This is a genomic window from Blautia faecicola (assembly GCF_004123145.1).
GTDB classification, from domain to species: Bacteria; Bacillota; Clostridia; order Lachnospirales; family Lachnospiraceae; genus Oliverpabstia; species Oliverpabstia faecicola.
Genome location: NZ_SDKC01000001.1, coordinates 440,001 through 496,982, shown reverse-complemented (window position 1 = coordinate 496,982; position 56,982 = coordinate 440,001). Strand labels below are relative to the sequence as shown.

The 56,982-nt window shown below is 46.3% G+C and carries 58 protein-coding genes, 2 tRNA genes, 1 rRNA gene and 1 pseudogene (2 of these 62 running past the window's edge); 12 read left to right on the top strand and 50 right to left on the bottom strand.

Annotated features, from left to right (window positions below):
- From rpiB to ETP43_RS02045, 4 genes are all read right to left on the bottom strand, one after another.
- A protein-coding gene (rpiB, locus tag ETP43_RS02060) for a ribose 5-phosphate isomerase B (protein ID WP_022399016.1) crosses the window boundary here: on the bottom strand, positions 1-385 show its 5' portion. The gene continues 59 nt to the left of window position 1, outside the view; only the first 385 of its 444 coding nucleotides appear in the window; its start codon is at positions 383-385; the stop codon falls past the left edge of the window.
- Position 386: 1 nt separating this feature from the next.
- Complete coding sequence (locus tag ETP43_RS02055; protein ID WP_022399017.1) at positions 387-848, bottom strand: arsenate reductase/protein-tyrosine-phosphatase family protein; 462 nt, start codon at positions 846-848, stop codon at positions 387-389.
- 9 nt (positions 849-857) lie between these two features.
- Positions 858-1,907, bottom strand: coding sequence for an L-threonylcarbamoyladenylate synthase (locus ETP43_RS02050; RefSeq protein WP_129256946.1), 1,050 nt, complete (start codon positions 1,905-1,907; stop codon positions 858-860).
- A gap of 93 nt (positions 1,908-2,000) precedes the next feature.
- Positions 2,001-2,717, bottom strand: a complete 717-nt coding sequence (locus ETP43_RS02045; protein ID WP_243114156.1) for an N-acetylmuramoyl-L-alanine amidase — start codon at positions 2,715-2,717, stop codon at positions 2,001-2,003.
- Here ETP43_RS02045 and ETP43_RS18195 point away from each other — a divergent pair.
- A pseudogene (locus tag ETP43_RS18195) lies at positions 2,608-2,901 on the top strand (DUF6783 domain-containing protein); the annotation flags it as partial. The gene ETP43_RS02045 and the pseudogene ETP43_RS18195 sit on opposite strands and share 110 nt — an antisense overlap.
- Before the next feature lie 55 nt (positions 2,902-2,956).
- Here the strand turns inward: ETP43_RS18195 and ETP43_RS02040 are convergent.
- The 3 genes from ETP43_RS02040 to ETP43_RS02030 form a co-directional block, all read right to left on the bottom strand.
- A complete protein-coding gene (locus tag ETP43_RS02040) occupies positions 2,957-3,835 on the bottom strand; it encodes a hypothetical protein (RefSeq protein WP_129256945.1) in 879 nt (292 codons plus the stop codon).
- Between the two features lie 34 nt (positions 3,836-3,869).
- Entirely contained in the window at positions 3,870-5,555 is a 1,686-nt protein-coding gene (locus ETP43_RS02035; protein WP_129256944.1) for a glycosyl hydrolase family 18 protein, read from the bottom strand.
- A 287-nt stretch (positions 5,556-5,842) separates the two neighbouring features.
- A complete protein-coding gene (locus ETP43_RS02030) occupies positions 5,843-6,082 on the bottom strand; it encodes a hypothetical protein (protein ID WP_022399022.1) in 240 nt (79 codons plus the stop codon).
- A gap of 532 nt (positions 6,083-6,614) precedes the next feature.
- Between ETP43_RS02030 and ETP43_RS02025 the strand changes: the two genes are divergently transcribed.
- Entirely contained in the window at positions 6,615-7,430 is an 816-nt protein-coding gene (locus ETP43_RS02025; RefSeq protein ID WP_129256943.1) for an adaptor protein MecA, read from the top strand.
- A 125-nt stretch (positions 7,431-7,555) separates the two neighbouring features.
- Here ETP43_RS02025 and ETP43_RS02020 read toward each other — a convergent pair whose 3' ends face one another.
- Positions 7,556-7,756, bottom strand: coding sequence for a DUF1858 domain-containing protein (locus ETP43_RS02020; RefSeq protein ID WP_022399024.1), 201 nt, complete (start codon positions 7,754-7,756; stop codon positions 7,556-7,558).
- A gap of 234 nt (positions 7,757-7,990) precedes the next feature.
- Between ETP43_RS02020 and ETP43_RS02015 the strand changes: the two genes are divergently transcribed.
- Positions 7,991-8,161: a DUF362 domain-containing protein gene (locus ETP43_RS02015; RefSeq protein WP_022171222.1), complete on the top strand. Its 171-nt coding sequence runs from the start codon at positions 7,991-7,993 to the stop codon at positions 8,159-8,161.
- Positions 8,162-8,233: 72 nt separating this feature from the next.
- On the opposite strand, the gene ETP43_RS02010 is transcribed toward ETP43_RS02015, so the two are convergent.
- The 12 genes from ETP43_RS02010 to ETP43_RS01955 all read right to left on the bottom strand — a co-directional run bounded on the left by ETP43_RS02010 (position 8,234) and on the right by ETP43_RS01955 (position 18,361).
- A complete protein-coding gene (locus ETP43_RS02010; protein WP_164979572.1) occupies positions 8,234-8,800 on the bottom strand; it encodes a helix-turn-helix domain-containing protein in 567 nt (188 codons plus the stop codon).
- A gap of 71 nt (positions 8,801-8,871) precedes the next feature.
- Complete coding sequence (dnaB, locus tag ETP43_RS02005; RefSeq protein ID WP_022399026.1) at positions 8,872-10,206, bottom strand: replicative DNA helicase; 1,335 nt, start codon at positions 10,204-10,206, stop codon at positions 8,872-8,874.
- A gap of 13 nt (positions 10,207-10,219) precedes the next feature.
- Positions 10,220-10,666, bottom strand: a complete 447-nt coding sequence (gene rplI / locus ETP43_RS02000) for a 50S ribosomal protein L9 (RefSeq protein WP_129256941.1) — start codon at positions 10,664-10,666, stop codon at positions 10,220-10,222.
- Between the two features lie 2 nt (positions 10,667-10,668).
- A complete protein-coding gene (locus ETP43_RS01995; RefSeq protein WP_022399028.1) occupies positions 10,669-12,714 on the bottom strand; it encodes a DHH family phosphoesterase in 2,046 nt (681 codons plus the stop codon).
- Positions 12,715-12,958: 244 nt separating this feature from the next.
- The gene (rpsR, locus tag ETP43_RS01990; protein WP_022171217.1) at positions 12,959-13,222 is read right to left on the bottom strand and encodes a 30S ribosomal protein S18; all 264 of its coding nucleotides are present in this window, start codon (positions 13,220-13,222) and stop codon (positions 12,959-12,961) included.
- Between the two features lie 59 nt (positions 13,223-13,281).
- Positions 13,282-13,740, bottom strand: a complete 459-nt coding sequence (locus ETP43_RS01985; RefSeq protein WP_022399029.1) for a single-stranded DNA-binding protein — start codon at positions 13,738-13,740, stop codon at positions 13,282-13,284.
- Positions 13,741-13,818: 78 nt separating this feature from the next.
- Positions 13,819-14,106 carry a 30S ribosomal protein S6 gene (rpsF, locus tag ETP43_RS01980; RefSeq protein WP_022399030.1) on the bottom strand — a complete coding sequence of 96 codons (288 nt, stop codon included), beginning with the start codon at positions 14,104-14,106 and terminating at the stop codon, positions 13,819-13,821.
- Between the two features lie 104 nt (positions 14,107-14,210).
- Complete coding sequence (locus tag ETP43_RS01975; RefSeq protein WP_022399031.1) at positions 14,211-14,411, bottom strand: DUF951 domain-containing protein; 201 nt, start codon at positions 14,409-14,411, stop codon at positions 14,211-14,213.
- Complete coding sequence (locus ETP43_RS01970; RefSeq protein WP_129256940.1) at positions 14,408-15,145, bottom strand: NAD-dependent protein deacylase; 738 nt, start codon at positions 15,143-15,145, stop codon at positions 14,408-14,410. Before ETP43_RS01970 ends, ETP43_RS01975 begins: the two co-directional genes overlap by 4 nt.
- A gap of 64 nt (positions 15,146-15,209) precedes the next feature.
- On the bottom strand, positions 15,210-16,037 hold the full coding sequence (gene srtB, locus ETP43_RS01965) for a class B sortase (RefSeq protein WP_129256939.1): 828 nt from the start codon (positions 16,035-16,037) through the stop codon (positions 15,210-15,212).
- A 35-nt stretch (positions 16,038-16,072) separates the two neighbouring features.
- On the bottom strand, positions 16,073-17,266 hold the full coding sequence (locus ETP43_RS01960) for a metallophosphoesterase (protein WP_129256938.1): 1,194 nt from the start codon (positions 17,264-17,266) through the stop codon (positions 16,073-16,075).
- Positions 17,267-17,296: 30 nt separating this feature from the next.
- Positions 17,297-18,361 (bottom strand): PTS transporter subunit IIC, encoded by a 1,065-nt coding sequence (locus ETP43_RS01955; RefSeq protein WP_129256937.1) that lies wholly within the window; start codon positions 18,359-18,361, stop codon positions 17,297-17,299.
- A gap of 122 nt (positions 18,362-18,483) precedes the next feature.
- On the opposite strand from ETP43_RS01955, the gene ETP43_RS01950 reads away from it, so the two are divergent.
- Positions 18,484-18,557 (top strand) — tRNA-Met (locus tag ETP43_RS01950).
- Positions 18,558-18,812: 255 nt separating this feature from the next.
- Here the strand turns inward: ETP43_RS01950 and ETP43_RS01945 are convergent.
- The 6 genes from ETP43_RS01945 to ETP43_RS01920 form a co-directional block, all read right to left on the bottom strand.
- The gene (locus ETP43_RS01945; protein ID WP_022399036.1) at positions 18,813-19,802 is read right to left on the bottom strand and encodes a diaminopimelate dehydrogenase; all 990 of its coding nucleotides are present in this window, start codon (positions 19,800-19,802) and stop codon (positions 18,813-18,815) included.
- 189 nt (positions 19,803-19,991) lie between these two features.
- Complete coding sequence (locus tag ETP43_RS01940; protein WP_243114155.1) at positions 19,992-20,684, bottom strand: FadR/GntR family transcriptional regulator; 693 nt, start codon at positions 20,682-20,684, stop codon at positions 19,992-19,994.
- 128 nt (positions 20,685-20,812) lie between these two features.
- Complete coding sequence (locus tag ETP43_RS01935; RefSeq protein ID WP_129256936.1) at positions 20,813-21,505, bottom strand: LrgB family protein; 693 nt, start codon at positions 21,503-21,505, stop codon at positions 20,813-20,815.
- Positions 21,502-21,873, bottom strand: coding sequence for a CidA/LrgA family protein (locus ETP43_RS01930; protein ID WP_022399039.1), 372 nt, complete (start codon positions 21,871-21,873; stop codon positions 21,502-21,504). The genes ETP43_RS01935 and ETP43_RS01930 overlap by 4 nt, the downstream gene beginning before the upstream one ends.
- A 232-nt stretch (positions 21,874-22,105) precedes the next feature.
- Complete coding sequence (gene hcp / locus ETP43_RS01925) at positions 22,106-23,698, bottom strand: hydroxylamine reductase (protein WP_181951929.1); 1,593 nt, start codon at positions 23,696-23,698, stop codon at positions 22,106-22,108.
- Positions 23,699-23,875: 177 nt separating this feature from the next.
- Positions 23,876-24,493, bottom strand: coding sequence for an ATP-binding protein (locus tag ETP43_RS01920; RefSeq protein WP_022171204.1), 618 nt, complete (start codon positions 24,491-24,493; stop codon positions 23,876-23,878).
- 186 nt (positions 24,494-24,679) lie between these two features.
- On the opposite strand from ETP43_RS01920, the gene ETP43_RS01915 reads away from it, so the two are divergent.
- Complete coding sequence (locus tag ETP43_RS01915; RefSeq protein ID WP_129256935.1) at positions 24,680-25,342, top strand: Crp/Fnr family transcriptional regulator; 663 nt, start codon at positions 24,680-24,682, stop codon at positions 25,340-25,342.
- 136 nt (positions 25,343-25,478) lie between these two features.
- On the opposite strand, the gene ETP43_RS01910 is transcribed toward ETP43_RS01915, so the two are convergent.
- From ETP43_RS01910 to ETP43_RS01890, 5 genes are all read right to left on the bottom strand, one after another.
- Positions 25,479-26,060, bottom strand: a complete 582-nt coding sequence (locus ETP43_RS01910; protein ID WP_118576645.1) for a 50S ribosomal protein L25 — start codon at positions 26,058-26,060, stop codon at positions 25,479-25,481.
- A 127-nt stretch (positions 26,061-26,187) separates the two neighbouring features.
- On the bottom strand, positions 26,188-26,655 hold the full coding sequence (locus tag ETP43_RS01905) for an Hsp20/alpha crystallin family protein (protein WP_022172734.1): 468 nt from the start codon (positions 26,653-26,655) through the stop codon (positions 26,188-26,190).
- A gap of 266 nt (positions 26,656-26,921) precedes the next feature.
- Positions 26,922-28,214, bottom strand: coding sequence for a chloride channel protein (locus ETP43_RS01900; RefSeq protein WP_330546320.1), 1,293 nt, complete (start codon positions 28,212-28,214; stop codon positions 26,922-26,924).
- A 251-nt stretch (positions 28,215-28,465) separates the two neighbouring features.
- Complete coding sequence (locus tag ETP43_RS01895; RefSeq protein WP_129256934.1) at positions 28,466-30,145, bottom strand: alpha-amylase family glycosyl hydrolase; 1,680 nt, start codon at positions 30,143-30,145, stop codon at positions 28,466-28,468.
- 12 nt (positions 30,146-30,157) lie between these two features.
- On the bottom strand, positions 30,158-31,102 hold the full coding sequence (locus tag ETP43_RS01890) for a hypothetical protein (protein ID WP_022399047.1): 945 nt from the start codon (positions 31,100-31,102) through the stop codon (positions 30,158-30,160).
- Between the two features lie 379 nt (positions 31,103-31,481).
- Here ETP43_RS01890 and ETP43_RS01885 point away from each other — a divergent pair, with 379 nt between their 5' ends.
- Positions 31,482-32,705: a dicarboxylate/amino acid:cation symporter gene (locus ETP43_RS01885; protein WP_129256933.1), complete on the top strand. Its 1,224-nt coding sequence runs from the start codon at positions 31,482-31,484 to the stop codon at positions 32,703-32,705.
- Between the two features lie 90 nt (positions 32,706-32,795).
- Here ETP43_RS01885 and pdxR read toward each other — a convergent pair whose 3' ends face one another.
- Positions 32,796-34,193: a MocR-like pyridoxine biosynthesis transcription factor PdxR gene (pdxR, locus tag ETP43_RS01880; RefSeq protein WP_181951928.1), complete on the bottom strand. Its 1,398-nt coding sequence runs from the start codon at positions 34,191-34,193 to the stop codon at positions 32,796-32,798.
- Between the two features lie 134 nt (positions 34,194-34,327).
- Between pdxR and pdxS the strand changes: the two genes are divergently transcribed.
- Positions 34,328-35,200, top strand: a complete 873-nt coding sequence (gene pdxS, locus ETP43_RS01875) for a pyridoxal 5'-phosphate synthase lyase subunit PdxS (RefSeq protein ID WP_181951927.1) — start codon at positions 34,328-34,330, stop codon at positions 35,198-35,200.
- Between the two features lies 1 nt (position 35,201).
- Positions 35,202-35,771 (top strand): pyridoxal 5'-phosphate synthase glutaminase subunit PdxT, encoded by a 570-nt coding sequence (pdxT, locus tag ETP43_RS01870; protein WP_129256930.1) that lies wholly within the window; start codon positions 35,202-35,204, stop codon positions 35,769-35,771.
- On the opposite strand, the gene ETP43_RS18190 is transcribed toward pdxT, so the two are convergent.
- Positions 35,726-35,962: a DUF6783 domain-containing protein gene (locus tag ETP43_RS18190; protein ID WP_334295499.1), complete on the bottom strand. Its 237-nt coding sequence runs from the start codon at positions 35,960-35,962 to the stop codon at positions 35,726-35,728. The two genes, pdxT and ETP43_RS18190, sit on opposite strands and share 46 nt — an antisense overlap.
- Here ETP43_RS18190 and ETP43_RS18185 point away from each other — a divergent pair.
- The gene (locus ETP43_RS18185) at positions 35,861-36,157 is read left to right on the top strand and encodes a DUF6783 domain-containing protein (RefSeq protein ID WP_334295498.1); all 297 of its coding nucleotides are present in this window, start codon (positions 35,861-35,863) and stop codon (positions 36,155-36,157) included. The genes ETP43_RS18190 and ETP43_RS18185 overlap by 102 nt on opposite strands.
- A gap of 250 nt (positions 36,158-36,407) precedes the next feature.
- Here the strand turns inward: ETP43_RS18185 and ETP43_RS01860 are convergent, their stop codons facing one another.
- The 4 genes from ETP43_RS01860 to ETP43_RS01845 all read right to left on the bottom strand — a co-directional run bounded on the left by ETP43_RS01860 (position 36,408) and on the right by ETP43_RS01845 (position 39,731).
- On the bottom strand, positions 36,408-36,668 hold the full coding sequence (locus ETP43_RS01860) for a DUF6171 family protein (RefSeq protein ID WP_129256928.1): 261 nt from the start codon (positions 36,666-36,668) through the stop codon (positions 36,408-36,410).
- 113 nt (positions 36,669-36,781) lie between these two features.
- Positions 36,782-38,284, bottom strand: coding sequence for an alpha-N-arabinofuranosidase (locus ETP43_RS01855; protein ID WP_129256927.1), 1,503 nt, complete (start codon positions 38,282-38,284; stop codon positions 36,782-36,784).
- A 48-nt stretch (positions 38,285-38,332) separates the two neighbouring features.
- A complete protein-coding gene (locus tag ETP43_RS01850; RefSeq protein WP_129256926.1) occupies positions 38,333-39,322 on the bottom strand; it encodes a glycoside hydrolase family 43 protein in 990 nt (329 codons plus the stop codon).
- Positions 39,323-39,524: 202 nt separating this feature from the next.
- Complete coding sequence (locus ETP43_RS01845; protein WP_022398937.1) at positions 39,525-39,731, bottom strand: DUF1858 domain-containing protein; 207 nt, start codon at positions 39,729-39,731, stop codon at positions 39,525-39,527.
- 363 nt (positions 39,732-40,094) lie between these two features.
- Between ETP43_RS01845 and ETP43_RS01840 the strand changes: the two genes are divergently transcribed.
- The gene (locus tag ETP43_RS01840) at positions 40,095-40,577 is read left to right on the top strand and encodes a DUF2798 domain-containing protein (RefSeq protein ID WP_118634893.1); all 483 of its coding nucleotides are present in this window, start codon (positions 40,095-40,097) and stop codon (positions 40,575-40,577) included.
- A 168-nt stretch (positions 40,578-40,745) separates the two neighbouring features.
- Here the strand turns inward: ETP43_RS01840 and aguB are convergent, their stop codons facing one another.
- From aguB to ETP43_RS01785, 11 genes are all read right to left on the bottom strand, one after another.
- Positions 40,746-41,627 carry an N-carbamoylputrescine amidase gene (aguB, locus tag ETP43_RS01835; RefSeq protein ID WP_129256925.1) on the bottom strand — a complete coding sequence of 294 codons (882 nt, stop codon included), beginning with the start codon at positions 41,625-41,627 and terminating at the stop codon, positions 40,746-40,748.
- Positions 41,628-41,690: 63 nt separating this feature from the next.
- On the bottom strand, positions 41,691-42,872 hold the full coding sequence (gene aguA / locus ETP43_RS01830) for an agmatine deiminase (protein WP_129256924.1): 1,182 nt from the start codon (positions 42,870-42,872) through the stop codon (positions 41,691-41,693).
- Between the two features lie 91 nt (positions 42,873-42,963).
- Positions 42,964-44,115 carry a carboxynorspermidine decarboxylase gene (gene nspC / locus ETP43_RS01825; protein WP_118576661.1) on the bottom strand — a complete coding sequence of 384 codons (1,152 nt, stop codon included), beginning with the start codon at positions 44,113-44,115 and terminating at the stop codon, positions 42,964-42,966.
- Complete coding sequence (locus tag ETP43_RS01820) at positions 44,112-45,371, bottom strand: saccharopine dehydrogenase family protein (protein ID WP_022398932.1); 1,260 nt, start codon at positions 45,369-45,371, stop codon at positions 44,112-44,114. The genes nspC and ETP43_RS01820 overlap by 4 nt, the downstream gene beginning before the upstream one ends.
- Before the next feature lie 28 nt (positions 45,372-45,399).
- Positions 45,400-46,254: a polyamine aminopropyltransferase gene (gene speE, locus ETP43_RS01815; protein WP_022172751.1), complete on the bottom strand. Its 855-nt coding sequence runs from the start codon at positions 46,252-46,254 to the stop codon at positions 45,400-45,402.
- A gap of 16 nt (positions 46,255-46,270) precedes the next feature.
- Positions 46,271-47,743, bottom strand: coding sequence for an aminotransferase class I/II-fold pyridoxal phosphate-dependent enzyme (locus tag ETP43_RS01810; protein ID WP_022172752.1), 1,473 nt, complete (start codon positions 47,741-47,743; stop codon positions 46,271-46,273).
- 973 nt (positions 47,744-48,716) lie between these two features.
- Positions 48,717-49,199 (bottom strand): preQ(1) synthase, encoded by a 483-nt coding sequence (queF, locus tag ETP43_RS01805; protein ID WP_106491275.1) that lies wholly within the window; start codon positions 49,197-49,199, stop codon positions 48,717-48,719.
- 11 nt (positions 49,200-49,210) lie between these two features.
- Positions 49,211-49,894, bottom strand: coding sequence for a 7-cyano-7-deazaguanine synthase QueC (queC, locus tag ETP43_RS01800; RefSeq protein ID WP_118576667.1), 684 nt, complete (start codon positions 49,892-49,894; stop codon positions 49,211-49,213).
- A 17-nt stretch (positions 49,895-49,911) separates the two neighbouring features.
- The gene (queE, locus tag ETP43_RS01795) at positions 49,912-50,562 is read right to left on the bottom strand and encodes a putative 7-carboxy-7-deazaguanine synthase QueE (protein ID WP_129256923.1); all 651 of its coding nucleotides are present in this window, start codon (positions 50,560-50,562) and stop codon (positions 49,912-49,914) included.
- A complete protein-coding gene (locus tag ETP43_RS01790) occupies positions 50,563-50,985 on the bottom strand; it encodes a 6-pyruvoyl trahydropterin synthase family protein (protein ID WP_106491278.1) in 423 nt (140 codons plus the stop codon).
- Positions 50,986-51,394: 409 nt separating this feature from the next.
- The gene (locus ETP43_RS01785; protein ID WP_129256922.1) at positions 51,395-52,267 is read right to left on the bottom strand and encodes a MerR family transcriptional regulator; all 873 of its coding nucleotides are present in this window, start codon (positions 52,265-52,267) and stop codon (positions 51,395-51,397) included.
- A gap of 229 nt (positions 52,268-52,496) precedes the next feature.
- Between ETP43_RS01785 and ETP43_RS01780 the strand changes: the two genes are divergently transcribed.
- Together ETP43_RS01780 and ETP43_RS01775 are read left to right on the top strand one after the other, a co-directional pair.
- Positions 52,497-53,759, top strand: coding sequence for an iron-containing alcohol dehydrogenase (locus ETP43_RS01780; RefSeq protein WP_129256921.1), 1,263 nt, complete (start codon positions 52,497-52,499; stop codon positions 53,757-53,759).
- Positions 53,716-55,095 carry an aldehyde dehydrogenase gene (locus ETP43_RS01775; RefSeq protein WP_129256920.1) on the top strand — a complete coding sequence of 460 codons (1,380 nt, stop codon included), beginning with the start codon at positions 53,716-53,718 and terminating at the stop codon, positions 55,093-55,095. The genes ETP43_RS01780 and ETP43_RS01775 overlap by 44 nt, the downstream gene beginning before the upstream one ends.
- A gap of 412 nt (positions 55,096-55,507) precedes the next feature.
- On the opposite strand, the gene ETP43_RS01770 is transcribed toward ETP43_RS01775, so the two are convergent.
- A tRNA-Asn gene (locus ETP43_RS01770) sits at positions 55,508-55,580 on the bottom strand.
- A 99-nt stretch (positions 55,581-55,679) separates the two neighbouring features.
- Positions 55,680-56,982: ribosomal RNA gene (locus ETP43_RS01765) — 23S ribosomal RNA — on the bottom strand (it continues 1,591 nt past the right edge of the window).

Sequence of the window (56,982 nt, the reverse complement as noted above, 5' to 3'; positions counted from 1 at the left end):
TGGAAAACGGGGTATCCAGGAATGTCTCAACGATCTTGATTGCAAGTCCCGGTCCTACAACTCTGCCACCGAGTGCCAGTACGTTCGCATCGTTGTGTTCTCTGGTTGCCTGTGCACAGAAGCAATCGGTACATAATGCGGCACGGATTCCCGGTACTTTGTTGGCTGCAATCGAGATACCGATTCCGGTTCCGCAAATCAGGATTCCTTTCTCACACTCGCCGTCTACGATGGCGTGTGCTACCTTTCTTGCATAGATTGGATAATCTACAGAATCTGTGCTGTCGCATCCGTAATCGCGGTACTCCAGTCCTCTGCTGTCCAGGTATGCCTCGATCTCTTTCTTCAGTTCATATCCGCCATGGTCACAACCAATTGCTATCATGTTACAGTTCCTCCTCTTCGTTTAACCTTGTTACTAGTTTTCTCATTAATAATTCCAGCTCCGTATAACACTGACTGTATACCGTCAGGGGCTGACCGTGCAGGGACGGGATATCTCCGCTCTCCCCCACGTATTCCTTTACTGTATAGACATGGGGTGCATTCTCATACGTCTCCCAGATCAGCGATTTCTGTTTATCCTCCATCGTCAGGATCAGGACATCGTTGTTGATATCTTCCTGCTCTAACTGCATGGCAATATGACTCGGCTGGGGATATCCATTGCTGGTCAACACTGCCTCCGCTTTCGGATTCAGCGGTTCCGGAAATAATACCACCATTCCCCTCGACTCGATCGTCAGCGGATTGGTAAGAAATTTTCTCTTCAGTATCATCTCCGCCATCGGTGCCCTGCAATTATCATTGGTATCTACAAAAATCAGTTTTTTATACCGTATTACCATAGTTCATCCTCATACCAGAATCTTTTTCTGACCTGCCGCCTTCATCAGACGGTTCATGATCGCCTGTCCCATCTGTGGCGTATCAAAAGCTTCTGAATAAATATAAGTCACTCCACAGTCGTCAAATTCCCGCAGCACAGCGAACAGATGTCTCGCAATACTCTCCTCATCTGCCCTTGTTCCGATGCATTTTACAATTCCTTCCGGATAAGCCTGCATGCTCTCCTCAGTGGCGATCACGCCTACTTTTTCTCCGGCTTTGATCTTTTCATCCACCAGTGCACAGATTTTCTCCTGCACAGCCTCCGGAGATCCTTCCACTACCGTCAGATCCGCTTTCGGGGCATAATGGCGGTATTTCATTCCCGGAGCTTTCGGTTTGACTTTACTGTCTGCCTGGATCAGTCCCCGGTCCATCTGTACCTGACCGATCACCCTGCTTACCATCTCCTGATTGATATATCCCGGACGCAGAATCGTCGGGATCTCTTCTGTAAAATCCACGATCGTTGATTCCAGACCGATCCCAACCGGACCGCCATCCAGAACCATATCGATCTTTCCGTCCAGATCTTCTTCCACATGGGAAGCCATCGTCGGACTCGGGCGTCCCGATGTGTTGGCGCTCGGCGCGGCCACATAGCTGCCGCCTGCCCGGATCAGTGCCTGTGCCAGCGGATGATCCGGCATACGCACTGCCACCGTATCCATTCCTCCGGTTGTCTCATAAGGCACAATATCACTTTTCTCAAAAATCATCGTCAACGGTCCCGGCCAGTAGACAGAAGCCAGCTTCTTTGCACTCTCCGGTACCTCTTTTACTATTTTTGCCAGATCTTCCATATCTGCGATATGAATGATCAGCGGATTATCCGAAGGCCGTCCTTTTGCCTGATAGATCTTGGCAGATGCCTGCGGATCCAGTCCGTTTCCTCCAAGTCCATATACCGTCTCTGTAGGAAATGCTACCAGACCGCCCTGTTTCAGAATCTCTCCGGCTTCCCGGATGCCTTCCATATCCAGCTGTTGCGGATTCATACGAATCACTTTTGTTTTCATTTTCTTTCACCTTATTTCCTCACATCTGATAACAGTATACTAGAGTAACGTGCGATGGGCAAGTGTAAATTTATCACATGGTTTCTCATTCATCTATGATTCTGCGCTGCCTTTACTTTTCTCTGTCAAACTGTCCAGATATTCCAACGTCCCGCTGCAGATCGCCTTTGCCACTTTTTTTTGGTATTTCTCGTCTGTCAGAAGGCTGGCTTCCCGGTCGTTGCTCAAAAAACCACATTCCACGATCACAAGCGTCGCTTCTGTTTTTTTGAGCATATAGTAGGTCTTGTTCCCCTTTGCCTGTCTGTGATTGGTTTTATCCAGTCCTTCCACGAGATGTCTCTGTAAAATTTCCGCCAGTTTTTTCCCCTCCACGGAATCCTCATAATAAAAGACCTGTGCCCCGTGGATCGCCTCCTCCGGATAACTGTTCTGATGGATGCTCAGCACACAGTCCGGCTGAAGCTCCCGGACCAACTCACAACGTCTTTTCAGATCTTGTACCTTGCTGTTTCCTCCGGTTCCATCCGAGAGATCCGTATCCGTTTCTCTCGTCATATAAACCTGTACCCCATTCTTTTCCAGCTGCTTTTTGAGCCGGTTTGCGATCTGTAAATTGATATCTTTTTCCTTTTCCTGATGAATCCCGATCTTTCCCGGATCACTGCCACCGTGTCCGCTGTCGATCAGTACCACACCTCTGCTCTCCCCCGCACCTGCGCCTGTAAGTCTTGCTCCCGTCCTTGCCAGCCAGAACACACCGATCAGGAGCAACAATGTCATTCCCAGTTCCCATATTTTCTTTTTCAACGTAAAAACTCCCGGAGCATATTTACTAAAAATATATGCCCGGGAGTCTGCTTCAAGTCCTCTGTTTTTCCGTCTTCCTAGAGCGTGTCTGAAAAAGGCTTTTCGTGAGCTGCGAGTCTCAGTTTGTGGGAGATTTTATCCGAATGAGGGCGGCGTAGCGGGCTACGGCAACCGAATGAGGGTAAAATATACCGCAAAGTGGGGCTTGCAGATTGCGGAAATGATTTTTCAGACACGCTCTAGCGGTTCACTCTCTGTTTCAGTTCTTCCTCGGAAAAATCTTCCTCTTCTTCGTCAAGGTCATCCCCGTATTCCGGATCGTCTGTCTTCCGGTTTCTCTGTGCAGCCGCTGATGCTGTTTTCCCGCCATCGTTCTTTCTGTCTTCGTCCTCCAGTTCCTGCATGGTCTCCGGCATTGCGCTGACGATCTTGTGTACCTCTTTATAAGAAGCCATAAAACGGATCTGCGCCTGATTGATCAGTTCCACGATCTCATTCATCTCGTCCTGTACGGCAATGTATTTTCTCTTGCCTTCTGCAAGCTTCATATCCACTTCCGCCTGCACAGCCTCCAGACATTTCTCCGCTTCTTTCTTCGCCTCATCCATCAGGGTATCTCTGGTAGCGATTGCTTCCGTAACGATCTGATCTGCTGCTTTTTTTGCATTCTGCGTCATGCTTTCTGTCTGCTGTGTCGCATCGCTGATCAGTTTTTCCGCTTTCTCATTTGCCGCATTGGTGATTTTTTCCGCTCTCTCCTCGGATTCCAGCACCAGTCCGCCGATCAGATCATAGCGATCGATATATTTCTGATATTTTTCACTGATCTGGCGCTCCAGTTTCTCTTTCTGTCTCTGCTTTTCCCGGATTTTTTCCTCCATCTTTGCGAGTTCTTCTTTATGCGCCTCTCTCTGTTTTTGCAGCGCTTCCTCTTTCTCTCTGTCCTTCTCTTCCAGCTGCTTTTTCAGATCCTCAATTACTTTTTCCTGATCTTTTTTTTCTTTGATCAGTTTACTCTTTTCTGCATACGCCGCATCCTTCATCTCGCGGACCTGATGTAATACATCATCTTTATCAAAGCCGCCCATTAACGTCGTTTTAAATTTTTCTTCTGCCATGTCTTTATCCTTTCCCTTCTTGTCTATACTCCTTTTACTGCAAATACTGCGCGATCACCGGCCATACCGATGCCCGCTCAAATCCCAGTTTCCACTCTGCCACTCCGGCGAGCTGGTTTTCCTGAATCAGTTTCATTTTCTCCCCGATGGACTGCTCATCTTCCACCCAGATCGTATAGATGCCATCCTCGGCTTCCACACTTGCCACATTCTGTCCGACTTCGTCATCCCAGTAGGTATCCATACCGTGTTCACTGATATAATTTGCCGCACCGTCCATACCAAGCACTTCACTTGTCAGATTACCTGCACCAAACGGCTGGATCCAGACTCTGGTATAAAACGGAATCGCATTGATCACTTTCTGTGCCGGCACTTCCTTCAATGTATCTTCAATACCGGCTTTTACAAATCCAAGAGAAGACACCGAACCTGCCTCCGTACTTCCCGCATAATGCTCATCGTATCCCATGATGATCACATAGTCCGCAACAATTCCCTGTTCCGTTCTGTCATAATGCCTGCTGTAAGTCGGAACCGGGTCATCGATGGAAAATACAAGTCCCTGGTTCCGGCAGGCAATCGAGAGTTCTCTTACAAACTGAATGTAATGCGGTGCCTGTTCTTCTGTAATGGACTCAAAATCCAGATTGATACCGTCCATTCCCACAGCTGCCGCCTGTTCCATCAGCTGTTGAATAATATTTGCCCGTGCCGCTGTACTTGACAGGAATGTCAGGTTATCCGTAGCACTGTTAAAATTATCGATCAGTCCCCACACTTCCATTCCCATCTCATGTGCCTGTTTTACATAATCAGCACTTGCCAGAGAAGAGATCGTACCGTTATTGTCCGTCACGGAAAACCAGGTCGGGGAAATCGTATTGACCCCCTGTGCATCCGCCACCATCTGTGCCAGCGTTGCATTACCGTCCATGCTTGTCACCTGATGGAACGCAAGATTGATCTTGTAATCTTTGCTGATACTGGTATATTCCGGCGCAGTGCTTGCATGCAGTTCCGTATCATCCACCGGATCAGACAGCACTTCTTTTTTGATATAGCCACTGTAACCATCTGCCGTGGAAACCTTACTCCAGTTGTCCATCTCTTCCTGCAGATACAGCGTATCATCTTTTTTCACTTTGGTGACAATCGAACTCTTGATGCCGCCCTTCTGGCGGATCTCACTGTTTTTCTGTACGGTCACCAGCTGCAGATCATTCCATTTTGTGCGAATCACCACACGCGCCGGATCCTCATAGACAGTATAATCCATATCCGTATACTGCTTCACAAATTCCAGATCCAGATAGAAGCTGTCCCCGATCTGTTTTAAGATCACATAATCCGTGGACTGCGTACCGGACGAAGTCACATACTGTGTGCTCTCCGGTGTAATCTGAAATTCTTCCGTCGGCAGCGTATACAGCATCACCTGCTGCTGGCTGTCCCAGTAAAATCTGCTGTTAATATATGTACCAACGACAGAATCTTCCACATAATATCTTCCGTCAACAATTTTCACTTTTGCATCTTCCAGCTCATGATTCACCACCAGACCGACTTCATCATCTCCGGTGAGCTGAAAATATGTTTTTCCATCTATCGTCTTTCCGGATGGAGTATACTTCTTAATAAATATAGAAAGAATCCCCACACAGATCACCAAAAAAATCAATACGACCACCAGAACAACCGGTGTTATTTTTTTCTTCATGTCTGATAACCTCCTACTGCATCCCATTATAACAACAGAATGTTTTCCCGTCATCTTTTTTTGACATATTTTTTTGTTTTTTTCTGTGCACCTGGCGCTCAACCGGAATCAAAATTGGTCCACTGGACCAATTATTGATATGCAATGCAACAACAAGCCACAGTCGAAAGAACCTGAACTCTTCCGCTGTGGCTTCTTTTCTGTGTAGAACAGCCTTCTGCATGCAAGGGAGGGAACCCTGTGATCTTTTGATTTATATCTGCTGTTCTACAGTTTCCTCTTTTCCTTTACGATTTCTGTGGATAACCATCTTCTTTCTTCACCGCATCAAACTCCAGTCTGAGCAGTCTTCCCTCAGGATCCGGGACATAATCTCTCATATAGGAGACATCCTCCGCGATCTTATGGGCTTTCCAGATCTCCTTTGGACTGCTCGGTTCTCCGTCCAGCCACAGCGGAATTCCCTGCGCCTGATAGGCATCCAGTTCCTTACGGAAATCGTCTTTTTGCTTCTTTTCATTTTTCATAGTTTCATTTTCCTTTGTTCATATTTTCTTTTGTGATATATAGATCCTTTCTTAAGTGCACAGCACCATTATTTTTTGAAAAGATGACACTCGTCCCAGCAATTAAACTTAATCACATTCATTTGTTACACTTGGGGAAATACGAAATTATACGTCTTATGAATTGAGTAGAATTATAAATAGTTGAAACGTTTTTGATATGATATAGATTTTCAAAACAGTGGCCGGCCTCACATCCTTTCTCGGAACCGTGCCACCTTTTCTGTCCTTTATTATACCTGATTTTTATCGTAATGCAAGAAAAACATTACAATTTTATCGGAAATTTATTAACTTTTTATAATATATTATGTATTCTCTCTGATTTTTCTTTTATTTTTCGATATTTTTATACATTTCATCTTATAAAAGGTTTGTAAACCATAAGATTTTAATCCTTTACATCCGGTTTGCATATAGTATATAATAAAAGTGATTCTATATACCTGTCTTTCAGACAGGATCAATGGTTGATAGTAAGGATGTGATATCTGTGAAAATAGAAAAAATTAATGATACTCAGATTCGCTGCACACTGACCAGCGAAGATCTGGCAGACCGCCAGTTAAAATTAAGCGAGCTGGCTTACGGATCCGAAAAGGCAAAAGATCTTTTCCGTGACATGATGCTTCAGGCACAGGATCAGTTTGGATTTGAAGCGGATAACGTTCCTTTGATGATCGAAGCGATCCCGATCACACCGGACAGCATCGTACTGATCATCACAAAAGTGGAAGATCCGGAAGAACTCGACACCCGTTTTTCCAAGTTCGCACCTGGTGCAGATGATGCGGCTCCTTCTCAGACCGAGGAACCGTCCGTTGCAGGCGCGGATGATATTTTGGATCTCTTCCAGAAGTTATGTGAAGGCCGTCTCAAAAAGTCATCGGCTTCTTCTGCGAAAAAGAAAGAGGATGTTTCCTCTGACAGAAAAACAAAGATTCAGCCGGAAGGCGAAGAGACACACGCTGACGGAGAAACAGAGGAAAATAATACCGCACAGACCCGTCCGGATCTGACCCGTATCTTCACGTTCTCCAGTCTGGATACTGTCATCCGGGCGGCCGCCGCTCTGAACGGCTGGTACACCGGAGTAAATACACTCTACAAAGACCGCGAAACTGCTTATGTGCTGATTCTTCATCAGACCGGCATGACTCCGGAGAACTTTAACAGAGTCTGCAACATGCTCTCCGAATATGGTACCGGCAAAGCCTGCACCGCAGCAACGGAGGCTTACCTCAAAGAGCACGTGGAAGTTCTGGTAGCTGATCAGGCATTACAGCAGCTGTTATTGTTGAATGTGTAATTTTCTAATATGAAATGTAACAAAAAAGAAACGGCAGGAAGAATCTTACGATCCTGTCGTTTCTTTTTTGTTACATTTCATATTCATCATTGATCCAGTGGACCAATTTTGATTTTCTTTCTTCCTTACTGTGCCAGATAATCGTTAATCTGATCTACCAGCAGGTCTGCGTCCAGTCCGTGAACCATTGCTGCTTCTTCCAGAGTCTCTCCCTGAGCTGACGGGCAGCCGATGCAGTGCATGCCGGCGCGCATTAAAATTACGATGATATTCTGATCGATCGCTACCAGATCGGCAATAATCATATCTTTGGAAATTTTTCTCATCTTTTTATCTCCTTTCCTGTGATACGCACATTATAATACCATTTTTCCCCGGAAGCAACTGTTGTATTAGTGACTTCGTCACAACTAATTTTTGTTCGTTTTTGATGTATCAAAAAATCATACAAACAACTCGGATTGTATGTAAATTTGTACTTGTAATCCGCCACCACTTATATTAGAATGAGCATATAGCCGAGAGAGCATCGGCAATATACGAAAAGGAGGATTTGTATTATGGCATATGTAATTTCTGACGAATGTGTAGCATGTGGAACATGCGCTGGTGAATGTCCAGTAGAAGCTATCAGCGAAGGTGATGGAAAATATGTTATCGATGCTGATACTTGTGTAGAATGTGGTACCTGTGCAGGTGTCTGTCCTACAGAAGCTATCGTTGAAGAATAATTATTATTTTTGAATATAATTATTTCCGCGCGGAAAAGGAGCTGTACACGGTTTCGTGTGCAGCTCCTTTTTTTACTTTTTCTTCTTGCGGTTCTCCTGTGTGGCAGCGACCATTTTTCTGGACTGCTGATGCCGCCGGATCGCTTCATCCAGTCTGCGGTATCGCCCCTCTTTTCGCTCCTTCAGTTCAATATCGTGAATCAGGCGTTCCATAATGACCTGAAAACGTTCTTCTTTTGTCAGCCGGTCGGATTTTCTTTCCTGCTTTTCTTCTCTTTTATCGGAAGGCTGCTCTGGCAGAAACTTCTGCGGGGTGACGATCTTCACCTGGATCCGTTCTGTCGGATATCCCGTCTCTCGCTGTGTGGAAACCGCCTCACCGGATATCCCCGTCTCTTTTACAGAAGGGGGCTGTTCTCCCTCATGAATTTTCTCTTTGATCGTCCTTAACTGCAAGCCTTCTTTTTTCAGTTCCTTGATCTTCTGAAATATCTCTAGATCTTTGTCGGTATAGTACCGATGTCCCATCTCATTCCGCTTGATGGACAATCCCAGTTCTTCCTCCCAGTAACGCAGTACATGAGGTTCTACCTGAACCAGTTTTGCCGTCTCGGAAATCAGGTATCTGGTTTCTTTCATAATACAAGTACCTCCTGCACTCATTATAGAGCATGCAGGAGGTACTTTACAAGAAAATCTCTTCGCCTTCTTTAGTCCTTTTTCGCGTTGACGAACCGCGTGTATTCCGGCATCCATACCAGGTTTACCGTACCAATCGGGCCGTTTCGCTGTTTGGCTATGATGATTTCCGCCATATTTTTATTTTCTGTATCTTTATTATAGTAGTCATCACGATAGATGAACATAACCACATCGGCATCCTGCTCGATGGCTCCCGATTCTCGAAGGTCGGAAAGCATCGGACGCTTGTCGTCTCGTTTTTCTACCGCACGGCTCAGCTGCGACAGGGCAACTACCGGAACATTCAGCTCTCTGGCTACTCCCTTCAGTGCACGGGAGATATCGGAAATCTCCTGCTGACGGGAATCACCGCCACGGCCGCTGCCGGACATCAACTGTAAGTAGTCGATGATGATAATGTCAAGTCCCTGTTCCAGCTTGAACTTTCTGCATTTGGAACGCAGTTCCGAGATCGAGATACCCGGTGTATCATCGATGATCAGGCGGGAATTGCCGATCACACCGGCTCCCTCAATCAGCTTCGCCCAGTCTTCATCTTCCAGACTTCCGGTACGGATCTTCTGCGAATCCACTTTCGATTCCAGAGAGAACAGACGGTTTACCAGCTGTTCCTTACTCATCTCCAGGGAAAAGATCGCTACGGATTTGTCCTTTCGAAATGCCATGTACTGTGCCATATTCAGGACGAATGCTGTCTTACCCATAGAAGGACGGGCTGCCACCAGAATAAAATCCGAAGGCTGCAAACCGGAAGTTTTATAGTCCAGATCCACAAAACCCGTCGGGATTCCTGTTACCGTTCCCTTCGTCTGAGAAGCCTTTTCAATCGTCTCCAATGCATTTAACACGACCTGCCGGATCGGAACATAATCACCGCCGGTACGGGTCTGCAACAGCTGAAATAACTGCTTTTCCGTATCCTCCATGATCTCTTCCACCGGTTCCTTATCCAGATAACAGGTATTGGCGATATCTTCGTTCATCTTGATCAGCCGGCGAAGCATCGCTTTTTCCCTGACGATTTTTGCATAATGTCCCACATTCGCCGAAGTCGGTACCGCTGTCAGCAGATCTTTGGCAAATTCCATGCTGCTGATCTCCGGCGGAACATCTTTTTCCTTTAATTTTTCCGGAAGTGTGACAAAATCCACCGGTTTTCCTTCGTTATATAATTCCACCATGGAATCAAAAACGATTCCCATCTGCTGTCGATAGAATTCATCCCCGTTCAGGATCTCGGAAGCGATCATGATTGCCTCACGGTTCATCATCATACAACCGATGACAGAGCGCTCCGCATCATCGCTGTGGGGCAGAATTCGTTTAATCAGTTCTTCTTCCACGGAAGAATTCCTCCTATGCTTCTTTTACTACAACCTTCAGTTCACCGGTTACCTTCGGATGTAACTTGATCGGCACCATGGTTGTTCCCAGTTCTTTGATCGGAGCAGACAGCTGCAATTTCTTTTTGTCCAGTTCATAACCCAGCTGTGCTTTTGCTGCTTCTGCGATCTCTTTTGCAGAGATAGAGCCGAAGGTTCTTCCGCCCTCTCCTACTTTGATTCCTACATCCACCTGTTTGTCTTTCAGTTCTTCTGCAAATGCTTTTGCAGCATCCAGATTTTCCTGTGCCACTTTATCTTCATGTGCTTTCTGCAGTTTCAGATCGTTCATATTCTTTCCGGTAGCTTCCACACCCAGTTTTTTCGGAAGCAGAAGATTTCTTGCATATCCGTCACTTACATTGACAATCTGTCCTTTTTTTCCAAGACTTTTTACATCTTCAAGCAAAATAACTTTCATCTTTATATATCTCCTTCATCTAGCATTTTCTGTAAAGTCTGTTTCAGTACATCTCTGGCTTCCGCGATGGAGTAATGCTCCAGCTGCGCGCCTGCGATGTTCAGATGTCCACCGCCGCCGAGACGTTCCATCACAATCTGTACATTGATTTCATCGATCGATCTGGCACTGATATAGATCGTATTGCGATAATCCGTCAACACAAAGGATGCCTTGACGCCGATAATATTCAATAACTCATTTGCCGCCTGCGCACCGACCACGGTAGGACTGTCCAGTCCCTCGCTCGGACACACAGAGATTGCAAAATGATCCCGGAACAGTTCCGCATTTCGGATTGCTTCTCCTTTGGCACGGTAATCTTCTACATGCTCCCGGAACATCTTTCTTACCCTCGTCACATCCGCACCGCACCGACGCAGGAAAGCCGCCGCCTCAAAGGTACGGACACCGGTTTTGGTAAGGAAATTGTTGGTGTCGATCATGATACCCGCATACAGGCTGTCCGCTTCGATATTCCGGATCCGGATACCATCGGAAAAATACTGCAGGATCTCTGCAACCATCTCACAGGCTGACGATGCATACGGCTCGATGTAAGACAGTACCGCATTCTGGATAATATCCTTGTTCTGTCTGTGATGATCGAGAACTACGATCGTCTTCGTCATATACAGAAGATCTTCGCATTCCGTGTAACTCGGCCGGTTCGTATCTACTACGACAACCACGGTGTTATCATCCACGATCTCTTTCGCCTCATGACTTGTCACAAACATCCGGGAATCATAGTCCTGGCTGTGCAGGAATCCATCCATCAGCGGACGGATCGATGAGGTCGGATTGTTGATTACGATGTAGGCTTTCTTCTCCAGGGTTCTCGCCGCCCGGTAGATACCGATCGCCGCCCCGAAAGAGTCCACATCCGTGATCTTATGACCCATAACCACAATCTTGTCCTTGCTGCTCATAAACTCTTTCAGCGCATGTGCCTTGACTCTGGCTTTTACCCTTGTGGTCTTTTCCATCATCTGAGATTTACCGCCAAAATACGTGATGTTGTTGCCTTCTTTGATAACAACCTGGTCACCGCCTCGTCCAAGCGCCAGTTCCATCGCGATCCGCGCCGCTTCGGAAGTATGGGCAAACGAATCTGCGTTGATTCCGATACCGATACTGATGGTCACTGCCATCTCATTTCCGATATTTACGGATTTGACTTCTTCCAGAATATTAAATTTCTTTTCTTTTAACTGTTCCAGCGATTTGCGCCGCATGACCAGAAAATACTTATCTTTCTCCAGTTTTTTCACCACACCGTCAATCGCAGCAAAATACTTGTTGATCTTACGGTCAATCAGCGCGATCAGCAGAGAACTTCTGACCTCTTCAACGCTCTCTAACGCCTCTTCATAATTATCCAGATACAGAAGACCCGTCACCAGCTGTTCTTCTTTGTTCTTTCGCATATACTTTTTCAGTTCTGTCTCATCAAAAAGATACGCTGCGATCAGATAATTCTTTTCTGCATCCGCATCGATAATCTGAGAACCATCAAGCAGTTCATCGATCTCGACTCTTCGCATGTTCAGCCGGAAATCGTGATCCTGATATGCGATCTCAAGATCTCTTACTTCCTCCGGCATGGGAAGTTTGTTCATCGTCACCTCCGGAAAAATATTTCCGATAAACTTCCGGTACTTCTGGTCTTTTCCCGTCAGATAAAGGAATTCATCGTTCATCCAGAGGATCTTTCCTTCTGCGTCCAGCAGTGCATAGGGCAGTGCAAAATTCTTCATCAGACTCTTCTGCACCTGTCCGTACTGGGTAGCAAAGGAAATCAGTTCGTTCAGGATCACCGGTCTCCTATGAAAATACAGCAGAATACCAAGTAACAGATACACCGCCGTAAATATGGTACCAATTCCTCCTGCCTTCCAGCTGACCGTGTACAATAATACATCCATCACCACCAGAAGCAGCGTCAGAACAAACGGCCATCGCATATAGGTTGCCAGCTGACCCTTCAACTTAATTCCATCTTTCATACTCTGTACCTATCATCGATCTTTCCCTTTCGGTTCTTTATCCCTTCTAAGGAAATATCTCCTTTTCAAGTACACCTTTTCCACATTCAGAAAAGGTATGATTTTCCGGCAACCTGTCAGAAAAGGGCAGACTGCCAAATTACTCTCCTATTATACCATTTCCCGCACAAAGAAAAAAGTCTTTTCTTTCTAAACAAGAAAACCGCCACCAGTTTCCTGGTAGCGGTATAACAAACGTTTTAAATTAATCTGTTACATATGGCATAATAGCGATATGTCTTGCTTTTTTGATCTCTACAGTCAGAGCTCTCTGATGTTTTGCACAGTTTCCTGTGATTCTTCTAGGAAGGATTTTTCCTCTCTCAGAAACATATTTTCTTAATTTATTTACATCTTTGTAGCTGATTTCATTGTTTTCTTTACCGCAGAATACACAAACTTTTTTTCTTCTGCGTCCGCCTCTTCTCTTCATTGGAGAATCTGGTCTTTCACTTTTATTGTAAGCCATGAATATTACCTCCTTATCGAAATCTAATGACTCGCATCCGGGCCAGTGCCTTATGCGTATTAGTTAAATGGCAAGTCCTCATCAATACCATCCGGAATATTCATAAAACCATCTGCGGAGCCGCTTCCACCTGCTGTCGGAGCGGATGGTGCGCTTGCCGGCCCACCGAAGTTACCACCATGATAACTGTCACTGGATGCCTTGCTCTCTGCAAATTCCTGGTCTTCTACTACTACCTCTGTGGTATAGACCTTCTGGCCTTCCCGGTTGGTGTAGCTTCCGGTCTGGATTCTTCCACTGATTGCGATCTTGATACCCTGACGGAAATATTTTTCAGCGAACTCTGCTGCTCTGCCGAATGCCACACAGCTGATAAAATCAGCGGTTGCTTCCCCGTCTCTTTTGAATCTTCTGTCAACAGCCAGTGTATATCTCGCGATTGCCAGTGAATTGTCTCCTGCTGAATATCTTACCTCAGGATCTCTTGTTAAACGACCCATTAAAATAACTTTGTTCATATTCTTACCTCTCTTGTAAATGTATCTACTTTTACGGGATCTTACAAACCTTTAATGGGCTTGGCACTTAAGAAAAAATTAAGCTTCTTTCTTAACAACTAAATATCTCATTACATTGTCCATGATACGAACGTGTCTTTCAACTTCTGCAGGACAGGTTGCATCTGCTTCGAACTGAATGAAATAGTAGAAGCCTTCTCTCATTTTCTGAACTTCGTAAGCTAATCTCTTCTTACCCCATTCTTCAACTTCTGTAACTGTTCCGCCGTAACGTGCTACATAACCTTTAGCTTTCTCTACTACGGCTTCACGAGCTTCATCCTCGATTTTTGCATTCACAACCAATGCTAATTCATATTTGCTCATGCTGTTTTACCTCCTTTTGGACTTTTGGCTTCCGGTTTCAGGACCGGAAACAAGGATAAATTATATATCACAAGTTGATATTCTACCATGAATCAGGAACAATTTCAAGTGTTTTCTTCACTCTTTTTCCGTAAATTTCTTGTGTTTTTTTCCACCAGTTTTCTTGCGATCATGATCTGGTGTCCGCACCCGGTACATTTCAGACGGAAGTCCGCGCCCACGCGAAGGATTTCCCATTCGCTGCTGCCACACGGATGCTGTTTTTTCAGTTTTACGATATCTCCTATTTCATACTGATATGTCATGTTCTGTTTCCCCTTACTTTCATCTGTGAAAAAATCTGTCCGATCGGTTTCTGGATCAGAAGATCCGCGTTACGATCCTGCGGTGTCGCACCTTTGTTGATCAGCACCAGTGCCTTTCCCCGGAAATAATCGAGAAGTCCGGCTGCCGGATATACCGCCAGCGAAGTTCCGCCAACGATCATCACCTCTGCTTCGGCGATCGTACGGATGGCATCCGCTACCACCTCGTTGTCCAGTCCCTCTTCATATAAAACGACATCCGGCTTGATCACACCGCCACACTCACATTTTGGAACCCCTGCGGAATGCAGCATGTAAGATGCATCATAAAACTTATGGCATTTCATACAGTAATTTCTGTGTACCGATCCGTGCAGTTCCATCACATGTTTACTTCCTGCCGCCTGGTGGAGTCCGTCGATGTTCTGTGTCACCACACCGGTAAGCTTTCCTGCCTCTTCCATCTCGGCAAGTTTCTTATGCGCATCATTCGGCTTCGCATCCAGCGCCAGCATCTTATCCCGGTAGAACCGGTAAAACTCATCCGTGTGGCGCATGAAAAATGTATGGCTTAAGATGGTCTCCGGTGGGTAGTCATATTTCTGATTATAAAGTCCATCCACACTTCGAAAATCCGGAATCCCACTCTCGGTAGAGACTCCTGCACCGCCGAAAAATACGATCCGGTCGTACTGATCTACAAGTTCCTGTAATTTTTCCACATCCTGTTCCATTACGCATCCTCCTTATCCACATATTTCGTGAAGTTCTTCCACACGTCCACATTCTGTTGCTTCATTATTTATACGTTCCAACCCAGCGCGCCTGTACCACGAATCGCATCGATTCATTCGACGTACAGGTAGACAGTGTCACCACATAATCGTCCTTGCTGAGTCCTTTTGTCTTCATATTTACTTTCGACTGTTTCGCCATCTTGTCCACATACACACCAAACTGGTCGTCATGTTCGCTGAACAGCGTATATACATCGCTGTTTACGTTTGCATACTGCATCGAGAAAATCTCATACCGATATTTTCCGTCCGGTGTACAGATCCACAGATATTTGCTGTCCTTGTATTTGCCGCTTTCATACATCTGTTTTAATTTTCCGAACATCGAACCGTTTTTCATATTATGACCGTAGATGATCGTATTACAGTCAGAAAAATCCGATGCATTCGTAGAATCAATAAAGATCGATCCCGCAAAATTATAGGTCTGTTTGATCGTCCGGTGCAGATAATACTCATTGTCCTCTCCCTGTGTGATCGGATAACTGATCGAAGGGATTGCTTCGAGTTCGAGCCATCCTACCACATCGTCATTGATTGCCTTTAGTGCATCAAAATCCACCTCCGGCGGATTGACGGTAATCTCTTCCTCTTCCGGAATGATCAGATTACCCTCCTCATCTTTCTTTTCTTCCACTACTTCCAGCGGTTCGCTGCTCTGTACTGTCGTTGCTTCTGCCACAGCATGGTATTCGTCCACCCCCTGTTTATACCCCAGGTAGATCGTTACCAGCTGATACATGGAAAAACAGAACACTGCAAGTGCGATCAGAAACAGCAGTTTCCAGAAAATCCCGCCGCTCTTCTTCTTTTTTTTCTTTGCTGTCATCTCTTCCTTATATCCTTTCTTGTCTCTTTGCTTCGTTATCCCTGAAAATGAACCGTGATCGGACAGATCTCGCAGTCCGTACCGACACGCATCGCCGGTCCCCAGACGCCCACACCTGAAGTTACGATACTGTGCAGATTTCCTTTTTTCAGATAGCCGCAGGCATTTTCCCACATCAGTTTGATCGTCAGGTTACCCGGGAACATCTGACCGTCATGCGTATGACCGCACAGCTGCATATCAGCACCGGCTGCTTCCAGTTCCTCCAGCTGTTTCGGCTGGTGTTCCAGTACGATGATCGGTTTGGTCTTATTCAGATCACCCAGGATCTCTTCCGGCTCCATCCGGTTGGTTGTTCCGTCACCCGGCTTCTGTACATCTTTTCTTCCCACCAGATAAAAAGCATCGTCGATCAGCGTCACTTCGTCATCCAGCATCTGAATCCCTGCTTTTTTTGCAAATTCTTCAAACCGCGGATCACGCACTTCATTTTCTTTGGAAGTCACGGAAAATCCGCCAAGCAGACGCTCCGTTACATCGTGATTGCCGAACACACCGAACGAACCATATCTGCTCTTGATTCCCGCCAGCGTTTTTGCGATCTTGTCCGGATTCTGCAACGCTTCGTATTCATTATCAAAAATATCTCCTGCAAATACCACCAGATCCGCATCCTGTTCATTGATCTTTTTAACCATCCGTTGCATCTGCCGATCTCCCACACTGTAGCCCAGATGCAGATCGGCAATCAGCACCACTTTCAGGTCGCTGTTGTCTCCACAGTTTTTCCGGATCGTCACTTCATAAGGGTTCACCTTTACGATATGAGAATGTGCGATACCGTAGGCACTCATTCCTCCGACCAGAGCGGTCAAAAAGATTCCCACAAACACATAACCCACCTTACTGAAAAAGAAATCATGCACTTTTCCCGGGATTCTTTTCAGGATCAGTCTCAAAATATCTGCAACTGCAATAAACATCAGGATATATACAAACGTTCCCAGCCAGTAATTGCTGATGCGTTTTACCAACACCTGAAATCCCGAGGACGGGAGTAAAAATGCAAACAGCAGAGATAACGCCAGCAGGGAATAAATCACAATATACGGCACCACGAACCATTTCGAATGAAAGCGTTTTGAACACGCAGTCAGCCATTTGTGTACCCGGTGCAGAATGTAAAGGTTTAAAGCTATATAAATCGGTATAATAATCAGTAAAATCATGTGCTCTCCTCTATGTTGTGTCTCTCTGTTTTACAGATCCAGTTTCATATCGCCGTCTTTGATAAAATTATGCTTTCTCATAAACTGTGCAAATACCACCGAAAGGAGTGCAGGCAGCACAAACTGAATCACAACAATTTTCAGAAGTACCACAACCGGATGTTCCGTCTGCGCCATCACCTGCCAGGTCATGATCTGTCCCACGAATCCGGCAGATCCCATCCCGGAACCGGTCGCGTTGTTTGTCATATGCAACAGCATCGTGGAGACCGGACCAAGCACGGCACTTGAGAGGATCACCGGAAGCCAGATAATCGGTTTTTTCACGATATTCGGCACCTGTAACATAGAAGTTCCCACGCCCTGCGCGATCAGACCGCCCACACCGTTTTCCCGGAAACTTGCCACTGCAAATCCTACCATATTACAACAGCATCCCACGGTAGCGGCTCCCGCTGCCAGCCCGGAAAGATTTAGGATCACGCCGAGTGCCGCAGAACTGATCGGCAGTGTCAGAATCATACCCATCAGGACAGACACCACGATTCCCATCAGAAACGGCTGCTGCTCGGTTCCCCAGTTGATCAGTCCGCCAAGCCACGCCATAAAGGAAGAAATCGGCGGTCCAACGAGAATACCCACAGCGGATCCCATTCCAATTGATAGTAACGGAACCAGAATGATATCCAGTCTCGTCTTTCCCGCGATCAGATGACCGATCTCAATTCCCACATACGCAGCGACAAAAGCGCCAAGCGGTTCTCCCGGTCCCTGTAATACCAGATTCCCATCCACAAGCAGTGTTCCAGCCAGCACTTTCGATGCGTACCCGCCAATCATACCACTGGTAGCCGCTGATAACACGACCATCGGAGATTCCTGAAACTTGTACGCCACACCCACACCGATTCCGGCACAGGTCAGTCCGGCTGCCACTTTTCCCACCGCATAGATCAGCGCCCCGATGGATCCGCCTGCAAGCGTCCCGATCTGCTGGATGATTGTTCCGATGATCAGAGTCGCAAAAAGCCCCAGAGCCATTCCGCTGAGCCCGTCTATAAATACCCGGTTCAGATATTTCTTAATCAGATTCATACATAACCCCTTTCCTGTTCACCTCTTTATTTTTCAGTCTGACCAAAGTGTAACACGGTTATTACCAATCTTCCAGTACTATTTGACAAATCCACCGCATAAGCATATAATATAATTAATGACGCGGGATGGAGCAGTCTGGAAGCTCGTCGGGCTCATAACCCGAAGGTCGCAGGTTCAAATCCTGCTCCCGCAATTTTTTATGCTCATTTTTAAAGCAGATGGACTGATGAGACATCATCTGGCAATTTTCAGTTGCCAGGTGGTGTCTTTTTATTGCATTGCAAATCAATAATTGGTCCGGTGGATCAATTTTGATTTGTGCGAGCAACGAGTCAAAGTCCATGCTTGCATGAGACCTTGGCGACTGCCGCGATAACGAGTCAAAAAAAGAAGAGTGACTGCTTTTAACAGCCAACTCTTCTTCCTATATTTATCTTCTGTTTTTATTTTACAGCAGATGTGCACGGATCTCGTCTGCGCTCAACGGGGAAAGGTATGCCGGAGCTACATCGAAGACAGTCTTGCATCCTGTCATTCCTTCTGCTTTCATGCGGCTCAGTGCTCTTGCATAAGCAACCAGTACGCTGGAGGTGAATTCCGGGTTGGACTCCAGTTTCAGAGAATACTCGATCATCTGATGGGTATTTTCATTTTCACCGGTCATACCGCTTCTCATAACGAAACCACCGTGCGGCATCTTGTTATGAACAGCGTCAAATTCTTCTTCAGAGATGAAGTTTACTGTGGTATCGTATTCATCAAAATAGTTTTTCATAGTTTTGATGGATTCTTCGATCTGTTTTTTATCAGCACCTTCCTCAGCAACTACGAAGCACTCTCTGGTGTGTTTCTGACGGGTTGTCAGTTCCGGCTGTTTTCCGGCTCTTACCTGATCCATAGCTTCTTCTACCGGAACGGTGTACTGGATACCACGTTTTACACCCGGGATTCTCCGGATCGCATCAGAGTGTCCCTGGCTTACGCCTTTGCCCCAGAATGTATAGGTTTTTCCGTTTGGCAGAATGGATTCTGCATAGATACGGTTCAGAGAAAACAGACCCGGATCCCAGCCTACAGAGATCATAGCCAGATGTCCGTTCTCTTTTGCAGCTGCATCTACATTTGCAAAATGCTGCGGGATATTTGCATGTGTATCAAAACTGTCGATCACGTTAAAATCTTTTGCCAGTTCCGGTGTCTGTTTTGGAAGGTCAGTAGCGCTTCCTCCGCAGATGATCATAACGTCAATCTGATCTTTCATATTTTTTGCATCTTCCATGGTGTATGCTTTTACGCCAGGTGTTTTGATGGCTACTGTTGCAGGATCTCTTCTGGTAAATACGCCTGCCAGTTCCATATCTGCGTTCTGACGGATCGCCATCTCAACGCCTTTTCCCAGATTGCCGTAACCTGCAATACCGATTCTTATTTTTTCCATCGTTCGTTCTCCTCCTGTACTCTTCTATACGCTTCCGTAATCTTCTCATACCTGATATTACGAAGATTCTCCGCGCGCACACGCTTTGCCGCCTCCGTACCTGCGGCTTTCGGAGATCCTGTTTTTAAACTGCTGCCTTATATTTATCACTTTACCTCGGCACAGTCGTAAATCTCCTTTTGTATCCTATCACATTTTAATGTCCCGTTCAAGCCATTCATAATGTTCTTCTAATGCAAAAAGTCCTTCCTGAATATTTCCCTCGATAAGACAGGTGGCAATATTTTTATGAAGCGTAATCCATTCGTCCGTGTCGATGGATGCCGCCTGTCGAAGAACGACCTCGCCCTCTGAGCGCATGATCTCGGACAACGCATTGGTCAGAAGAATCAGCAGGCGGTTCTGCGAGTATTCAAATACCAGATGATGCAGTTCGTGATCTGCCCGCATCCGTTCCTCGAGATCCCCATTTTCCATCCGATGGATGATCTCCCCTGCCTTTTCTTTTCCTTCTGCCGTGATCAGCGCACATGCCTGCACATACGCTTGTTTTTCCAGAATCGACCGGAGCTGATTGACTTCCCGGTAATTGCTCTCTTCCATCAGTACCAGCATGGAAAATACACTGCTGAGGCTTTCTCCCATCCGGTTCACCAAAAAATTGCCTTTCCCGTGACGGCTCTCCAAAACCCCGGTATGTTCCAGGATCCGCAGTGCCTCCCGGACCGAATTTCTCGAAATTCCCAGCGTCTCCATCAGTTCCCTCTCGGAAGGGATTTTCCCGCCGTAGGAAATCTCTTTGTTTTTTATCAGTGTTTTCAGATATTCCAGCACCTGGTCATAAGCTTTCGGAGAAGATACCTGTATCTTTTCTTTATCCAACTATATGTTTCTCACTTTCTTATTTTCTACTTTTTCCTATGTTTCAACAAAAAACTTCTATATGAGAAAAGCACGTCCAAAATATCCTCTTTCAACGTGCTTTTACTTACTATAAGTGAATAATCTGTCTACATCAGTCCCGCAAAAACAGACGCAGTTACCACCGTCAGCAGACCTGCAACCGCGATTGCCAGACTGCTCATCGCGCCCTCGATCTCACCCATCTCCATTGCTTTCGCGGTTCCGATCGCATGGGCTGCCGTTCCCAGTGCCAGTCCCTTTGCCACCGGTTCCTCCAGGCGGAAGATCTTACATGCCAGATCCGCGATCACATTTCCAAGGACACCGGTAATGACAATAACTGCTACGGTGATCGTCACCACGCCGCCAAGTTCTTCCGATACACCCATACCGATTGCTGTAGTAATGGATTTTGGAAGCAGGGTTACATACAGCTGCGAGTCCAGATGGAACGCCCGCGCCAGGATGTAAACACCGACCATACTTGCCAGCACCCCTGACAGAATGCCCGCTGCAACGGCTTTGATATTATTCTTCAGCAGTTCAATCTGTCGATAGAGGGGGACAGCCAGACTGACCGTCGCCGGTGTCAACAGATAACTGATATACTGGCCACCTTCGTTATAGGTATCATAATCAATATGAAACAGAATCAGCACCGCCATTACGCAGATGACTGCAATCAACAACGGATTAAAAATTGCCAGTTTAAATTTCTTTTTCAGAAGAGTTCCGATCTCATAGGCCACCAAACTGATCGCCGCACCAAAAAATACGGAATTTGTCAGGAAATCTTTCATTTTTCTTTTCCCTCCTTACGTTTTCTCTCCCAGCGGATCACCCGCTGTGTCACCTGTCCGGTCACTCCCATGACAAGTACAGTTGTTGCCACGGTCACTACAACCACCGGAACCACGACCGGTCGCAGCACATCCCATGCATTCAAAAGTCCTACTGCCGCCGGGATAAACATAACCGGCATAATTTCTATCAGAAAATCAGCGGCTCCCTCTACCTGATCCAGCTTTACAATACCGGTAAGAAGTGCAGCCAGCAACAATACCAGCCCATACACACTGGCCGGAACCGGAAGTGGAATCACCATACGGAAAAACTCTCCGATAAACGAGAACAACAATATCATACAAAACTGTCTTACGTGCTTCAAAATATTTCTCCTTTCACTGGTAGTACCAGTTTCAGATTATACTGACCTGACCTTTTCCTGTCAAGGAGCAAATTCCCCATAGAAATACAGAAATCTCCGGCGATTCATTACAAATCGCCGGAGATTTTTCTTCAAGAAATGCTACCTGCTCATATTTTTGCAAGTCCATAGTCAGAAACCTTCCTGCAAACAAACTTCTGTCAGTTTTCTGACCTTTTGACTCTACTGCCCATTATCCCAGCATTTTCTCCAGATCTTCCTTCGGATCCCCGATCGGGCTGATCTGATAATTTTCTACCAGATACTGTAGCACATTGGGAGACAGAAATGCCGGGAGAGACGGTCCGAGATAAATATTTTTGATTCCAAGGTGCAGAAGTGTCAGCAGGATGCACACCGCCTTCTGCTCGTACCAGGAAAGCACCATGGAAAGCGGAAGTTCATTGACTCCGCAGTCGAAAGCTTCTGCAAGCGCGACTGCCACTTTGATGGCTCCGTAGGCATCGTTACACTGTCCCATATCCATGATCCGAGGGAAACCGCCGATGCTTCCGAGATCCAGATCGTTAAACCGGTATTTTCCACACGCCAGTGTAAGAATAATCGTATCTGCAGGTGTCTGTTTTACGAATTCCGTATAGTAGTTTCTGCCTTTTCTCGCTCCATCACATCCGCCTACCAGGAAGAAATGCCGGATTGCTCCTGCTTTTACCGCATCCACGATCTGATCTGCTGCCTGCAGGATCGTTCCGTGTCCGAAACCGGTGGTCAGCTTTTCTCCGCCGTTGATTCCCTTGTACTGCCTGTCTTCCTCAAATCCGCCAAGTTCCAGTGCCTTTTCGATCACCGGTGTGAAATCTTTTCCGTCATCTACATGCACCACACCCGGATAAGAAACCACTTCCGTGGAAAAGACGCGGTCTGCGTAGCTCTCCTTCGGTGGCATCAGACAGTTGGTCGTAAACAGGATGGCTCCCGGAAGATCCGCAAATTCTTTCTGCTGGTTCTGCCATGCCGTTCCGAAGTTTCCTTTCAGATGACCGTATTTTTTCAGTTCCGGGTATGCGTGTGCCGGAAGCATCTCGCCATGGGTATAGATATTGATGCCCTTTCCTTCGGTCTGTTCCAGAAGCAGCTTCAGATCACGCAGATCATGACCGGTAACCACGATAAACGGCCCTTTTTCCACTTTCAGTGAAACCTCTGTAGGTTTCGGAATTCCGTAAGTCTCTGTGTTGGCACGATCCAGCAGTTCCATACAGGTCAGATTAACTTTTCCCGTCTCCAAAACCACCGGGAGAAGTTCTTCCATGCCAAGATCCATAGACAACGTAGCCAGTGCTTTATATAAAAAGAAGTTCACTTCTTCCGACTGATATCCAAGTACCATCGCATGGTATGCATACGCTGCAACACCCCGGATGCCGAATAGCAACAGGGATTTTAACGACCGGATATCCTCGTCTGCATTCCAGATTTGTTCCATATCATAATTGTCGGTATTGCCACATTTTGCCACACAGGTTCCGCATCCCGGTGCGATTCTGCTTTTTTCCTCTTCCACACGCTCGATCATCACACGAACCGTCTCTTCGTTGAAACTTACATTGGTCAGTGTTGTAAATAATCCCTCGATGATCACCCGGTCGGTATCGGCGGTCTTCGGATTGTTGCCGCAGGTCTTCGCAAGGCCGATCAGTGCCCCTGTCAGCTCATCCTGCGCCTTTGCTACATCAGCCGTCTTTCCGCATACTCCGCGCTTTCCGGTACATCCATTGCATCCTGCTGTCTGCTCACACTGAAAACAAAACATATTTTTCTCCATTTTTTGTACTCCTTTTATCAGTTTTTTTATCGTTTTCTTTACTTTTACCTTATCTATCTCATAAGTATCCCTAATTTTTCTGCTTTTATCCTTCGTACTATGTCTCTCGCACAGATATCCTCACAGATTACACCGTTTGGTTTTTCCCATCCGTCTGCCTGGAAAACGTTCTGCCCGTTACTCCCGGATCGTACCGTCAGTTCCGACCGTGATCACCTGCCATGGCAGCCGTTTTCCGCTCGCTTCAAGGGCACGTTTTGCCGCCATCTCAAGTCCTCCGCAACATGGAACCTCCATGCGGACAACAGTGATACTCTGCACCGCATTCTGCCGGATGATCTCTGCCAGTTTAACGGCATAATCGGTGCTGTCAAGTTTCGGACATCCCACCAGCACCACACGGTTTTTTAAAAATTCATCGTGGAACTTCGCATAAGCGTACGCTGTACAGTCTGCCGCGATCAGCAGGTTCGCTCCCTCATAAAAAGGTGCATGCACCGGCAGTAATTTGATCTGTACCGGCCACTGACGCAGACGGGAACGCTCCGCTTTCGCCTTTTCTTCTTTATTTTTCAGCACTGCCGCCTCGTCATAAGCTTCCGCTTCCCGTTCAATAAAATGAATCGCATCCATCGGACATGCCGGAAGGCAATCCCCCAGTCCGTCGCAGTAATCGTCGCGCATCAGTTTTGCTTTCCCGTTTACCATACCGATTGCCCCTTCGTGACAGGCCTTAGCACAGGCGCCACAACCGTTACATTTATCTTCCTCTATCTGAATCACTCTTCGGATCATATTCGATTCCTCCTTATTTTCTGTATGCACTCCTGAAATCTCTCTATATCTGATTTTACACAAATGCATTTCTGTCTCTGTTATGCTGTCCTTCTTCTCTTTGCAACAGCTCCCTTGCGTTTACAAACAGAGGATACTATAATATCAGATAAAAATATGTTGTTTTAACCACAAAAAGGAGAAAAAATGGATTTTCCAATATTAAAAAAAATCCCCCTGTTTTATGGTGTGAAACCGGAGGAAATTCCGTCTATTCTGCATTGTCTCTCCGGACAGATCCGGTCGTTTTCCAAAGGGGAAATGATCTTTTGTGCCGGTGAATCTATTACCTCTGTAGGAATCGTACTGGAAGGTTCTGTTCATATTGAAATTGACGATTTCTGGGGCAGTAAAAATATCCTGAATCACGTCGGATCCGGACAGCTTTTCGGCGAAGCCTACGCCTGTTCCCCTTCGGAACCGCTGATGGTCAATGTCGTATCTGTCACGCCCAGTCAGATTTTATTTCTGGATGTTCCGAAGATTTTGCATACCTGTGAAAAACCATGCAGCCATCACCAGCAGATGATTGAAAATCTGCTTCGCATCATGGCAACCAGTAACCTGCAGCTTTCCCGCCGGATCCTGCACACCACACCAAAAACCATCCGTGAACGGCTACTCGCCTATCTTTCCTATCAGGAACTGCTCATCGGCTCACCTGAGATCACCATCGCCTTCAACCGCCAGCAGCTCGCTGACTATCTCAGCGTAGACCGAAGTGCGCTTTCGAAAGAAATTGGGAAAATGCAGAAGGACGGGCTGTTGGAAGTGAAAAAAAATGAATTTGTCCTAAAAAACAGAGAATAAAGAATAGGATGCCGTGTGCATCTTCGCAGAGTGTTCCCGATTTACTGAAAAACAGTTTTTGTAAGACACTAAACAGGGCGAATCGCTCTTTCGAACGATTCGCCCTGTTTGTGTTTTTATTTACTTGATTTTTGTATTATTCAGCCTCTTCTGCTGTCTCCGGTTCCGGTACACTGTTGTGAACTGCGGTGCAGGATACAACAACTGCTTCCGGATCTGTTTTCAGATCGATGTTCGGATTCTTGGCGATCTCCAGATCTTTGACTTTGATCACATCACCGATCTTCATCTCACCGACATCCACCTGAACTTTATCCATCAGGTCAGCAGGCAGTGCCTTATAAGAAATCTCTTCCAGATCTTCCTGCAGAACACCTGCCTCTACTTTCTCATGGTTGAGCAGAACGATTTCCGCTACGGAATGTACTTTCTCGGTACTTACCAGTGCCTGGAAATCAATCTCATCCACGCGGTTTGCCATTGCATTGTAATCAACCTCTTTGATCAGTGCATCGTAGGTCTTGCCGTCTACTTCCAGCATAACCTGACTTCCTTTGTTGTCCGTTTTCAGCAGCTGATCTACTGCCTTTTTCGTCATCTGGATCGGAAGAGATCCTTCAATCTCTCTGCCAAACAGATTACCTGTGACATAGCCTTCTCTTCTTAATTTCTTTGCTTTGACGTCCATGCTTCTTTTTTCAGCTTTTAAAGTATTCATTTATCTTTTCCTCCAAACTGATTGCTTAGCAGCCTTCTACAAAGAGGTTTTGTTAAGTATTATATATAAATGTGCTACCGTCTGCCATTCGGCAAACCGTATGGTTAATAGTTACCCGATTCAGATATTATCCTTCAATGGCAATATATTTGTTTTCTTCCACTGCCGGTTTTGCTTCTTTCTTCGGAACGAACAGTTTCAGAATACCATGTTTGAATTCGGCTTTGATCTCATCCGGATCTACTTCCTCTCCCACATAGAAGCTACGTGTGCAGGCACCTGCATAACGTTCTTTACGGATATATTTTCCGGTTTCTTTTTCTTTCTCATCTTTATCAAGGCCTTTGGCTGCCTCGATGGTCATATAACCATTTTCCAGAGAAACCTTTACTTCATCTTTGGCAAATCCCGGAAGATCTATTTCAAATTCATATCCATTGTCTTTTTCTTTGATATCGGTTTTCATCACATGTCCGGCTCTTCTGCCGTACAGTTTTTTCTCTGCTTTGTGCAGTTCCTTGTCGGTATCGAACGGAAAATAATCATCAAAAAAGTCATCAAACAAATTCTCTCCAAAAATACTAGGCATCAACATAAGTCATCTCTCCTTTTTATTCATCATGTATTATTACCTTGTTTCTTTGGAACTGGGATGCTTCAGGAGCTTTCGAACTTTTTCTTCGTTCTTTTTGTTCCCTTCCTTTGTTCTAGATGTAATATAACACTTCAATCAGCACTCGTCAAGGGGGAGTGCTGATTTTTTTTGTGAAGATTTTGTGTCCTTCTAAAATGAAAAACGAACTTCCGCCCTTACTTTGTTTGCCGCAACATCAAGGTAGAAGTTCGTCTTTCAATTAGTTATCAGGTCTTCGTATGCCGATTTACATATTTCGCCTTATATTTTGAGTACACGATCGTCTGGTCTTTATACAGCCCGTAATATCCGGACACTGCATAGCTGACCGCCACAGCCAGCAGATAATATGAAACGCCCTGGAAGCCAAACAACTCAAAGGCTATCAGTATAGAAGTAACCGGGCAGTTCGTCACACCGCAGAACACAGCAGTCATCCCGGCGGCTGCACTTAAAGACGGTGAAAATCCCATGATCTGTCCTGCCAGACAGCCAAAGGTGGCACCAATGGCAAACGAAGGAACAATCTCCCCCCCTCGAAAACCTGCACGCATCGCCAGTGCTGTCAGAAGCATTTTCCAGAAAAAGTCAAAGGTCTGCGTCTGTCCATGTTCCACTGCCTGCTCGATCAGCTGATTACCCGCACCCATATACCGGTCTGTCCCAAGGATCCAGTACAGGACTACTACCAGACAGCCCGCCGCGAAGACACGCAGATATGGATTTTTCAGCCATTTATCATATCCCTTGCTCACATATTCCAGCAACAGACAAAAAAGGATACTGACTGCACCGCAGCCTACGGCGATGATGCCCATTTTAATCCCGTTTTCCATCGAAAATGCCGGGATTCCCGTGACATGAAAGTTCTCCGGATGGATTCCGAAACTTCCCGCAAAATCATAAGCAACCAGCGATGCCACCACACAGGGCAGCAAAGCCGCATAGTACATCACACCTACGCTGACCACTTCCATGGCAAATACCGCTGCCGCCATCGGCGTACCGAAAACAGCCGAAAACGCAGCACTCATCCCGCACATAACGATCACATGGCGGTCTTCCTCATCCAGATGGATCCACCGTCCCAGTTGATTTCCGATACTTCCTCCAAGCTGGATCGCCGCACCTTCCCGGCCTGCTGAGCCACCAAGCAGATGTGTCAATGCTGTAGCGATAAAAATCAGTGGTGCTGAACGAAGCGGGACCTCATCCTGCGACCGGATCGTAGAGAGTACCTGGTTTGTTCCTCTGTCCTCTTTTCCAATCTTCTGATATAAAAATACAATCAACAGACCACCAAAAGGCAATAATAAAACAACCGCCGGTCTGTCTGCCCGAAACTGTGTCACCCAACTCAGACACCCGGCAAATAAACTGCTGGCACCGCCAACCACTCCACCGATCAGAAGTGCCAGCAGGATCCATTTGACAAAGTTGCTCATATCCTGCTGTATCCGTTTTCCATAATAATGTGACATCACTTCCAGACGGTGATGTCCCTTTTTCATAGGTTCCATATATTCCCCCGCTTCCCTTTTCCTCTTTCGTATTTCCGCCTCATTTTCCCGGAATCATACTTTCTTTCAGTATACGCTATCCCTGTATATTTTTCCAGCGCAATGAACTTTAAATATCATGGAAAATTGGTTCACTGGCGCAATTATTGATATGCAGTGCAACGAAAAAACAGGGCGAAGCTGCTTCCCTCTCAGCGTTCGCCCTGTTTTCTCTTATTTCTTTTACTCCCTCACATCACTGCCTGATCCCCTTATGCGTAGATTCCCTCAGAATCTGTAATCTCGTACTCAAAAGTCTTCAGATTTGCGCGCAGTGTTGCACTCTCGCCCTGGTTTGTCCAGATGAAGGTAATGATTTCATCTTCTGTGGATACTGCAAGTTCTGCATCAAAGCCGAACGCTTTGGATACGTTTCTAAAATGCAGAAGTTTCAACTGTTCTTTTACGATATCTGTCTTCATCAGTTCTTCGATCTGTGCTGCGGACAGATTGGTACGATTGATTTCTTTATGACCGCCGGCACCGGCACGTTTAACAGCCTCGTGGTCGTTCTTGCCAGCGAAAAGATCCAAGTACCATACCTGCGGTTTTCCAGGCATGAACATCTGCAGTGCTCTGGCCATAAGCATTTTTTTGTCATCTTCGCCCAGTGCACTGTAATAAGTTGCATTTACCTGATAATATACATTTTTCTGACCATGAAGATCTTTCACATATCCGCCTCTTGCAACAACAGTGTCGATGATCTGCTGGATTCTTTCTTCCGGGATCAGCCCCTTCAGATCCAGAAGCGGGATTCCATCGTGGCAGCCCAGCATGTTGACTACATGGATTTCTTTTTCCATCAGTTCTTTTGCCCATTTTTCCAGAGTGGAACCGTTGCCGCTTTCCAGTGCATCGATGATCATTCCCGGAAGGAAGAAATCGTAGGTCATGTAACCCTGTTTTGCAATCTGTTCATAGTTCTTCTCTCCGTAGCTTGCATGGATCTCCGGAAGCAGCGTCAGGTTATATTTGTCTGCCAGTTTGCGGACTTTTTCCAGTAGTTCCCAGGTTCCCGGCTCATTCAGGAAGTTTTTCTCACCCGGCTCCTTCGGCGCATAGGCAAATGCATCCAAACGGACGATCTTTGCACCGTATCCAGCCAGTGTTTTCAGAGTATTCTCATAGAACTCCCATACCAGCGGGGATTTGATGTTCAGATCCATCTGTCCTAGGTATTTTCTCTTGCTCTCCAGCAGTTCCACAACGCTGTCCTTACAGCTGTCATCGATGGTGAGTTCCGCCGGTTTCTTACCTGCTGCGATCTCTTCGTTGACTTTCTTTGCGATCAGATCTGCCTTATAATACTGCACGTTAGCTACCTGCATGATATCCTGTGCATCCAGAACCGGATATTTGATTTCCTGATAGAAGGTATTCCAGTACGGTACATTTTTCCCATCCGGGAAACGTACCATCAGGATCGGAAGACCCGGTTTGCGGAAGAACATATGCTGGATCAGCTCCTGATCCGGCTGGATGTAGCCTTCCTCGGTCATGGTTCCCTTACCGTCCCAGAATTTGTTCCAGTCAATGAAGAAATCACGATATTTGGAATCGTCACCATTTTTCAGAATATCCTGAAACTGACTGGATAATACAGAAGCGTGATTCAGGATAAAGTCGAGTTTCAGATTGATACCCAGTTTATCCAGTGCTTCCAGATCTTTCCGGTCCGCCAGTTCTTCGTTCAGTGTGTAATCGATCACGGAAAATCCGCGATCCAGATCCGTATTAAATACACTTGGAAGAATATAGAAGGAAGAAAATACATCCTTTAATTCCGGTTTCTGTAAAAATCCGGTGATATCGCTGAGGGTTCCGCCTACGCTGTCCGGATATGCATTTAACATCGGTTTTGCATCTGCTGTAACGGTCATTTTACTCATGCTTCTCTCTCCTTATATTCTTCCCTGATCCATAATCTCTTTGTATTCGTCATAGGATAACAGTTTTCCTGCTTTGGATACGATCACTTTCGCTTTATGAGCCTGGCTCTCCAGCATATCCTGTTCCAGTTCCAGTACCATGGTGGTAAATGGGCTGTCTACAGCACCGTCACGGTTTCTTGCTTTTCTGTGTGCCATAGTCTCCTGTGGAGTACTGTTTAACAGAACCGGAATATCTACACCCTTGTAATTGTCACTGTTTCCGTGTGTCCACTCGATGATCAGGATCTCGGTATCAGAGAAATCCACTTCTTCATACCACAGTTCGGTATCTTCTCTTCCCATCCGTTTCAGCCAGATCTTTTCTGCCTTGTTTTTAAAGCTTTCAACGATTCCTTCCACTTCTTTGAAATCGATTTCATTCAGGGTACCAAGATATCCTCTCAGGCCTGTCTTACCATTCTCCAGATAAGATTCATACCAGTCGTAGCTCTCTTTCAGCTTCGGATCTGCATCCATTCCTGCAATCTGTCTTTCATGGATGATGTCGAATCTTTCTTTTGTAAATGTTCCGTCTTTTACCATACCGCGGATCGCGCTCTCACGAAATACATGAAGACGTTCTGCATCGTTGTACTTTGGAATTCTGTGCGGATAGTTATCTCCGGACAGTGTATAGGCTTTCATTCCAATCTGATTAAAATAGAAAGAAAGCAGAGAAGCGGTCTCTGATTTTCCTACTCCGGATCCACCGCATACAGTCAGTACGATCTTGCGGTCTGCGTCTTCTTTTTTCAGTTCTCTGATCTGTCCTAAAAGTTCTCTGAAGATCAGGTTTGCTTTGTTGATGTGATCTTCACCAATCTCGATCTTGTCTCCTGGCATGTCGCCCTGTGGGATCTTCTCCGGGATCACCGGTGCAGTCCATGCAGAAGGGTTTTCCACATATTTGTTCATGTTTGCCTCCTCTTGTCCGCTGCCTTCTGGCAGCTGCTGAATCATTGCGTTTTCACTTGTCTGTCAGATAAATGGATTACTTCCCGAGATTGTTAAAAACATATCGGGATATAATCGCTGTTATTATATGCCAGATACCTGTTTTTCGTCAATATTTCTTCAAAATATTTCTCCGTGTAATTTTTATGTAATATTTATTTAATATCTTTATGATAAAATATTTCATATTTTGTCGGGCACTCATTATACAAGTGCAGCGCTGTTGTTTCCCGGCGTTCGTGCTGTCATCTTTCGTCAGCACGGACACACAGGCACCGCAGCCACTGACAAATGAACGATCTGGCACTGCCAGAAAAAATTTCAAAAGAGGAGGAAATCTATGAAAAAGTTTTATGCGTGGTATCAAAAACATATCACGAGTGCAATCTTCATCGGTCTGATTCTCGGTATTCTGACCGGACTTTTTCTTGCTGGACGGTTTGAACCTGTACTGACCGTCACCAGTCTTCTGGGAAGCATCTATATGAATGCACTGAATATGATGATCTTCCCTCTGGTCTTCTGTTCCATCATCATGGGTATCACCAGTATCGGTAATGCCCGTACCACCGGAAAGATTACCGGTTATTCCATGATCTTTTTCCTGTGTACCACCGGACTTGCCAGTCTGGCAGGACTGATCATCCCACGTCTGATCCGCCTTGGAAAAGGAGTTAACTTCGAGATGGCAACTTCCGATATCCAGGCTACCGAGATGACCAGCATCCTGGATACCGTAAAAAACCTGATCCCGTCCAATCCGGTAGCTGCTTTTGCCAACGGAAATATGCTTCAGGTTCTGGTATTTGCCGTTATCATCGGTTTTACCCTGTTGGCGATCAAAGAAAAAGGGGAACCTCTGTTACATCTGATTGATTCCTGTAACGAGGTATGTCTGAAGATCATCAGCACTGTGATGTATTTTACCCCGATCGGTGTCTTCTGTACCATCGTACCGGTTGTAGAAGCCAACGGAACCAAGACGATCCTGTCTCTGGCTACCCAGCTGATCATTCTGTATGTAACTTTCTACGGATTTGCACTGTTCATCTATGGAGGATCCGTAAAAATTCTTGGTAAGACAAGCCCGGTCAAATTCTTCAAGGCCATCATGCCTGCTGCTCTGAATGCCTTCGGAACCTGTTCCAGTTCCGCAACCATCCCGATCAGCAAACAGTGTGTGGAAGAAGAACTCGGTGTCTCCAACAAAATCACCAGTATCACCATTCCTCTGGGAGCAACTGTCAACATGGATGCGGTATCCATCCTGATGTCCTTTATGATCATGTTCTTCGCCAATGCCTGCGGTATTAACGTAAGCATCAGCATGATGATCATCATCCTGTTAGCCAACGTTCTCCTTTCTGTGGGAACTCCGGGTATCCCCGGCGGAGCCATTGCTTCTTTCGCAGCTCTTGCTACCATGGCAGGGCTTCCGGCCGGCGTTATGGGTGTCTACATCAGTATCAACACCCTGTGTGATATGGGTGCAACCTGTGTCAACGTCATCGGTGACCTGGCTGCCTGCGTGGTTCTAAAGGAGAAAATCAAGTTAGACGAATAAAACAATTAATTACATAAGTGCAGAAAACGGGATACACCCGGATATCAAAAATGATTCCAGGTGCATCCCGTTTTTATTTTCTCATTTTTTTCAGCAGATTTTCTCCAGCCCTCTTACAATCTTTCCGATCCGCTCCATATCTACCGAAGAATAATTCATTACATACGTGTTTTCAATTCCTGCCTTCTTTTCATAGTAGAACTTGGAAAGTGGTGACAGCTTGATGCCCTGGGCTTTTGCCAGCTCTATTACATTCTCCTCCGCTTTCTCCGTTTTCAGTTTCATCAAGAAATGCACACCGGCCTCTTCCCCGGATATTTCCACACATTTGTGCAGGCCACTATCCCGGATCGCAGATAAGAATCCATTTTTCTTATTTTGATAGTAATTGCGCAGCCGGTTAATATGTTTTTCGAAATATCCTTCTTTGATAAACAGATCCAGGGTATATTGTTCAAAGTTTGATACCGTACAGGAATAAAATGATAATTTCTGGTAAAACTGTTCCAGAAGCGGACGCGGCAGGATCATATAACTGATACGCACGGTAGAAGCCAGCGTCTTTGTAAAGGTATTCATATAAATAACTTTTTCGGAAATATCGATACTTTGCAGGGTCGGGATCGGTTTCCCTCCCAGACGCAGTTCACTGTCGTAATCGTCCTCGATGATGTATTTTCCTTCTCCTTTCGCCGCCCAGCCAAGGAGTTCATAACGGCGGCTGATCGGCATCACGATTCCGGTCGGATAATGATGGGATGGAGAAATATGTACAATATCTACCTTTTTTTCCTCTAACTGAGAAACTTCCACGCCTTCTTTATCCATATCGATGTATTTCCAGTTAACCTGATAGTTCTGATAGATTTTTCCGATCTTCTGATACCCCGGATTTTCCACCGCATAGACCGCTTCGTGTCCCAAAAGCTGGATCAGAAGCCCGTACAGGTACTCGGTTCCGGCTCCGATGATGATCTGCTCCGGCTGTACCGTCATGCCCCGGAAGTCTTTCAGATAGCCCGCGATCGACTGTCTGAGCGACATGATTCCTCCACAGGGCGGGTTGGTCATCAGCTGGATCCGGCTGTCGCTTAATACCTCCCGGATCATCTTTGCCCAGATGGTAAACGGAAACTGATCGGCTTCGGTCTGGTTACTGGTAAAATCCGCCAGATAACTGTTTTCTCCGCTGGTCAGGGGAATGATCTCCTGCACTTCTTCTCTCTGTTTGGTCTCCAGTGCGCCCTTAAAATCCGTTACATAGAATCCTCTTTTGGGCATGGAATAGATATAACCCTCCGCGATCAGCTGCTCATAGGCATTTTCTACGGTGATCACGCTGATACCCAAATTTTTTGCAAAACTCCGCTTGGACGGAAGTTTCTCTCCTGCCTGCAAATTGCCCTGTAAAATGTCGTTTTTGATGCATTTATACAGATATTCATACATCGAATCTGACCCTATATTTGTAAAATTATACGTCAGCATGCTTCTTCTTTTCTCCTGTCTGGCCTTACTGAATATATTTATTTTGATAATTTTTTCATATTCACTTTAGCATTATAATCTACCCATATATTTTTTTCAAGAGATTAACCTACTACTTAAGGAGGAATATTATTATGGAAAACAGATACGAACTGAACAAAGAACTGGCACAGATGTTAAAGGGCGGTGTCATCATGGATGTTACCACACCAGAGCAGGCAAAGATCGCGGAAGTAGCCAGTGCCTGTGCGGTCATGGCTCTGGAGCGGATCCCGGCAGATATCCGTGCAGCGGGCGGCGTTTCCCGTATGAGTGATCCGAAGATGATCCAGGGCATCCAGAACGCGGTTTCTATCCCGGTTATGGCAAAATGCCGAATCGGTCATTTTGTGGAGGCTCAAGTTCTCGAAGCAATCGAGATTGATTATATCGATGAGAGTGAGGTGCTCTCTCCGGCTGATGATGTGTATCATATCAATAAGAAGAATTTTAAAGTTCCTTTTGTATGTGGCGCAAAAGATCTGGGCGAGGCGCTTCGCCGGATCAACGAGGGTGCTTCCATGATTCGTACCAAAGGAGAACCTGGAACCGGTGATATCGTACAGGCGGTACGTCATATGCGGAAAATGAACAGCGCGATCGCACAGATCAAAGGCATGCGCGAGGATGAGCTTTTTGAAATTGCAAAGCAGTTACAGGTTCCTTTTGATCTGGTTGCTTATGTACATGAAAATGGAAAGCTTCCGGTTGTTAATTTTGCTGCCGGCGGTGTGGCTACTCCTGCAGATGCAGCTTTGATGATGCAGCTGGGTGCCGAGGGTGTCTTCGTAGGATCCGGTATCTTCAAATCAGGTAATCCGGAGAAGAGAGCAAATGCGATTGTAAAAGCGGTTACGAATTATACGGATGCGAAGATGATCGCCAAATTGTCTGAGGATCTCGGAGAAGCGATGGTTGGTATCAATGAGTCTGAGATTCAGCTTCTGATGGCAGAAAGGGGCAAATAAGATGAAGATTGCGGTTCTTGCTGTACAGGGGGCTTTTATTGAGCACGAGCGGAAGCTGGAAGCGCTTGGTGTTTCCTGTGTGGAACTTCGCAAGGCGGAGGATCTGAACCAGTCTTATGACGGGCTGGTTCTTCCCGGCGGCGAAAGTACGGTACAGGGGAAGCTTTTACGGGAGCTTGGGATGTTTGATACGATCCGGAAGCAGATTCAGGAGGGGCTTCCGGTTTTGGCTACCTGCGCGGGGATGATTCTTCTGGCTGATTCGCTGGAGGGTGATGCGACGGTGCATCTTCAGACGGTCCCGATGGTGGTGAAGCGGAATGCCTATGGACGGCAGCTTGGTAGTTTTCATACGGAGGCAGAGTTTAAGGGAATTGGGGAGATTCCTATGACGTTTATCCGGGCGCCTTATGTGTCGGAGGTTTCGGATGGTGTTGAAGTGCTGGCTGTGGTAGAGGACCGGGTTGTGGCGGTTCGGTATGGGAAGCAGATAGCGCTGGCGTTTCATCCGGAGCTGGATGAGGATCAGCGGGTGCATGAAGAGTTTTTACGGATGTGTGGAGAAAAATAAGTTCGGTTGGGTTTATGACGGACGAAGCGGGAGGGAGGACAGCACCGGGCAGACAGCCGCTGGTAACGCAAATCTGAGCTAGAGCGTGTCTGAAAAAGGCTTTTCGTGAGCTGCGAGTCCCAGTTTGTGGGAGATTTTATCCGAATGAGGGCGGCGTAGCGGGCTACGGCAACCGAATGAGGGTAAAATATACCGCAAAGTGGGGCTTGCAGATTGCGGAAATGATTTTTCAGACACGCTCTAGTCACCAACTCCGACTATATTCGCGAGGGTCGGCGGACCCTCGCGAAAGTCTGCGTAGGTGCCGGATCTCATCTTTGCTAAAAGCACCAGCAAAAGGCTGTCTGCCCGGTGCTGTCCTCCCTCCCGCTTCTGGCTTTCATTGAGACTGGTTTTGTTCGATGGGAGATTTCCCTCTGGTAGATTGTTTTTAATTTTGGAAGTTACTATTCAATAAGTGACATATGACTTGTAACTTTGAAAGTACTGAACAGTTCCCTTTGAAACTGTTTACTCTTTAAGTTGTTTTTTATCATAACTGCTTAGTAAAAAAGACAGCCTGTTTTCGCATTAGTTTTTGCTTAAAACAGACTGTCCGCAGCGCGGCAAACCGGTTTTCTCCATTTGGATCAATTTTCACCATCTCGGATGAATATCCGGGCAGTGGCGGTGGGTTATGGCGGAGCGCATTTCTACATAGCAGCCGCAGATGCGACACATACCGGAGAGCAGGTGGTCGCAGGTTTTGCACTGGGCCAGGCGGGTTTCGTATTCCTGATCCGGGGTTTTGTCGTCGGGGTTCAGGTTAGCGATGTATTCGTACATGGTTTTGTAGGTGTCTGCTTCGCTCATTTCACGAAGCAGACATTTTTTACAGATTCTTGTGAATGTGTCCATTGTTTTTTCTTTCTCTTTTTTTATATCGTGTCATTTTACCGGAAAAGGGCAGCCTGTATAACAGGCCACCCTTTTGGTATCGCAGGGATTGCTCCGAGATTTTCACGCGGACTTTATTTCAGTGCAATGTGCAGTACACTGCAGGCCGGAATGGTGAATTTGATTCCGGCGTGTACTTTTTCTACGCCCTCGAAGGACTGGACGGTTACGTTTTCCGGATCTTCGAAAGTATTTTTTGCGTGCATTTCCTGGGTGACGATCTGGGCTTCGATGGAGTCCACTTTTTTGCCGAGGATTGTTGTCTCGATCGGGTAGGCGTGTTCCAGATCCAGGTTGGTCATGGTGATGTGCATTACGCCATCAGCATCGATGGATACCGACTCGGACAGGTTTGGTACCATGTTTTCTTCTTCGAGTCCTACGATTTCTGTCTCCAGGGTGCTGTCCAGGAGATCTGCGTCCTGATGATATTTGTACATATCAAATACATGATATGTCGGGGTTTTGATCATTTTGCTGCCTTCGGTCAGGATTACGGCCTGCAAGACGTTTATCATCTGGGCGATGTTTGCCATTTTTACGCGGTCGCTGTGTTTATTAAAGATATTCAGGTTGATACCTGCTACCAAGGCATCGCGCATCGTGTTCTGCTGATACAGGAAGCCCGGGTTGGTTCCCGGTTCTACTTCGTACCAGGTTCCCCATTCATCGACGATCATTCCGACTTCTTTTTTCGGATCGTATTTATCCATGATCGCTCCGTGACGGGTGATCAGTTCGTCCATGTACCAGGTCTTTTTCATGGTCTGGTACCATTTTTTTTCGTCAAATTCAGTAGCACTTCCTTTGTTTAACCATCCGCCCGGATGCGTATAGTAGTGCAGAGACAGCCCGTCCATAAATCCGTGCTGACCCGGTTCGTTTCGACGGAAGGTGGTTTTCATGACTTCCTCTGTCCACTCGTAATCGTCCACATTTGCTCCGCAGGCGATCTTTTTGATCGGTTTGTTTCCGGCATAGTTCCGCACATATGTCTGGTATCTGCGGTACATATTTCCATAGAAATCCGGGTTCATGTTACCGCCACAGCCCCAGTTTTCATTTCCCACACCAAAGTAATCTACCGTCCACGCTTCTTTGTGACCGTTTTTCGTTCTCAGGTCTGCCATCGGGGATACGCCCTCGAAGGTCATGTATTCTACCCACTCAGACATTTCCTGTACGGTTCCGCTTCCCATGTTGCCGTTGATATAAGTCTCACAGCCCAGCTGACGGCACAGCTCGAAGAATTCGTGCGTTCCGAAGCTGTTGTCTTCTACCACGCCGCCCCAGTGGGTGTTGACGATTTTCTTTCTTCCTTCTTTCGGTCCGATGCCGTCTTTCCAGTGATATTCGTCAGCGAAACATCCACCCGGCCAGCGAAGTACCGGGATGCGGATCTGTTTTAAGGCTTCCACCACATCGGTACGCATCCCGTTGACGTTCGGGATTTCAGAATTTTCTCCCACATACAGTCCCTCATAGATACACCTTCCCAGATGCTCGGAAAAATGTCCCTGCAGTTCTTTATTGATATGGGAAAGTTTTCGTTCTGCATTGATTACTAATTTTGCCATGTTGTTCCTCCATATTTTTATGTATAAAGTATATTTTCAAATATCCGTTTACAAATACTCTGTTTCTTCCACCTTCTGGTACACAAATACCGGGAATCCTTTTTCGTCATACGTCACTTTCATGATTCTCGCATGGCGGTTCGGGTCGTACAGTGGATCTCCGATGATCTCGTCATACGGGCGGGCATGATAGACACAAAGATCCGTCACACCATCTTCTGCCTTTACAAAGCAGTTGTGCCCCGGTCCGTAAATCCCCTTTTCTTCGTCGGTTTTCAGTACCGAATGCCGCAGTTTCGTCCATGCATGCGAATCCAGCAGATCTGCATTTTCATCGATATACATCATTCCCATGCAGTAGCATGCTCCCGTCGCGCTTGCGGAAAAAGTCAGAAAAATCTTTCCGTCATGTTTTAAGATCGCCGGTCCTTCATTTACCCAGAAATCCACCCGCTCCCAGTCATAATCCGGTGTTGTCAACAATACCTGATCCGTGCAGAGTTTGTTGGCTGCTGCCATTTTTCCGATATACAGATTGGAAATCTGGCGACCGACACCCGTTTTTTCCGCCCAGATATAATACCATTCTCCCCGGTGTTCAAACACCGTCGCGTCCAGAGAAAAGGCATGGAACGAAAATTCATCGCTGTCTGCCGCCTGCATCATGCCAAGTTCTTCCCATTCATCTTTCATCGGATTCTGCCCCTTGCAATGCAGGACATACGGACGGATGTTCCAGATGTCATCTTTATCCCCGGCTGCATAGTAGATATACCATCCGCCAAACAGATAGTGAATCTCCGGTGCCCAGATATGGATGCTCTGCGGTCCGCTTTCATGTCTCACCCAGAGGGTTTTCTCCTCCGCATGTACCAGACCACCCAGATCGTTCGCAGCACGCAGAATAATCCGGTCATAAGCCGGTACAGATGCGGTAAAATAGCAGGTTCCGTCCGTGTGGCGGTACACAAACGGATCCGCCCGCTGCGCGATCCATTCATCGTTGTATGGCGTGTGGATATAATTGTCTTTATTCATTTTTATCCTCTTTTTCTATTTAAATAATTCCCTTTTTACTGATTATAAGAAATAATAGACTTGTTGATAATATGGCAACAAGTCCAAATTTGCCATATGCTTTTTGTATACTCTGCCAAAACTTAAAAATCCTCAGTTCCGACAGGTGCTTCTTACACCAACCGGAAACTGAGGATCTTAAGATTTGAACCGCTTCTACGACTTACGCGTTTTTGCTGCTCAGATATTCGTTAATATTTGCCAGAACAACGTCTGCATCCAGACCATGCACCATGCATGCTTCTTCCAGAGATTCTCCGATAGAAGACGGGCATCCTACACAGTGCATACCAGCCTGCATCAGGATCACAGCGATTCCGCCATCCAGTTCCAGCATCTCGCCCATAGTGGTTTCTTTCGTAACCTTCATGATTGGGTCCTCCTTCATACTGTTTTCGCGACTGTTTCCAATCACACTTACTGATACATTTTATCATACTTCTCTCAGAACTTCCAGTTTTCTCGGTAGATTTTTCTCACAGTTTTCCACAGGCTCCAGTGGATTCATCCGTGATATCCACGGAACTCCGTCCTCGGTGGAGGAAAACTTTGTGGAAAGTCTCCTATTACATTCGCCGGTAGCAGGTAATTTACAACAGATACCCGGACAATTGGCTCTGATGCACTGGATTTGTCAGAAAAATAACACTTACGAAACACCAAAGTCTACGTTATAATAATCAACGCTGTAAAAAACCAAGTAAGATTTGAAAGAGAAAAAGGAGTAACAAGTATGCCGCAGAATAAAAGAGAAAGTTTAATTTACACCGTCCTGATGTGTTTTTGCATGGTGCTCTGGATGAGTATGTATAATGTCACCCTGCATATGGGAGGTTTTTCCCTGGAAGTGCTAAAAGAAGGATGGCTGGGCTTCCCGATTGCTTATGTATTTGCCATGTGCTGTGACTGGTTCCTGGTATCCGGTCTGGCGAAAAAGTTCGCATTTACCTATCTGGTAAAACCGGAAGACAGTGTACTGAAAAAAGTCATCTGTGTATCCTGTTCCATGGTAGTACCGATGGTACTCATCATGTCCATGTACGGTGCTGTGGAAGGATGTGTGCGCTCCGGTGCATGGTCCCAGCTGCTGATGATCTGGCTGACCAACATCCCCAAGAACTTTATCATGGCTCTTCCTTTCCAGCTGATCGTAGCCGGACCGCTGGTTCGTTTCATCTTCCGTTCTGCATTCCCGGAAGGCAAGGTACTGGCGTGACACAGCACAAAATCCGGGAAAGTGGTGTTAAGAGATACCACTTTCCCGGATTTTTTATTTACGCGAGCAACGCGCCAAAGTCCATGCTTGTATTAGACCTTGGCAACTGCCGCGATAACTCGAGAAACTTGCAAAGCGTGTTTCTCATAGTTTTTTCTGCTCTCTTGTCTACTCTGTAATTTTCCCGTAGCACTTCGGTCTCCTGTCGCGGAACAGTCCCCATTCCAGACGTTTTGCTGCCAGTTCGTCCAGATCAAATGTCTCTGTCAGTATTTCTTCCTGATCCCGGGAAGCTGTCTGTAAGAGTTCTCCCGTTTCATCCGTGATAAAAGAGGAACCGTAAAAAATCAGTGATGATTCCTGTCCGCCATTTTCCGCACAGGGTTTTACTTCCTCTTTGCCGATCCGGTTGGCCGCGATCACCGGCATCAGATTCATCGCTGCATGTCCCTGCATACAACGGCGCCAGTGCGGCATACTGTCACATTCAAGAATCGGTTCGGAACCGATCGCCGTAGGATAAAAGAGCAGTTCTGCTCCTTCTAAAGCCATACACCGTGCAGTCTCCGGGAACCACTGATCCCAGCAGATTCCCACACCGATCTTTCCATATCTGGTGTCAAATACCCGGAAACCGGTGTCTCCCGGTGTAAAATAGAATTTTTCCTGATAATAATGATCATCCGGGATATGTGTTTTCCGGTATACGCCGAGAATTTCTCCATCCGCATCGATGCAGGCTACCGAATTGTAGAGATTATTGACCTCTTTTTCATAAAAACTGATCGGTAAAACCACTTTCAGTTCCTTCGCCAGCTTCCGTCCCCAGCACACCGCTTCATTTTCTTCCACAGGCTTCGCATAGCTGTAAAAATCATATCTCCTCTGCTGACAGAAATATTCTCTCTCAAAAAGTTCCGAGAGCAAAATGATCTGTGCACCGGCGGCGGCTGCCTGACGTACCATTTTTTCTGCTTTTTTAAGGTTTTCCTGCGGATGATTGGTACACTGCATCTGCACTGCTGCCACCGTCACCTGTCTTTTTCCCATGTTCTCTTTCCTCCTGTCACCCCAGTACTTTTGTCCTTTTCATGGGACTTTTACCAGCTTTTCTCACCGATTCTGTTCGTTTCGTCTTTTCCCTGCCGGAATCTGCTGCGTAATACAGTGGATATTTCCTCCTCCTGTCAGGATGTCTCTGGCATATACCGGGATAATCTCACGATCCGGACAAAGTTTTCCCAGAATCTGTGCTGCTCTTCGGTCACTTTCTTCATTTTCCCCGCCAAATGCCGGCAGTACCACAGCACCGTTGGAAAAATAGAAGTTTACATAAGAAGCTGCCAGACGTTCTCCCTCTTCCCGGACATCCTCGCCTTCTTCAAATACATATCCTTCCAGTTCCTCTCTGGTCACGCAGACCGGGTGATCCGGGATCGGAAGTTTATGCACGGTGATTTTTCTTCCCTTTGCATCTGTCTCTCCTTCCAGATATCCCAGACACGCCATGGATAACGGATACTGAGGGTCTTCCCTGTTGTCTGTCCAGGCAAGAATCACCTCACCCGGTTTTAAGAATGCACAGACATTGTCCACATGCTCGTTGGTCTCATCCATACAGATTCCCCGGGGCAGCCACAGCACTTTTTCAGCCCCCAGATAGGCTTTCAGTTTTTCTGTAATCTCCTCTTTGGTAAGATCCGGATTTCTGCCCTTACTGAGCAGACAGGATTCGGTCACCATCACGGTTCCCTCTCCATCGCTGTGGACAGAACCACCTTCCAGCACAAACGGCCTTGCGTCATACCAGGTGTATCCCTCTTTCTCGCAAAAGAAGGGAGCAAAACGATTGTCTTTTTCCCATGAAGCGTACAGTCCGTCTTCGGTTCCGCCCCAGGCGTTAAACTCCCAGTTGATTCCCCTTACTTCCTGTCCATCCGTCACAAAGGTTGGTCCCACATCTCTGGCCCAGGCATCGTCGGTCTCTGCCGTAAAAACCCTTATCGGATACAATGCTTCATCTGTCTGCAAACGCTGTGCCAGCTTTTCCGCCTCTGAAAATGTCTTCCCACTTGCCGCAAGATAAACTTCTTCACTTTTTGCAATTGCCCGGATTACGTCTGCAAATGCTTTTTTTGCCTCCCGTGCACCATTTCGCCAGGATCCCGGCCGTTCCGGCCAAATCAGAATACAGCCCCGGTGCGGCTCATATTCTCCTGGCATACGGTACCCGTCCTGCACCGGCAGAATCTTTCTTATTTCTACATGATTTATTGTCTTTTTTCCGCTGTCCATGTCTTCCTGTCTCCTGTTTTTCTCCTGGTGTTTCTGCAAATATCAAATACTCTCTGAAGAATCTAATGATCTCTCAGGATATTCTGTGATGTTATGACAGTCTCTCTTTAAAATCCTCATACCCGAAGGTCTTTATCATCTCCACCGTTCCATCTTCCTTCAACAAAGCGATTCCCGGAAGCGGCATACCGTTAAAGGTATTATTTTTCACCATAGAATAAATCGCCATATCTTCAAAGACCAGACGATCTCCGATCGCTACCGGATGTTCAAAACTGTAATCCCCAATCACATCCCCGGCAAGACAGGTCATGCTGGATAACCGGTACGTATATGTTTTTTCTCCCGGTTCGTACCCTCCCCGCAGAGGCGGGCGATAGGGCATTTCCAGCACATCCGGCATATGACAGGCCGCGGACGCATCCAAAATCAGGATCTCCATTCCATTTTTCACGATATCCTGCACTTCTGTCACCAGATATCCGGCATTTAAAGCTATAGCCTCTCCGGGTTCCAGATATACTTCTACCTGATAGGTTGCCCGAATATAGGCAATCAACTGTTTTAACTGTTTCAGCTGATAACCCGGTCTTGTGATATGGTGGCCTCCTCCCAGATTCAGCCATTTCATCTTTTTCAGATACTTACCAAACTTTGCTTCAAAAGCCCGAAACGTAGTCACCAGATCATCGGCATCCTGCTCACAGAGCGTATGAAAATGAAGCCCTTCCACACCTTCCAGCAGATCTTCCCGAAACTCTGCCTTTGTCACACCAAGCCGTGATCCCGGTCCGCATGGATCATAAATCTCATGACCTTCCTGTGTGGAACATTCCGGATTCACCCGGATTCCCACGCTGACCGGTTTTCCATCTTCCCGGATCTGTGCGCTTTGTTTACATAACTCTTTATATTTTTCATACTGTCGGAAGGAATTGAACACGATATGATCACAGATTTTCACCAGTTCTTTCATATCGGCTTCCTTATACGCCGGCGCAAACACATGATTTTCTTTTCCCATCTCTTCCCTGCCAAGGCGGGCTTCATAAAGCCCGCTGGCCGTAGTTCCGCTGATAAAGGTTCCAATCATCGGATACAGAGAAAACATGGAAAACGCTTTCTGTGCCAGCAACACATGACAGCCCGTGTCCTTCTCCAGTTTCTGAAGAACCCTGAGATTTTCTTTTAACTTTTTCTCATCTGCCACGTAACAGGGAGTTGGCAGATCTTTCCACATCATTCTACGATCTGTGGATCTTCATCCACAACCCACGGCAGGCCATACTGATTCAGCATATCCATAAACGGATCCGGATCAAATTCTTCGATATTAAAGACGCCGTCTTTATCCCATACTTTATCCACAACCAGCGCCGCACCGATCATTGCAGGAACACCTGTCGTATAAGAGATTGCCTGGGAACCAACTTCTTTGTAGCATTCCTGATGGTCACACACATTATAAATATAAATCGTCTTTTCTTTTCCGTCTTTCTTTCCGGTGAAGATACAGCCGATATTCGTCTTTCCCACAGTACGCGGACCAAGAGATGCCGGATCCGGGAGCAGTGCTTTCAGAAACTGGATCGGAACGATTTCTCTTCCTTCATAATTAATGGGAGAAGTGGAAAGCATTCCTACATTTTCCAGACATTTCATATGTGTCAGGTAACTCTGTCCGAATGTCATGAAGAAACGGATTCTTTTTACACCAGGTACATTCTTCGCCAGTGATTCAATCTCCTCATGGTGAAGCAGATACATATCTTTTTCTCCCACCTGCGGGAAATTATATTCTCTCTTGATCTCCATCGGTTCTGTCTCTACCCAGTGGCCATTCTCCCAGTAAGAACCATTGGCAGATACCTCACGAAGGTTGATCTCCGGATTAAAGTTGGTTGCAAATGGATATCCGTGGTCTCCGCCATTGCAGTCCAGGATATCAATGGTGTCGATCTGGTCAAAATAATGTTTCATTGCATATGCGGTAAATACGCTGGTTACACCCGGATCAAATCCGCTTCCCAAGAGAGCTGTAATCCCCGCTTCTTTGAATCTTTCACGATATGCCCACTGCCAGGAATAATCAAAATATGCAGTAAATCCAGCCTCTTTGCATCGTTTTTCATAGATGGCTCTCCACTCCGGATCATCCGTATCTTCCGGTTCGTAATTCGCGGTATCGATATAATCCACCTTACACTCCAGGCAGGCCTCCATGATCGTCAGATCCTGATAGGGCAGTGCCACATTCAGAACCGCATCCGGCTGATACGACCGGATCAGTGCTACCAGTTCTTCTACCTTATCCGCATCCACCTGTGCCGTTGTGATCTTCGTATCTGTGGTACCTTCCAGTTTTTCCTTTAACGCATCACATTTTGCTTTTGTTCTGCTGGCGATGCAGATCTCTGAAAACGTCTTGCTGTTCTGACAGCACTTATGAATCGCTACTCCTGCTACGCCTCCGCATCCGATAATCAGTAATCTTCCCATTCTTTTTTCCTCCTGTTTTCTATTTTTCTTACTTTTCTTCTTCTTCCAGCATATCTTCCACATACTTCGGAAGCATAAAGGCTCCCTTATGAAGATTCGTGGTATAATACCAGGTCTTGATTTTCCGTTCTTTCCATCGTTTTACATTCAGATCATCCAGGGGATGATATTTTTTGGAAGCAAATCCAAACAGCCAGTATCCGGAAGAGCAGGTTGGTATATGTGCCTGATACACTCTGCTGACGGGAAAGCTGTGACTGGCCTTCCTGTGCATGACCCGGCAGGATTCTTCGTCCTCATCATAAAACGGACTGCCATGCTGATAAACCATGATCCCGTCTTCCTTTAGAGCCCGGTAACAGTTTCCGTAGAATTCTTTGGTAAATAATCCTGCATTATGTCCCAGTGGATCGATTGCGTCATTGATGATCAGATCGTACATATTTTGTTTGCTTCGCAGAAATCGCAATCCGTCTTCATAATAGACCGTTACCCGTGGATCTGACAGTCCGCAGGCATTATCCGGAAAGTATTCTTTACAGACTTCCACAAACACCCGATCCGGTTCCACCACATCAATGGTCTCAATCTCTTTGTAATGTCCCAGTTCTCTTGCCACGCCGCCGTCTCCTCCACCGATCACCAGCACATGCTTCACATTGGGATGAACAGCCATCGGAATATGTACGACCATTTCATCGTAGATAAATTCATCCTTCTCTGAAAATACAATGCTTCCGTCTGCACTTAAAAAACGGCCAAATTCATCCGAATCAAATACATCGATCCGCTGAAATTCCGTCTGCAGCCCGAACAGCTGCTTTTGTACCTTTACAGAAACTTTTACTTTTTCTGTATGGTAATCCGAAAACCATAATTCCATTCTTTTCTCCCCTCCCTTATCTTCTTACCGCACCGGTCGGAGCTTCCATCACATACAGATATTCCACCGCCGGATCCTGCGTTCCCTGCATGGAACAGCCCTTTTCTTTCGCATATATAATGTAGTCAATAATTTCTTTTGTGATCATCTCTCCCGGGGCCAGAATCGGAATCCCCGGTGGATAACACATGGCAAATTCACCACAGATCATCCCTTCTGTCTCCCGGATTGGCACTGCCTTTTTCTCCGCATAAAATGCCGTCTGCGGAGATACCATAACGGTCGGGTTAATATATTCGGTATTCGGCATCTGCTCCGGATCTCTGGCGTACAGCCTCTGGATATCCGAAAGAGCCCCTACCAGGCGTTCAATATCCTGAATCCGGTCACCAATGGAAATATACGCCAGAATATTGGCAATATCTCCCAGTTCAATCTGGATATCATATTCATCCCGCAAAAGATCATACACTTCGATACCCGCAAGACCGATATCTCTGGTATAGACAGACAGTTTAGTCACATCAAAATCGTATACACTGCTCCCATTGATCATGTCTTTTCCATACGCATAGAATCCACCGATGGCATTGATCTCTTCCCTTGCATACTCTGCCATCCGGCTCACTTTTGCAAAGGATTCTTTTCCCCTGAGAGCCAGATTTCTTCTGGAAATATCCAGACTGGACATCAGAAGGTAAGATGCACTGGTGGTCTGGGTCAGATTGATAATCTGACTCACATATTCCCAGTTCACATTTTTTCCCGTCAGCAACAGGGAACTCTGGGTCAAGCTTCCCCCGGACTTATGCATGGAAACCGATGCCATATCCGCTCCTGCGTCCATGGCACAGACCGGAAGGTTCTCACCAAAATACAGATGGGTTCCGTGGGCTTCATCCACCAGAACCAGCATATTGTGTGCATGAGCAATCTTTACAATGGATCGAAGATCCGAACAGATTCCATAATAAGTAGGATTGTTCACCAGCACCGCTACCGCATCCGGATTCGCAACAATCGCTTTTTCCACTTCGGACACTTCCATTCCCAGGGAAATTCCGAGACGGTTATCCACCTCCGGGTTTACATAAACCGGTATCGCTCCACACAATACCAGGGCATTGATCACACTCTTGTGTACATTTCTTGGAAGGATGATCTTATCCCCCGCCTTGCAGCAGGAAAGTACCATTCCCTGTACCGAAGAGGTAGTTCCTCCTACCATGAAAAACGCATGGTCCGCACGGAATGCTTCCGCCGCCAGCTCCTCTGCCTCTTTGATCACCGATACCGGATGGCAGAGATTGTCCAGCGGTTTCATGGAATTCACATCCAGACTGACACATTTTTCACCCAGAAGTTCCACCAGTTCCGGATTCCCCCGCCCTCTCTTATGCCCGGGCACATCGAAGGGAACGACCCTTCGTTTCTTCAGTTTTTCCAGCGCCTCATAGACCGGCGCATGCATCTGTTTTTTCTTATCCATATCTTCTCCCTGTTGTCTTTTCCCCGTCCACAGATCAAATATTGTTTATATGTGACTGTGAAAGTACTGACCCGTTATATTTATATAACGAGATAAAATACGCTTCGCGAATTTTACTCATTATCGCGACAATCGCCAAGATCGCATGCAGGCATGGACTTTGCCTCGTTGTTCGCGTAAATCAAAATTGATCCACCGGACCAATTATTGATAGGTAATGCAACAAAAAAGGACAGGTGAAATCACCTGTCCGCATTGTCATTCTATAGTTCTACTTTGTATTTTCTCTACATCCGCAAAAACTATGCTCTCAGAGTTTGTCGTTGGCATCTTTGCCAGCAAATATTTGCTATTCCGTAACTGTATCCGCCCACAGCCACAAGCTAACTACTCTTTATTGACCATTTCACAAGTGATACCTCAACCGGATTTCTTCGCTTTCTTCCGGTTGGAAACTTATAAAATTTAGCTTTTAACTAAATCAATAATGCGGTCTCTCACCGCTCTCGGCAGCTGCCCCGCCTGTCCGTATGGGCTTAACCAATATGCTTGGTGGGCTAATAATAAATATTTGCATGAAAACATGGTTTGCTTCATGTAGTTTTGAGTATATCACAGCATTTTATGTAATGCAAGTAAAAGCTGGGGAAAGTCATTCAAAGTACTCTCCCGGTCTTCTTTTTATGTTGCTCCCGGTAATACCTCTGATCTCCCTGCAGTGTTTTTAAACGTCGCGAAAACCCAAAACAAATTACCAAATTCCAACGTCCCTGGAATCTGATAGTCTGTCTTATCCAGCAGCAGACACATACGCTCTATCCTGGTATTATTCAGATATTGCTGTGGCAGATAAAAAAGCACTTTTATATTTCTTAGTTTTTCTTGGTTTTTCGGACTTTGTAAGCCTTTGTGAATTTTTGCTTTCTGGCATAACCTGGTTTATTTTCGCATAATATCGTCCGCAAAACTACTCTCACCGATTGTCAACCTTCTCCGGGAACATATCATGATTACTCATGCGGTTCCAGGCAACCTTTTCCCAATCCGTACCCGGCTTTCCGTAATTACAATACGGATCAATGGACAATCCTCCTCTTGGGAGAAATTTACCCCAGACTTCTATATATTTCGGTTCAAGAAGACTGACCAGATCCTTCATGATTATGTTGATCACATCTTCGTGAAAGTCTCCATGATTTCTAAACGAGAACAAATATAATTTCAAGGATTTACTCTCCACAAGACGTTCATCCGGAACATAAGAAATTGTGATCGTTGCAAAGTCCGGCTGTCCGGTAATCGGACACAGACTTGTAAATTCAGGGCAGTTAAACTTGACAAAATAATCATTTTCAGGATGTTTATTCTGAAATGCCTCTAATACAGATGGATTGTAATCCATACTGTACTCTGTTTGCTGATTTCCCAATAATGTTAAATTTTCTTTTTCTCTCATCGTTTTCTCCTCTATCTCAATGCCGGATCTTCCATATGGTTTGCCTGAAATGCCGCTGCACGGTCAATGCATGTTCCGCATTTTCCGCAAGGCTTCTCGCCTCCTTCGTAGCAGGACCAGGTCAACTCGTAAGGAACTCCCAGTTCTAATCCAGTCCTTACTACTTCAGCTTTGGATACATTAACAAAAGGTGCTTCTATTTTAAGCTGATGTCCGGAACCTTCCCATATTGCTTCATTCATAGCCTGATTGAATACCGGCGAGCAGTCCGGATACGCAAAGCCTGCAGAATCATCTGCATGAGCTCCATAATAAATTACTTCGCAGTCCTTGCTCAGTGCGATACTTGCCGCAGAAGAAAGAAATAATCCGTTTCGGAACGGTACATATGTGCTTACTGGCTTATCGCCATTGGTTTTTGAAATCTGTTCTGCGTAACTTTCCTCCGGGATGTCTTCCGTAGACTGTTGAAGCAGTGAACAGTTACTATATTGAAATATCTTACTCAAATCCAGGAACAAATGCTCCACACCATAATATTGGGCAACTGCTATTGCAGCTTTTATTTCTTTATCATGTTTTTGTCCGTAGGAAACCGAAAGGGCAATCACCTGGTCTTTCCCATACTTTTGGATTGCCAGTCCCAATGCCGTTGTTGAGTCGATTCCTCCGCTAAAAAGAACTAATGCTTTCATCTCTATCACCTCACTATTTATACTCCCCGTTCATCTGGATCCCAGATCACTTTATGCATCTGTATCTGCAACCGCACACCATTCAACCGATGCTTCAACATGAATTCTACTATTTGCACCGGTTCTATTGAGCCAAAAACAGGGCTAAGATAAACATGACATCTGTTGGTCAGATCATAAGTCCGAATCAATTCCAGTGCTTTCAGCAAATCTTCCTGACTGCCGGATACAAATTTTACAGTATCATCCTTTTCAAGCAGTTCCATGTTCTCTGTTATCATATGGTCTTCGCACCCACTTGACGGTAACTTATAGTCCATTGTAAATACCGGACGTTCTTCACAAAATGCAGCCAGATCGACTGCTCCATTTGTCTCAATCTCAACCTGCAGTCCTGCTTGTAAAAGAAGATGGATGAGATCCCTGATATCTTTTTGCAACAGCGGTTCTCCGCCTGTAAGTGTCACATTGTGAATTCCTGTTCCAAGAACATAATTTAGTATTTCTTCCGGAGTTTCTTCTTTATATGGGCACTCAGGTTCATTCGCCCACATAGTATCACAATAACTACATCGCAGGTTGCACCCTTTAAAACGGATAAAAACTGCAAGTTCTCCTGCACGCGTGCCTTCCCCATTAATACTGGTAAACTTTTCTACTACTTTCATCTACTCTTCCTCATAGACTGCACAATTATTAGGTGTCTCATATACTTCCACATAATGAACTCCATACCCTAAATCTGTTAATTCTTTGTAGAAATAATATGCGAAATTTTCTGCTGTAGGACGAAATGAAACTTCCTCCAAATGAAAATCTTCATTCTGAAGTGCAGCTACGGTCTCTGCTTTCAGAGATCCCGTCTCGTAGATCAGGCTATGGTCAAAGTAATCACAAAGTACCTTCAGGTCTTTTTTCAGATTACCAAAATCCACTACCATTCCTCGTGTCTGTCCTTCTTGTTCTAACTCCTGACTCTTGATTTTTGCAACAACATTCCAACGATGTCCGTGGATGTTTCTACATTTTCCCTCGTATTTCCAAAGAAAATGTGCTGCATCAAAGCTGGCTTTTGTTTGTAAATAATACATATTTCAACTCTCCTGTATGTGAAATGTATGTACCTGTTAAGAGCTATGCATTCTAAATAGAGCAGTTTTTATATATCAGAAAATCCATATCTAATATACAAAAAGCTCTGCGTACTTCTTCGCACGCAGAGCCTGAAATCCTCATGATTAGCCCCGGTTTTATTTTTCGACAGGAAGGTACAAATGAACTGTCGGCTGTTTTCACAGCATGAAAATTATACCACAGAAAGTCAGATTGTCAAATTGATTTATGATATTATGATACTGACTGCCCGATCCATGCTTCTTAAGAGCACTGTCCTAAAAAAGATCCCCATGCCGAAACATGAATTCCCTTTTATCCAAGTATCCCTATCCCCCGGATATATTATCTATATTTACATATAATATCTACACAAAATTTTATGGATTATTTTCGGGTTATTTTTAACCCTCTATACCTTTCAGATATTGATTTTACCGGTTCGACGCAGGCGATGATATATTTCAGGTATTTTCGTTCCGCATTCGGATCGATGACATTCACAATACTGAGGCTGTAAAGATCCGAACTAAGCTGCAGTGCCTGCTCTTTCAGATAATTTCGGATCTTCTGGTAGGCAAGCCGGATATCTCCGTCTTTCTCCCGGCAGACCATCACAATCGTAAGTCTGCCAGGAAGCTCGCGGATGCCCGGGCCAGATGCCTGTGCGTCCGCAAAGCTGAAAACTTCCCTATACACATACTGTTCTTTCTGGAAATCCTCCCGTCCGATCGACGCTCCCATAGGAAAGGCTTGTATTCCGGGATGAGCACATTCTTTCAGATGTCTGTGAATGTCTGTGGAAATCTCGCTGAAAGAAGTCGCCGGATCTGAGAGTACTTTTGTTACCTTTAATCGAAAAATCTCCGGCTGCTCATACAGTTCCGGCTTTCCTGTATCATTCTTCCGGATCTGTTCCAGCAGTTTTCTTGTATTTCCGATAATTCCGATCCGCCGCTCCAGCTCTCTTTGCTGCATCAGAAGCGCCGCGTACTGCCGGTCAACAAAACCGTCAAAACGCACTTCTTCCCCGCCAAGCAGATATTCTTTTATATCCTCCACCGAACATCCCAGTCCACGAAAGGTACTGATAAAATAATAGGAGCTGATCTGCGCATAGCTGTAATAGTGATACCCGTTTTTCTCACTTTTCTTCGGCACCAGGATCCCCTGTTTTTCATAATAACGCAGCGTGTCTCTCGTCGTCTGACACATCCTGGCAAATGCTCCCGCGCTGATGCAATATTCCTCTCCCGCCATGTTTTTCCTCCTGTTTTTCCGACATTTCTATGTTGTAATCCGGTTCCGGATTTGTATTGTTACAGTTTTCTTCTTTTTCTGTATACTCCCCGTTCCTGCTGTTATTCGCTGTCTTTTGTAACATTTGCATTCTTGACATGGGGGTTACACCCAGCTTTATTCTATCACAGGATAAAAATACACAACACCCTGATTTCAGGGGATTTTATAATAATGGAGTTGAAATATCATGCATACATTAAAGAAACTTTACTGTCGTTGTTTTCAGATCAGTTTTCGCGCTGCCCTGCCGCTGATGCCGTACCGGGAACCGAAGCTGATCGATGGATTTTCCGGTGTTTCGAAAGTTTTGCGGAAACATAACATTACCAGGCTTCTTCTTGTCACGGATCCGGGTGTGTATTCTCTTGGACTGACTACACCGCTGGAACAGATTTTGAAAAAAGCCGGGATCACCTGTATCGTCTACAAAGATACGGTGGCCAATCCTACTTCTGCCAACGTGGAAGATGCCAAAAACCTGTATCTGAAAAAACATTGTCAGGCGCTTCTCGCTTTCGGCGGCGGCTCTTCCATGGACTGTGCCAAAGGAGTCGGTGCCAGACTCGCCCGCCCGAACAAATCACTGGCCAAGATGGAAGGCATCCTTCATGTCATGCACAAGCTGCCCCTGCTGATCGCCGTTCCCACCACTGCCGGAACCGGAAGCGAGACAACCCTTGCCGCCGTCATCACCGATGCCGATACCCATCACAAATACGCGATCAACGATTTCAGCCTGATCCCGCACTACGCCGTTCTGGAGCCTGAAGTCACAGTCGGACTGCCAGCGCAACTCACCGCCACTACCGGTATGGATGCCCTGACACATGCGATTGAAGCATATATCGGCCACTCCACCACGAAGCAGACCCGAAAAGCCGCGATCGAAGCGATCCAGCTGATCTTCCAGTATCTCCCGGTCGCCTATAAAAACGGCAAAAACCGGACGGCAAGAAAAGAAATGCTCCGCGCCTCTTATCTGGCCGGTACTGCATTTACCAAAAGTTATGTCGGATATGTACACGCCGTAGCACACAGTCTGGGCGGTCAGTACGGCATCCCGCATGGACTGGCAAACTCCGTTCTTCTTCCGATCGTTCTCGAAGCGTACGGAAGCGCCGCGCATAAAAAACTGGCTCACCTCGCCCGAATCACCAAACTTTCTTCTTCCCCGGACGATACCACCGCAGCCAATGCTTTTATCGCACATATCCGAAAAATGAACGCTTCCATGAACATACCGACGACCCTCGCCGGTATCCGTGACGAAGATATCCCGAAACTAGCCCGCTATGCCGATAAAGAAGCAAATCCGCTTTATCCAGTTCCGATTCTTTGGGATGACAAACAGCTTGCTTTGATGTATCATCTGGTACAGGAGAATAAAGAAAAGGAGAATAACAGCCATGCAGAAACAGGACATCGAGACTATACTGGCATCTCAGCGTAAGTTCTTCGCCACCGGAAAGACTCTGCCGATCTCCTGGCGTCTCGAACAGCTGAAAAAATTAAGAGCTTCTATGCTTCGCCACGAAGAGGATCTGTACGGAGCATTGAAAAAAGATCTGGGAAAAAGCCGGATGGAAAGTTATATGTGTGAGATCGGACTGACCCTTTCTGAACTGACCTGGATGGAAAAGCATATCCGCAGGCTGACCCATGAAAAACGGGTTCCAACCCCACTGGCACAGTTCGCCGCAAGAAGTTTTCAGTCCCCGACACCGTACGGCACGGTTCTGATCATGAGTCCATGGAATTATCCGGTACTCCTGACACTGGAACCTCTGATTGACGCACTGGCCGCCGGCAATACCGTCATCGTCAAACCAAGTGCCTACGCACCAGCTACAAGTGCTGTGATGGAAATGATCATAAGAGAGACTTACCCTCCGGAATATGTCTGTATGATCACTGGCGGCCGTCAGGAAAACCAGGCCTTGCTTACACAGCGTTTTGATAAAATCTTTTTTACCGGCGGCAAAACCGTAGGCCGTGAAGTGCTCCGCCACGCCGCAGAGTATCTGACTCCGGTTACCCTCGAACTCGGCGGAAAAAGCCCGTGTATCGTGGATTCCACCGCAAAGATTCCATTAGCTGCCAGACGTATCGTCTTTGGAAAATACTTAAATTGCGGGCAGACCTGTGTAGCCCCGGATTATATCCTCTGTGATGTTTCCATCAAAGATGCCTTGCTTGCAGCAATTCAGAAAGAAATTACCAGACAGTTTGGAGATCGTCCGTTGGACAATCCGGATTACGGAAAAATTATCAACCAAAAACATTTTGAACGGATCCTTGGTCTGATCGCAAAAGAAAAAATAATCTGTGGTGGTGAATCAGATCCTTCTACTCTTCGCATCGCACCAACCGTCCTCACCGATGTTTCCTGGGACGATCCGGTCATGGGGGAAGAGATCTTCGGACCGATTCTTCCGGTGCTGACATATTCCTCTCTGGATGAGGCGATCCGCATCGTAGAATCTCACCCCCATCCACTGGCATTATATTTCTTCAGCGAAGACAAAAAAGCGCAGAAAAAAGTACTGGATCTGTGTCACTTCGGCGGCGGCTGCATCAACGATACCATCATCCATCTTGCTACCAGCGCCATGCCATTTGGCGGTGTCGGTGAGAGCGGAATGGGGGGATACCACGGCGTGGAAGGCTTCAAAACCTTCAGTCACACCCGCAGCATTGTCGACAAGAAAACCTGGATGGATCTTCCGATCCGGTATCAGGAGTATGTAGGATGGAAAGAGAAATTGTTGCGGATGTTTCTGCGATAGGTTAGATTACGTATATCAAACTATCATCGACAATACTTTCGTACTGTTGGAACAAAAATACAAAAGAATACAAAAAGTGGTGTGTTCATTGTTTGACATGACAATGAGCACACCACTTTTTATTTACGCAAACAACGAGCCAAAGTCCATACTCGCATGAGACCTTGGCGACTGTCGCGATAACGAGTAAAATTCGCGAAGCGTATTTTATCTCGTTTAGGCGATCAACGAATTAAAGTCCGTGCTTACACGATTACCGAGTCAGCGTTCACCCTGCACAAGACTTTGATGACTCTGATAATACTGTGTATAATACAAAAAAACCTGCAGGATACATTCTCTTGTATCTTACAGGTCTCATCTATCTCGTTCCTCCCGGAGCCTTCCCACACCCTTTTCCGGCATAAAAAAGCTCCCCCAGTTGGACTCGAACCAACGACACTGCGGTTAACAGCCGCATGCTCTACCGACTGAGCTATGGAGGATCATTTCTCTCTTCCACATGTACCTTCAAAACTGCATACACACAACATCCTTACTTCCTACTGCTTTGCGATCGACCACTCTGCTTATCTCTAAGCCCTCAGGTCAAACCCTCGACCGATTAGTAACAGTCAGCTCCATACATTACTGCACTTCCACCTCTGCCCTATCTACCTCGTCGTCTTCAAGGGGTCTTACTTCTTTTATAGAATGGGATATCTCATCTTGAGGGGGGCTTCACGCTTAGATGCCTTCAGCGTTTATCCCTTCCGGACTTGGCTACCCTGCCATGCAGCTGGCACTGCAACAGGTACACCAGCGGTCCGTCCATCCCGGTCCTCTCGTACTAAGGACAGCTCCTCTCAGATATCCTACGCCCACGCCGGATAGGGACCGAACTGTCTCACGACGTTCTGAACCCAGCTCGCGTACCGCTTTAATGGGCGAACAGCCCAACCCTTGGGACCTACTACAGCCCCAGGATGCGATGAGCCGACATCGAGGTGCCAAACCACTCCGTCGATGTGAACTCTTGGGAGTGATAAGCCTGTTATCCCCAGGGTAGCTTTTATCCGTTGAGCGATGGCATTCCCACTTAATACCACCGGATCACTAAGTCCTACTTTCGTACCTGCTCCACCCGTCGGTGTCGCAGTCAAGCTCCCTTCTGCCTTTGCACTCTTCGAATGGTTTCCAACCATTCTGAGGGAACCTTTGAGCGCCTCCGATACCCTTTCGGAGGCGACCGCCCCAGTCAAACTCCCCACCTGACATTGTCCCCCAGCCGGGTCACGGCTGCTGGTTAGAAACCCAGTACTGCAAGGGTGGTATCCCAACAGCGGCTCCATGGCAACTGGCGTTACCATTTCTTAGCCTCCCACCTATCCTGTACATGCAATACCGAATCCCAGTATCAAGCTGGAGTAAAGCTCCATGGGGTCTTTCCGTCCTGGCGCAGGTAACCAGCATCTTCACTGGTACTTCAATTTCACCGGATGCATTGTCGAGACAGCGCTCAAATCATTACGCCTTTCGTGCGGGTCGGAACTTACCCGACAAGGAATTTCGCTACCTTAGGACCGTTATAGTTACGGCCGCCGTTTACTGGGGCTTAAATTCAAAGCTTCGCTTGCGCTAACCTCTCCTCTTAACCTTCCAGCACCGGGCAGGCGTCAGCCCATATACCTCACCTTTCGGTTTTGCATAGACCTGTGTTTTTGCTAAACAGTTGCTTGAGCCTATTCTCTGCGGCCCGCTGTTACACGGGCACCCCTTCTCCCGAAGTTACGGGGTCATTTTGCCGAGTTCCTTAACAATGCTTCTTCCGTCGGCCTTAGGATTCTCTCCTCATCCACCTGTGTCGGTTTACGGTACGGGTACAATAAGAACAATAGCGGCTTTTCT

Excerpts from the sequence above, each read along its gene's own strand:
- ETP43_RS02055 (WP_022399017.1), bottom strand. The coding sequence starts at position 848 with ATGGTAATACGGTATAAAAAACTGATTTTTGTAGATACCAATGATAAT.
- ETP43_RS02050 (WP_129256946.1), bottom strand. The coding sequence starts at position 1,907 with ATGAAAACAAAAGTGATTCGTATGAATCCGCAACAGCTGGATATGGAA.
- ETP43_RS02040 (WP_129256945.1), bottom strand. The coding sequence starts at position 3,835 with ATGGCAGAAGAAAAATTTAAAACGACGTTAATGGGCGGCTTTGATAAA.
- ETP43_RS02035 (WP_129256944.1), bottom strand. The coding sequence starts at position 5,555 with ATGAAGAAAAAAATAACACCGGTTGTTCTGGTGGTCGTATTGATTTTT.
- ETP43_RS02030 (WP_022399022.1), bottom strand. The coding sequence starts at position 6,082 with ATGAAAAATGAAAAGAAGCAAAAAGACGATTTCCGTAAGGAACTGGAT.
- ETP43_RS02020 (WP_022399024.1), bottom strand. The coding sequence starts at position 7,756 with ATGAGAAAAATTTCCAAAGATATGATTATTGCCGATCTGGTAGCGATC.
- ETP43_RS02015 (WP_022171222.1), top strand. The coding sequence starts at position 7,991 with ATGGCATATGTAATTTCTGACGAATGTGTAGCATGTGGAACATGCGCT.
- ETP43_RS02010 (WP_164979572.1), bottom strand. The coding sequence starts at position 8,800 with ATGAAAGAAACCAGATACCTGATTTCCGAGACGGCAAAACTGGTTCAG.
- rplI (WP_129256941.1), bottom strand. The coding sequence starts at position 10,666 with ATGAAAGTTATTTTGCTTGAAGATGTAAAAAGTCTTGGAAAAAAAGGA.
- ETP43_RS01995 (WP_022399028.1), bottom strand. The coding sequence starts at position 12,714 with ATGAAAGATGGAATTAAGTTGAAGGGTCAGCTGGCAACCTATATGCGA.
- rpsR (WP_022171217.1), bottom strand. The coding sequence starts at position 13,222 with ATGGCTTACAATAAAAGTGAAAGACCAGATTCTCCAATGAAGAGAAGA.
- ETP43_RS01985 (WP_022399029.1), bottom strand. The coding sequence starts at position 13,740 with ATGAACAAAGTTATTTTAATGGGTCGTTTAACAAGAGATCCTGAGGTA.
- rpsF (WP_022399030.1), bottom strand. The coding sequence starts at position 14,106 with ATGAGCAAATATGAATTAGCATTGGTTGTGAATGCAAAAATCGAGGAT.
- ETP43_RS01975 (WP_022399031.1), bottom strand. The coding sequence starts at position 14,411 with ATGACATATCAGTATGAAATAGGAGATATCGTAAAACTGAAAAAACAG.
- ETP43_RS01970 (WP_129256940.1), bottom strand. The coding sequence starts at position 15,145 with ATGGAACAGGATGTGGAAAAATTACAGGAACTTGTAGATCAGTACGAC.
- srtB (WP_129256939.1), bottom strand. The coding sequence starts at position 16,037 with ATGACAGCAAAGAAAAAAAAGAAGAAGAGCGGCGGGATTTTCTGGAAA.
- ETP43_RS01960 (WP_129256938.1), bottom strand. The coding sequence starts at position 17,266 with ATGATTTTACTGATTATTATACCGATTTATATAGCTTTAAACCTTTAC.
- ETP43_RS01955 (WP_129256937.1), bottom strand. The coding sequence starts at position 18,361 with ATGAATCTGATTAAGAAATATCTGAACCGGGTATTTATAGACGGGCTC.
- ETP43_RS01945 (WP_022399036.1), bottom strand. The coding sequence starts at position 19,802 with ATGGAAAAAATAAGAATCGGTATTGCAGGTTACGGCAATCTGGGAAAA.
- ETP43_RS01935 (WP_129256936.1), bottom strand. The coding sequence starts at position 21,505 with ATGAAAGATTTCCTGACAAATTCCGTATTTTTTGGTGCGGCGATCAGT.
- hcp (WP_181951929.1), bottom strand. The coding sequence starts at position 23,698 with ATGGAGAAAAATATGTTTTGTTTTCAGTGTGAGCAGACAGCAGGATGC.
- ETP43_RS01920 (WP_022171204.1), bottom strand. The coding sequence starts at position 24,493 with ATGATCCGAAGAGTGATTCAGATAGAGGAAGATAAATGTAACGGTTGT.
- ETP43_RS01915 (WP_129256935.1), top strand. The coding sequence starts at position 24,680 with ATGGATTTTCCAATATTAAAAAAAATCCCCCTGTTTTATGGTGTGAAA.
- ETP43_RS01910 (WP_118576645.1), bottom strand. The coding sequence starts at position 26,060 with ATGAATACTTTAAAAGCTGAAAAAAGAAGCATGGACGTCAAAGCAAAG.
- ETP43_RS01905 (WP_022172734.1), bottom strand. The coding sequence starts at position 26,655 with ATGTTGATGCCTAGTATTTTTGGAGAGAATTTGTTTGATGACTTTTTT.
- ETP43_RS01900 (WP_330546320.1), bottom strand. The coding sequence starts at position 28,214 with ATGGAACCTATGAAAAAGGGACATCACCGTCTGGAAGTGATGTCACAT.
- ETP43_RS01895 (WP_129256934.1), bottom strand. The coding sequence starts at position 30,145 with ATGAGTAAAATGACCGTTACAGCAGATGCAAAACCGATGTTAAATGCA.
- ETP43_RS01890 (WP_022399047.1), bottom strand. The coding sequence starts at position 31,102 with ATGAACAAATATGTGGAAAACCCTTCTGCATGGACTGCACCGGTGATC.
- ETP43_RS01885 (WP_129256933.1), top strand. The coding sequence starts at position 31,482 with ATGAAAAAGTTTTATGCGTGGTATCAAAAACATATCACGAGTGCAATC.
- pdxR (WP_181951928.1), bottom strand. The coding sequence starts at position 34,193 with ATGCTGACGTATAATTTTACAAATATAGGGTCAGATTCGATGTATGAA.
- pdxS (WP_181951927.1), top strand. The coding sequence starts at position 34,328 with ATGGAAAACAGATACGAACTGAACAAAGAACTGGCACAGATGTTAAAG.
- pdxT (WP_129256930.1), top strand. The coding sequence starts at position 35,202 with ATGAAGATTGCGGTTCTTGCTGTACAGGGGGCTTTTATTGAGCACGAG.
- ETP43_RS01860 (WP_129256928.1), bottom strand. The coding sequence starts at position 36,668 with ATGGACACATTCACAAGAATCTGTAAAAAATGTCTGCTTCGTGAAATG.
- ETP43_RS01855 (WP_129256927.1), bottom strand. The coding sequence starts at position 38,284 with ATGGCAAAATTAGTAATCAATGCAGAACGAAAACTTTCCCATATCAAT.
- ETP43_RS01850 (WP_129256926.1), bottom strand. The coding sequence starts at position 39,322 with ATGAATAAAGACAATTATATCCACACGCCATACAACGATGAATGGATC.
- ETP43_RS01845 (WP_022398937.1), bottom strand. The coding sequence starts at position 39,731 with ATGAAGGTTACGAAAGAAACCACTATGGGCGAGATGCTGGAACTGGAT.
- ETP43_RS01840 (WP_118634893.1), top strand. The coding sequence starts at position 40,095 with ATGCCGCAGAATAAAAGAGAAAGTTTAATTTACACCGTCCTGATGTGT.
- aguB (WP_129256925.1), bottom strand. The coding sequence starts at position 41,627 with ATGGGAAAAAGACAGGTGACGGTGGCAGCAGTGCAGATGCAGTGTACC.
- aguA (WP_129256924.1), bottom strand. The coding sequence starts at position 42,872 with ATGGACAGCGGAAAAAAGACAATAAATCATGTAGAAATAAGAAAGATT.
- nspC (WP_118576661.1), bottom strand. The coding sequence starts at position 44,115 with ATGATGTGGAAAGATCTGCCAACTCCCTGTTACGTGGCAGATGAGAAA.
- ETP43_RS01820 (WP_022398932.1), bottom strand. The coding sequence starts at position 45,371 with ATGGGAAGATTACTGATTATCGGATGCGGAGGCGTAGCAGGAGTAGCG.
- speE (WP_022172751.1), bottom strand. The coding sequence starts at position 46,254 with ATGGAATTATGGTTTTCGGATTACCATACAGAAAAAGTAAAAGTTTCT.
- ETP43_RS01810 (WP_022172752.1), bottom strand. The coding sequence starts at position 47,743 with ATGGATAAGAAAAAACAGATGCATGCGCCGGTCTATGAGGCGCTGGAA.
- queF (WP_106491275.1), bottom strand. The coding sequence starts at position 49,199 with ATGAGAGAAAAAGAAAATTTAACATTATTGGGAAATCAGCAAACAGAG.
- queC (WP_118576667.1), bottom strand. The coding sequence starts at position 49,894 with ATGAAAGCATTAGTTCTTTTTAGCGGAGGAATCGACTCAACAACGGCA.
- queE (WP_129256923.1), bottom strand. The coding sequence starts at position 50,562 with ATGAAAGTAGTAGAAAAGTTTACCAGTATTAATGGGGAAGGCACGCGT.
- ETP43_RS01790 (WP_106491278.1), bottom strand. The coding sequence starts at position 50,985 with ATGTATTATTTACAAACAAAAGCCAGCTTTGATGCAGCACATTTTCTT.
- ETP43_RS01785 (WP_129256922.1), bottom strand. The coding sequence starts at position 52,267 with ATGGCGGGAGAGGAATATTGCATCAGCGCGGGAGCATTTGCCAGGATG.
- ETP43_RS01780 (WP_129256921.1), top strand. The coding sequence starts at position 52,497 with ATGCATACATTAAAGAAACTTTACTGTCGTTGTTTTCAGATCAGTTTT.
- ETP43_RS01775 (WP_129256920.1), top strand. The coding sequence starts at position 53,716 with ATGCAGAAACAGGACATCGAGACTATACTGGCATCTCAGCGTAAGTTC.